This window comes from Arthrobacter tumbae (assembly GCF_016907495.1).
Classification (GTDB): Bacteria; Actinomycetota; Actinomycetes; order Actinomycetales; family Micrococcaceae; genus Arthrobacter_D; species Arthrobacter_D tumbae.
This window is the reverse complement of the sequence record NZ_JAFBCC010000001.1, coordinates 1,141,669-1,197,987: the sequence shown is the minus strand read 5'-3', so window position 1 is coordinate 1,197,987 and position 56,319 is coordinate 1,141,669. Positions and strand designations below refer to the sequence as shown.

The 56,319-nt window shown below is 64.4% G+C and carries 50 protein-coding genes and 2 pseudogenes (2 of these 52 cut by a window edge); 24 read left to right on the top strand and 28 right to left on the bottom strand.

What is annotated here, in order from left to right; genetic code table 11:
• The 8 genes from JOD47_RS05710 to JOD47_RS05675 all read left to right on the top strand — a co-directional run.
• On the top strand, positions 1 to 320 hold the final stretch of the coding sequence (locus JOD47_RS05710) for a GAF domain-containing protein (RefSeq protein WP_204532781.1). Its footprint begins 502 nt before the window's first position; only the last 320 of its 822 coding nucleotides appear in the window; the start codon falls outside the window, past its left edge; its stop codon occupies positions 318 to 320.
• A 27-nt stretch (positions 321 to 347) separates the two neighbouring features.
• Entirely contained in the window at positions 348 to 1,703 is a 1,356-nt protein-coding gene (locus JOD47_RS05705) for a sensor histidine kinase (RefSeq protein ID WP_204532780.1), read from the top strand.
• 55 nt (positions 1,704 to 1,758) lie between these two features.
• Complete coding sequence (locus JOD47_RS05700; RefSeq protein ID WP_204532776.1) at positions 1,759 to 2,457, top strand: response regulator; 699 nt, start codon at positions 1,759 to 1,761, stop codon at positions 2,455 to 2,457.
• Between the two features lie 81 nt (positions 2,458 to 2,538).
• Positions 2,539 to 3,420, top strand: a complete 882-nt coding sequence (locus JOD47_RS05695) for an ABC transporter ATP-binding protein (protein ID WP_204532774.1) — start codon at positions 2,539 to 2,541, stop codon at positions 3,418 to 3,420.
• A complete protein-coding gene (locus JOD47_RS05690; RefSeq protein ID WP_307836207.1) occupies positions 3,417 to 4,655 on the top strand; it encodes an ABC transporter permease in 1,239 nt (412 codons plus the stop codon). Before JOD47_RS05695 ends, JOD47_RS05690 begins: the two co-directional genes overlap by 4 nt.
• A gap of 227 nt (positions 4,656 to 4,882) precedes the next feature.
• Positions 4,883 to 5,338, top strand: coding sequence for an antitoxin (locus JOD47_RS05685; protein WP_204532772.1), 456 nt, complete (start codon positions 4,883 to 4,885; stop codon positions 5,336 to 5,338).
• Between the two features lie 3 nt (positions 5,339 to 5,341).
• On the top strand, positions 5,342 to 5,836 hold the full coding sequence (locus JOD47_RS05680; RefSeq protein WP_204532770.1) for a DNA alkylation repair protein: 495 nt from the start codon (positions 5,342 to 5,344) through the stop codon (positions 5,834 to 5,836).
• A gap of 56 nt (positions 5,837 to 5,892) precedes the next feature.
• Positions 5,893 to 6,930 carry an isopenicillin N synthase family dioxygenase gene (locus JOD47_RS05675; RefSeq protein WP_204532768.1) on the top strand — a complete coding sequence of 346 codons (1,038 nt, stop codon included), beginning with the start codon at positions 5,893 to 5,895 and terminating at the stop codon, positions 6,928 to 6,930.
• A gap of 12 nt (positions 6,931 to 6,942) precedes the next feature.
• On the opposite strand, the gene JOD47_RS05670 is transcribed toward JOD47_RS05675, so the two are convergent.
• Complete coding sequence (locus JOD47_RS05670) at positions 6,943 to 7,854, bottom strand: ribonuclease Z (protein WP_204532766.1); 912 nt, start codon at positions 7,852 to 7,854, stop codon at positions 6,943 to 6,945.
• A gap of 131 nt (positions 7,855 to 7,985) precedes the next feature.
• Here JOD47_RS05670 and JOD47_RS05665 point away from each other — a divergent pair, with 131 nt between their 5' ends.
• Positions 7,986 to 8,474 (top strand): GNAT family N-acetyltransferase, encoded by a 489-nt coding sequence (locus tag JOD47_RS05665; RefSeq protein ID WP_239548025.1) that lies wholly within the window; start codon positions 7,986 to 7,988, stop codon positions 8,472 to 8,474.
• A gap of 30 nt (positions 8,475 to 8,504) precedes the next feature.
• Here the strand turns inward: JOD47_RS05665 and JOD47_RS05660 are convergent, their stop codons facing one another.
• Both JOD47_RS05660 and JOD47_RS05655 read right to left on the bottom strand, forming a co-directional pair.
• Entirely contained in the window at positions 8,505 to 8,906 is a 402-nt protein-coding gene (locus tag JOD47_RS05660; RefSeq protein WP_204532762.1) for a VOC family protein, read from the bottom strand.
• 20 nt (positions 8,907 to 8,926) lie between these two features.
• Positions 8,927 to 10,201, bottom strand: a complete 1,275-nt coding sequence (locus JOD47_RS05655) for a multidrug effflux MFS transporter (protein ID WP_307836206.1) — start codon at positions 10,199 to 10,201, stop codon at positions 8,927 to 8,929.
• Between the two features lie 90 nt (positions 10,202 to 10,291).
• Here JOD47_RS05655 and JOD47_RS05650 point away from each other — a divergent pair, with 90 nt between their 5' ends.
• Together JOD47_RS05650 and JOD47_RS05645 are read left to right on the top strand one after the other, a co-directional pair.
• Positions 10,292 to 10,978: an ABC transporter ATP-binding protein gene (locus JOD47_RS05650; RefSeq protein ID WP_204532760.1), complete on the top strand. Its 687-nt coding sequence runs from the start codon at positions 10,292 to 10,294 to the stop codon at positions 10,976 to 10,978.
• Positions 10,978 to 12,504 carry a DUF6297 family protein gene (locus JOD47_RS05645; protein ID WP_204532757.1) on the top strand — a complete coding sequence of 509 codons (1,527 nt, stop codon included), beginning with the start codon at positions 10,978 to 10,980 and terminating at the stop codon, positions 12,502 to 12,504. Before JOD47_RS05650 ends, JOD47_RS05645 begins: the two co-directional genes overlap by 1 nt.
• Here the strand turns inward: JOD47_RS05645 and JOD47_RS05640 are convergent.
• The 4 genes from JOD47_RS05640 to JOD47_RS05625 form a co-directional block, all read right to left on the bottom strand.
• Entirely contained in the window at positions 12,501 to 12,725 is a 225-nt protein-coding gene (locus JOD47_RS05640; RefSeq protein WP_204532755.1) for a hypothetical protein, read from the bottom strand. The two genes, JOD47_RS05645 and JOD47_RS05640, sit on opposite strands and share 4 nt — an antisense overlap.
• Before the next feature lie 70 nt (positions 12,726 to 12,795).
• Positions 12,796 to 14,832: an ABC transporter ATP-binding protein gene (locus JOD47_RS05635; RefSeq protein WP_372432790.1), complete on the bottom strand. Its 2,037-nt coding sequence runs from the start codon at positions 14,830 to 14,832 to the stop codon at positions 12,796 to 12,798.
• A complete protein-coding gene (locus JOD47_RS05630) occupies positions 14,829 to 16,562 on the bottom strand; it encodes an ABC transporter ATP-binding protein (RefSeq protein ID WP_204532754.1) in 1,734 nt (577 codons plus the stop codon). The genes JOD47_RS05635 and JOD47_RS05630 overlap by 4 nt, the downstream gene beginning before the upstream one ends.
• A gap of 147 nt (positions 16,563 to 16,709) precedes the next feature.
• Entirely contained in the window at positions 16,710 to 18,152 is a 1,443-nt protein-coding gene (locus tag JOD47_RS05625) for a lipase maturation factor family protein (RefSeq protein WP_204532752.1), read from the bottom strand.
• 207 nt (positions 18,153 to 18,359) lie between these two features.
• Here JOD47_RS05625 and JOD47_RS05620 point away from each other — a divergent pair, with 207 nt between their 5' ends.
• A complete protein-coding gene (locus tag JOD47_RS05620; protein ID WP_204532750.1) occupies positions 18,360 to 19,172 on the top strand; it encodes a hypothetical protein in 813 nt (270 codons plus the stop codon).
• Between the two features lie 112 nt (positions 19,173 to 19,284).
• A complete protein-coding gene (locus JOD47_RS05615; RefSeq protein WP_204532748.1) occupies positions 19,285 to 20,961 on the top strand; it encodes an SLC13 family permease in 1,677 nt (558 codons plus the stop codon).
• On the opposite strand, the gene JOD47_RS05610 is transcribed toward JOD47_RS05615, so the two are convergent.
• Together JOD47_RS05610 and JOD47_RS05605 are read right to left on the bottom strand one after the other, a co-directional pair.
• A complete protein-coding gene (locus JOD47_RS05610; RefSeq protein ID WP_204532740.1) occupies positions 20,958 to 22,628 on the bottom strand; it encodes an alkaline phosphatase D family protein in 1,671 nt (556 codons plus the stop codon). The two genes, JOD47_RS05615 and JOD47_RS05610, sit on opposite strands and share 4 nt — an antisense overlap.
• A gap of 284 nt (positions 22,629 to 22,912) precedes the next feature.
• A complete protein-coding gene (locus JOD47_RS05605; RefSeq protein ID WP_204532738.1) occupies positions 22,913 to 23,614 on the bottom strand; it encodes a GntR family transcriptional regulator in 702 nt (233 codons plus the stop codon).
• A gap of 52 nt (positions 23,615 to 23,666) precedes the next feature.
• On the opposite strand from JOD47_RS05605, the gene JOD47_RS05600 reads away from it, so the two are divergent.
• The gene (locus JOD47_RS05600) at positions 23,667 to 26,531 is read left to right on the top strand and encodes an FAD-binding and (Fe-S)-binding domain-containing protein (RefSeq protein ID WP_204532737.1); all 2,865 of its coding nucleotides are present in this window, start codon (positions 23,667 to 23,669) and stop codon (positions 26,529 to 26,531) included.
• Between the two features lie 213 nt (positions 26,532 to 26,744).
• Here the strand turns inward: JOD47_RS05600 and JOD47_RS05595 are convergent, their stop codons facing one another.
• The 5 genes from JOD47_RS05595 to JOD47_RS05575 form a co-directional block, all read right to left on the bottom strand.
• Entirely contained in the window at positions 26,745 to 27,281 is a 537-nt protein-coding gene (locus tag JOD47_RS05595; protein ID WP_239548024.1) for a gluconokinase, read from the bottom strand.
• 8 nt (positions 27,282 to 27,289) lie between these two features.
• Positions 27,290 to 28,519, bottom strand: a complete 1,230-nt coding sequence (gene manD, locus JOD47_RS05590; RefSeq protein ID WP_204532735.1) for a D-mannonate dehydratase ManD — start codon at positions 28,517 to 28,519, stop codon at positions 27,290 to 27,292.
• Positions 28,520 to 28,582: 63 nt separating this feature from the next.
• On the bottom strand, positions 28,583 to 30,007 hold the full coding sequence (locus tag JOD47_RS05585) for a mannitol dehydrogenase family protein (protein ID WP_204532733.1): 1,425 nt from the start codon (positions 30,005 to 30,007) through the stop codon (positions 28,583 to 28,585).
• Complete coding sequence (gene uxaC, locus JOD47_RS05580; protein ID WP_204532732.1) at positions 30,004 to 31,419, bottom strand: glucuronate isomerase; 1,416 nt, start codon at positions 31,417 to 31,419, stop codon at positions 30,004 to 30,006. The genes JOD47_RS05585 and uxaC overlap by 4 nt, the downstream gene beginning before the upstream one ends.
• Positions 31,420 to 31,487: 68 nt before the next feature.
• A complete protein-coding gene (locus tag JOD47_RS05575; RefSeq protein WP_204532729.1) occupies positions 31,488 to 32,495 on the bottom strand; it encodes a LacI family DNA-binding transcriptional regulator in 1,008 nt (335 codons plus the stop codon).
• A gap of 141 nt (positions 32,496 to 32,636) precedes the next feature.
• Here JOD47_RS05575 and JOD47_RS05570 point away from each other — a divergent pair, with 141 nt between their 5' ends.
• The 4 genes from JOD47_RS05570 to JOD47_RS05555 all read left to right on the top strand — a co-directional run bounded on the left by JOD47_RS05570 (position 32,637) and on the right by JOD47_RS05555 (position 38,147).
• Positions 32,637 to 33,644 (top strand): TRAP transporter substrate-binding protein, encoded by a 1,008-nt coding sequence (locus JOD47_RS05570; RefSeq protein ID WP_204532727.1) that lies wholly within the window; start codon positions 32,637 to 32,639, stop codon positions 33,642 to 33,644.
• A gap of 12 nt (positions 33,645 to 33,656) precedes the next feature.
• Positions 33,657 to 34,160 carry a TRAP transporter small permease gene (locus JOD47_RS05565; RefSeq protein ID WP_204532725.1) on the top strand — a complete coding sequence of 168 codons (504 nt, stop codon included), beginning with the start codon at positions 33,657 to 33,659 and terminating at the stop codon, positions 34,158 to 34,160.
• A gap of 8 nt (positions 34,161 to 34,168) precedes the next feature.
• Entirely contained in the window at positions 34,169 to 35,479 is a 1,311-nt protein-coding gene (locus tag JOD47_RS05560; protein ID WP_204532723.1) for a TRAP transporter large permease, read from the top strand.
• A gap of 295 nt (positions 35,480 to 35,774) precedes the next feature.
• Positions 35,775 to 38,147 carry a glycoside hydrolase family 3 protein gene (locus JOD47_RS05555; RefSeq protein ID WP_204532721.1) on the top strand — a complete coding sequence of 791 codons (2,373 nt, stop codon included), beginning with the start codon at positions 35,775 to 35,777 and terminating at the stop codon, positions 38,145 to 38,147.
• A 58-nt stretch (positions 38,148 to 38,205) separates the two neighbouring features.
• Here JOD47_RS05555 and JOD47_RS05550 read toward each other — a convergent pair whose 3' ends face one another.
• The 7 genes and pseudogenes from JOD47_RS05550 to JOD47_RS05520 form a co-directional block, all read right to left on the bottom strand.
• Positions 38,206 to 39,441 carry an ROK family protein gene (locus tag JOD47_RS05550; RefSeq protein ID WP_204532719.1) on the bottom strand — a complete coding sequence of 412 codons (1,236 nt, stop codon included), beginning with the start codon at positions 39,439 to 39,441 and terminating at the stop codon, positions 38,206 to 38,208.
• Between the two features lie 28 nt (positions 39,442 to 39,469).
• On the bottom strand, positions 39,470 to 40,216 hold the full coding sequence (locus tag JOD47_RS05545; protein ID WP_204532717.1) for a mycothiol-dependent nitroreductase Rv2466c family protein: 747 nt from the start codon (positions 40,214 to 40,216) through the stop codon (positions 39,470 to 39,472).
• 22 nt (positions 40,217 to 40,238) lie between these two features.
• Positions 40,239 to 40,667 carry a VOC family protein gene (locus JOD47_RS05540; RefSeq protein ID WP_204532715.1) on the bottom strand — a complete coding sequence of 143 codons (429 nt, stop codon included), beginning with the start codon at positions 40,665 to 40,667 and terminating at the stop codon, positions 40,239 to 40,241.
• A gap of 87 nt (positions 40,668 to 40,754) precedes the next feature.
• Positions 40,755 to 41,654 carry a macrolide 2'-phosphotransferase gene (locus JOD47_RS05535; RefSeq protein WP_204532713.1) on the bottom strand — a complete coding sequence of 300 codons (900 nt, stop codon included), beginning with the start codon at positions 41,652 to 41,654 and terminating at the stop codon, positions 40,755 to 40,757.
• Positions 41,655 to 41,678: 24 nt separating this feature from the next.
• Positions 41,679 to 42,473, bottom strand: a pseudogene (locus JOD47_RS05530) (LLM class flavin-dependent oxidoreductase); the annotation flags it as partial.
• Positions 42,474 to 42,507: 34 nt separating this feature from the next.
• Positions 42,508 to 43,353, bottom strand: coding sequence for a restriction endonuclease (locus JOD47_RS05525; RefSeq protein WP_204532709.1), 846 nt, complete (start codon positions 43,351 to 43,353; stop codon positions 42,508 to 42,510).
• Between the two features lie 39 nt (positions 43,354 to 43,392).
• A complete protein-coding gene (locus JOD47_RS05520) occupies positions 43,393 to 44,493 on the bottom strand; it encodes a ParB/RepB/Spo0J family partition protein (RefSeq protein WP_204532707.1) in 1,101 nt (366 codons plus the stop codon).
• Positions 44,494 to 45,108: 615 nt separating this feature from the next.
• Between JOD47_RS05520 and JOD47_RS05515 the strand changes: the two genes are divergently transcribed.
• Positions 45,109 to 46,296, top strand: coding sequence for a DNA cytosine methyltransferase (locus JOD47_RS05515; protein WP_204532705.1), 1,188 nt, complete (start codon positions 45,109 to 45,111; stop codon positions 46,294 to 46,296).
• A gap of 36 nt (positions 46,297 to 46,332) precedes the next feature.
• Complete coding sequence (locus tag JOD47_RS05510; RefSeq protein ID WP_204532697.1) at positions 46,333 to 47,184, top strand: hypothetical protein; 852 nt, start codon at positions 46,333 to 46,335, stop codon at positions 47,182 to 47,184.
• 37 nt (positions 47,185 to 47,221) lie between these two features.
• Here JOD47_RS05510 and JOD47_RS05505 read toward each other — a convergent pair.
• A pseudogene (locus JOD47_RS05505) lies at positions 47,222 to 47,482 on the bottom strand (LLM class flavin-dependent oxidoreductase); the annotation flags it as partial.
• 90 nt (positions 47,483 to 47,572) lie between these two features.
• Between JOD47_RS05505 and vapB the strand changes: the two are divergent.
• Entirely contained in the window at positions 47,573 to 47,782 is a 210-nt protein-coding gene (gene vapB / locus JOD47_RS17860; protein ID WP_372432789.1) for a type II toxin-antitoxin system VapB family antitoxin, read from the top strand.
• A 26-nt stretch (positions 47,783 to 47,808) separates the two neighbouring features.
• Here the strand turns inward: vapB and JOD47_RS05500 are convergent, their stop codons facing one another.
• The 3 genes from JOD47_RS05500 to xylA all read right to left on the bottom strand — a co-directional run bounded on the left by JOD47_RS05500 (position 47,809) and on the right by xylA (position 50,787).
• Positions 47,809 to 47,973: a hypothetical protein gene (locus JOD47_RS05500; RefSeq protein WP_204532696.1), complete on the bottom strand. Its 165-nt coding sequence runs from the start codon at positions 47,971 to 47,973 to the stop codon at positions 47,809 to 47,811.
• 76 nt (positions 47,974 to 48,049) lie between these two features.
• A complete protein-coding gene (locus tag JOD47_RS05495) occupies positions 48,050 to 49,480 on the bottom strand; it encodes a xylulokinase (RefSeq protein ID WP_204532695.1) in 1,431 nt (476 codons plus the stop codon).
• A 113-nt stretch (positions 49,481 to 49,593) separates the two neighbouring features.
• Positions 49,594 to 50,787, bottom strand: a complete 1,194-nt coding sequence (gene xylA / locus JOD47_RS05490) for a xylose isomerase (protein WP_204532694.1) — start codon at positions 50,785 to 50,787, stop codon at positions 49,594 to 49,596.
• 144 nt (positions 50,788 to 50,931) lie between these two features.
• Here xylA and JOD47_RS05485 point away from each other — a divergent pair, with 144 nt between their 5' ends.
• Positions 50,932 to 52,101, top strand: coding sequence for an ROK family transcriptional regulator (locus JOD47_RS05485; protein WP_307836205.1), 1,170 nt, complete (start codon positions 50,932 to 50,934; stop codon positions 52,099 to 52,101).
• On the opposite strand, the gene JOD47_RS05480 is transcribed toward JOD47_RS05485, so the two are convergent.
• The 3 genes from JOD47_RS05480 to JOD47_RS05470 form a co-directional block, all read right to left on the bottom strand.
• Positions 52,098 to 53,333, bottom strand: coding sequence for an amidohydrolase family protein (locus JOD47_RS05480; protein ID WP_204532692.1), 1,236 nt, complete (start codon positions 53,331 to 53,333; stop codon positions 52,098 to 52,100). The two genes, JOD47_RS05485 and JOD47_RS05480, sit on opposite strands and share 4 nt — an antisense overlap.
• A gap of 71 nt (positions 53,334 to 53,404) precedes the next feature.
• Positions 53,405 to 54,289, bottom strand: coding sequence for an EamA family transporter (locus JOD47_RS05475; RefSeq protein ID WP_204532690.1), 885 nt, complete (start codon positions 54,287 to 54,289; stop codon positions 53,405 to 53,407).
• A gap of 32 nt (positions 54,290 to 54,321) precedes the next feature.
• Positions 54,322 to 54,693: an Hpt domain-containing protein gene (locus JOD47_RS05470; protein WP_204532688.1), complete on the bottom strand. Its 372-nt coding sequence runs from the start codon at positions 54,691 to 54,693 to the stop codon at positions 54,322 to 54,324.
• A gap of 117 nt (positions 54,694 to 54,810) precedes the next feature.
• Here JOD47_RS05470 and JOD47_RS05465 point away from each other — a divergent pair, with 117 nt between their 5' ends.
• Together JOD47_RS05465 and JOD47_RS05460 are read left to right on the top strand one after the other, a co-directional pair.
• On the top strand, positions 54,811 to 56,247 hold the full coding sequence (locus JOD47_RS05465; RefSeq protein ID WP_204532686.1) for a flavin monoamine oxidase family protein: 1,437 nt from the start codon (positions 54,811 to 54,813) through the stop codon (positions 56,245 to 56,247).
• Positions 56,244 to 56,319: the beginning of an agmatine deiminase family protein gene (locus JOD47_RS05460; RefSeq protein ID WP_239548021.1), read on the top strand. The gene runs 1,001 nt beyond the window's last position; 76 of the gene's 1,077 nt are visible here — the first part of the coding sequence; the start codon lies at positions 56,244 to 56,246; its stop codon lies beyond the right edge, outside the window. The genes JOD47_RS05465 and JOD47_RS05460 overlap by 4 nt, the downstream gene beginning before the upstream one ends.

The window sequence follows — 56,319 nt, the reverse complement described above, 5'->3', positions numbered from 1 at the left end:
TCATCAAGTCGGTGACGGGGCCGATAGGCCAGAATGTGCCGCGGGACGTTTCCTTCTGCAACGAGACCATCCGGGAGAAGCGCATGCTCGTGGTGAGGGATGCGCTGTTGCATGAGCAGTTCCGGACCAACCCGTTGGTGCTCGAACAGCCGCACATCCGCTTCTACGCGGGGTATCCACTCACCGGGCCCGAAGGGTGGCGCATCGGTTCGCTCTGCATCATTGATGACAAACCGCGGGAATTCTCCCTGGAGGATGAGATGGCGCTCCGTCTGCTGGCCGGCCAGGCACAGCGCGAGCTCGAGGCGAGTGTCTGCTGAACAATGCGAAGGATGCTGTAGGCGGACATGGTGAAGATACTCAAGCGGCTCACCTTCGGGCTGGATTCCGACGAGCGGCGGTGGGAGCGTCCCGGCCCCACCGGAGACCACCTGCGCCGGGATGTGATCGGCGTCGTCGTTTTCTTCCTGGTGAGCGCGCTGGCGCTGGAACTGAGCCGCGGCGTCGGCGCCATGGCCGAGGAGCGCAGCCCGATCTGGCTCCAGCACGCCGTCCTTGCCCTGATGATCTTCCCGCTCGTGTTCAGGCGGCGCTTCCCAGTGACGGTCATGCTGGTCATGTCGGCGCTCTTCATCATCCTCAGTCTCTGGATTCCGGCGCTCTCGCTGCAGATCTCCTATCAGGTGGCGTATTTCGCTTCGCTGTACTCGGCGGTTGCGTGGGCGAAGGACCGCAGGGTGCTGTGGCTCGGAACCACGGTTGTTGTGGTCGCCATGACGCTCTGGCTAATCCTCTCGCTGACGGTCGCGAATACCTATGACGGGCTGCTGGAGCGGGTCTCCGAGGGAGACGAGACGTGGCGGGGGATTTTCGACCCGCTCACCTCCGCGGCGCTCTACTACTTCATGGTGAACTTCGCCTACTTCGGCGGCGCCATCCTGGCGGGCATGTCCTCCTGGCGCAACGCCCTTCAGCGGACCCAGCTGGCCGAACAGGCAGCACAGATCGCCAGGCAGTCCGCGGAAATCGCGCGCCGCGCGGTCATTGAGGAGCGCCTCCGGATCGCCCGCGAGCTGCACGACGTCGTTGCCCACCACGTGTCGGTCATCGGAGTGCAGGCCGGTGCTGCACGCCGGGTGATGGACCGGAAACCGGAGGTCGCCGCGGAGTCATTGCGCACCATCGAGCAGGCCAGCCGCCAGGCCGTCACCGACATGCGCAACCTCCTCGGCGTCCTCCGGTCCGAAGCTGCAGCACAGAACAACAACAAAAACGACGACGACGGCGGCCGCCACCCCGAGCCCGGGCTCGCCGACATTGCGGCGCTGGCCGAAAACCAGCAGGACGGTGGCCTCGATGTCACCTTCTCGCGGGTGGAGGACGTGCCGGATGCGCTTCAGGAAGTATCTGCCCCGCTTGCGTTGTCGCTGTACCGGACAGCGCAGGAATCATTGACGAACGTCCGCCGGCACTCCACCGCTTCCGCAGCGGTGATGACCCTGCGTACCGGACGCGCGGGCGGGCAGCGCTGGGTGGAACTGGAAACCGTGGACAACGGCAGGCCCAGGCAGCGCGCGGAGGCCGGTTCCGGCTATGGGCTGCAGGGTATCCGCGAACGCGTCGCCCTGCATCGCGGAACGGTCGAGATCGGTCCCCGTTCCGACGGCGGCTGGCGGGTCCGTGCCCGCTTCCTGCTGCAGTGAGCGCCCGCCTCCTCCCGCTCAACTCCCTTCTGTCGAACTGCCACGAAAGAACGTGATGAACAAGATCCGAGTGCTGCTTGCCGATGACCAGGGGCTCGTCCGTGCCGGTTTCGCGACCATCCTGTCCATTGAGGATGACATCGAGGTGGTGGGCCAGGTGACCAACGGGCAGGAGGCGGTGGACTTCGCTGCTGCCAACGACGTCGACATCATCCTGATGGACGTGCAGATGCCGGTGCTTGACGGAATCCGCGCAACTGAGCAGATCACGGCAGCCGGTCGGGGGAAGGTCATCATCCTGACCACCTTTGAGCGCGATGACTACCTTTTCGACGCAATCCGCGGCGGTGCGAGCGGCTTCCTCCTCAAGAATGCCGATCCGGATGACCTTGTCGCCGCAGTGCAGGCGGTTGCCGGCGGTTACGCGCTGCTGGCCCCGGAGGTCACCCTCCGCGTGATCGAGCGCTTCGCGGACCAGCTCGGCAGCCAGGAACAGGCGCAGGTGGAGAAGCAACCCAGCGCCGACCGGCAGCGTCAGCAGAACCTGCTCGCCTCCCTGACCCAGCGCGAGAGGGAGGTTCTCGAGTGCATGGCCGCGGGACTGAGCAACGCCGAGCTGGCACGCAAGCTCTACCTGGCCGAGGCGACCGTGAAATCCCATGTCTCCTCGCTGCTGGCCAAGATTCAGGTCCGGGACCGGGTGCAGGCGGTTGTCTTCGCCTATGAGAGCGGGCTCATCCGTCCGGGGGAATGACGGCTCCGCCTTACGGCTCATCCGCTGCGCACCCGGCTTGCCTACTGTTGATGACCGAAGGATCAAACGGGAGGAAACCCAATGCTGCAGGTGCAGAACCTGACCCGGCGCTTCGGCGAGAACACCGCCGTCGACGACGTAAGTTTCACAGTCCCCTCGGGGAAGATGACCGGATTCGTGGGCGCCAACGGGGCCGGAAAAACCACCACCATGCGCATGATCATGGGTGTTCTCACCGCGCATGCGGGCAGCGTCCTGGTGAGCGGTCGCCCGGTCACAGCGGCTGACCGCGCCACTTTCGGGTACATGCCCGAAGAACGCGGCCTCTACCCGAAGCAGCCCATCCTCGACCAGCTCGTCTACCTGGGCCAGCTGCACCGGATGAGCCAGGCCGATGCACGGTCCCGCGCACAGGACCTGCTCGAGCGCTTCCAGCTCGGCGGCCGCGGAAAGGACAAGCTGGAGTCCCTGTCACTCGGCAACCAGCAAAGGGTGCAGATTGCGGCATCACTCCTGCACCGGCCCTCGGTCCTCGTTCTCGACGAACCGTTCTCCGGGCTCGACCCCATTGCGGTGGACTCAATGGTGGACCTGCTTCGCGAGCACACCGCCCAAGGCGTCCCGGTCCTCTTTTCCAGCCACCAGCTCGATCTGGTGGATCGCCTCTGCGACAACCTCGTGGTCCTGCAGAAGGGTCGGCTGGTCGCTTCCGGCACCGGCGATGAACTCCGCGCCACGGCTCCCCGCCGGCACAGGCTGACCGTCTCACCCGACGCCGGCTGGGTCCGGGAGGAAACCGGGGTGACCGTCATCGACGTCGCAGGCCGGGACGCCGTCGTCGAGCTGGAAAACGACGACGACGCGCAGCGGCTGCTTGCCGCCGCCATGGCACGCGGAAGCGTGTACGAATTCAGCAGAATCAGGCCAAGCCTGAGCGAAATCTACCGGGGGGTATCCCAGTGAGCACCGAAACAACGGAGCGGCACGTGCGGCCGGGGGAGCCGTCGTCGTCCCAGCCGGGACGCAACGCACAGCCGGCCTGGCTGATCGTCACCCTTCGTGAAGTCATGGTCAAGGCGAAGGACCGCGGGTTCGCGATTTCCACGATCGTGACGCTCGTGCTTATTGTCGCCGGCGTCGTCTTCAACGCCTACATGTCCAGCCGCGGTGAGGATTTCACCGTGGCGGTAACCTCGGAGGCCGGACAGTCGGTGACCGCGCTCGCGGACCAGGATGGCAGGGCCGACGACGGCAACACCACTTTCACGGCGATTGTCGTTGACTCGGAGGAAGCAGCACTCGAGGAGGTCCGGTCGGAGGAAGCCGACGCGGCGCTCATCCGGGGCGATGGCGGTGGCTGGACTCTGACAGGAAAGAATGAGGTTTCCAGGGGGTTGAGCACCGGGATCGGTGCCTCGCTGGAGACTTACGTGCTGGAAACCAACGCGGCTGCGGCCGGAACCTCGCCGGAGGAGCTGCTTGCCGGTTCCGAACTCGAGGAGTCGCTGCTGGAAGGCAACGCGGAGAACCAGGCCGTGGCAGACATCGCCGGTTTCGCCTTCAGCTTCCTGTTCTATATGGCGTCCATCATCTTCGGAATGGCCATCGCCAACTCGGTGGTGGAGGAGAAGCAGAACCGGGTGGTGGAGATCCTCGCCACGGCAATACCCGTTCGGCAATTGTTGTACGGCAAGGTACTGGGAAATACGATCCTGGCCATGGTGCAGCTTGCGCTGTACGGTGGGGCCGCCCTGTTGGCCCTCAACCTGACCGATACGGCGGACCTCGTGGGAAGCATCATCCCTGCCTCGGGATGGTTCATGGTGTTCTTCCTCTTCGGCTTCCTAATCCTCGCGTCGATCTGGGCAGTCCTGGGCTCACTGGCCAGCCGGCCGGAGGACCTGTCCAGCAACTCGACGCCGGTCATGGTCCTGATCTTCGCGGCACTGGGTGCCGGATTGTTCGCATCGGGCCAGCTGCTGGTGGTGGCGTCCTACGTGCCGGTGGTGTCATCCGTGGCCATGCCGATCCGCATGCTGAACACCGAGGTAGCGCTGTGGGAGCCGATCCTGTCACTGGTGATTGCCCTCGCGGCGGCAGTCGCGCTGCTTCACCTCGGCGAGAAAATCTACCGTAGAGCCGTCATGCAGGGCGGCGGCGCGCTGTCACTGCGCAAGGCCATGAAGCTGGAGCAGTAGGGTCTCCGCAGCAACGGCCCTTAGGTGCAGCGGCCCGCAAACACGGCCCTTAGGCGTAACGGCCCGCAAACACGGCCCTTAGGTGCACACACGCCGGTTCGAACCGGCGATCCTGCACCTGAGGGCCGTTTCTGCTTTCCGCTCGGGCCATAGGCGGGGGACAATTCCCTGTGGAACGACGTTGGTACTCACAGGACACCGCACTCACGTGAAAGAAGGAAACGGTTATGGCTGGATTCGGATCGCTCGGCAAGATCGCGATGGGACTCGCGCGTAATCCCAAAGTCAGGGAAGCCCTCAATAGCCCGCAGGCCAAGCAGATGGGCAGCAAGGTTGTGGACCGGGTAGCGGAGGCGGCTGACAAAGCCACCAAGGGCAAGCACCAAGACAAGATCCAGAACGCCCGCGGCCAGGCACACAAGCACCTCGGAGGCCCAGGGGACGGTGCGCAAGGTCAGGGTCAGGGTTTGGGTGACGGGCCCCAGGCATCGGGAGCCGGACCGCAGACGCCGGGAAGCGTCCCGCAGAGCCCCGGCCCCGAAGCCGGACCGCAGACGCCGGGAAGCGTCCCGCAGAGCCCCGGCCCCGAAGCCGGACCTCAGAATCCCGGAACCTCTCAGGGCCAGGGCCCGGCGAACCGATCGGAGACGCCCGGAAGTACCCCCGGGAACCCGCGCCTCTGAGCATTGAGCGAAGCTGCGGAGTTCATTGATGCCGCACTCCAGCGGGAAGCGTCATGGGAGCGGGCAGATGCGCTGAACTCGCTCGACGACGGACTCCGCTATTACGGCGCCTCGGTAGGCGCCATCCGGGGCACCATTCGTGACGCGCGCCGCAAATTCCGGCATCTGACGCACGACGAGGTGGTCTTCCTCAGTTCCGAGCTCTGGGGAGATTCACCGGTTTTCGAGCGTCGTCTCGCCGCGGTGGTCCTTCTGCAGTCGAGCGTTGCACTGCTCCGGAACACTGATCTGACGAGGATTGAAGGTTTCCTGCGGAGTTCGCGGACAGAATTGCTGGCGGATCCGCTCGCGGCCGATGTCGTCGGGCCACTGATTGCACGCCTTACCGGGCACGACAGACTGAAGGCGATTACCGTCGTCGACCGTTGGGCGCAGGACCAGGAGCCCATGCTGCGCCGGGCCGCGGAAGTGGTCCGGCAGCCCCTTCCGCCTGAATGAAACATTGCGTCATAAAGAGAAGTATCAGGTAGGGGTTCTCGCGTTAGGCTCCATCAATGACGCATACCCAGCGATCGATCCCCGTGCTCGACCTCAGCACAGCCCGCCGCCCCGACGGCTCTTTCGACCAGGACTTTATCGAGCAGCTGCGCGAAGCCGCCCATGCCGTGGGGTTTTTCCAGATCATCAACTACGGCGCTGCTCCGTCCCAGGTGGATGACCTGTTCAGCGGAATGAAGCAGTTCTTTGATCTACCTGTGGAGGAGCGGCTCGCACTCGATAACCGCAACTCGCCGCACTTCCGCGGTTATGCCCGGCTCGGCACCGAGGTGACGCGTGGCCGTGCTGACGCCCGCGAGCAGATCGACTTTTCCCCGGAGCGCGAGCCGGTTCCCGACTATCCGGAGGACCAGCCGTACTGGCTTCTTCAGGGTCCCAATCAGTGGCCGGGAGGGAACCTGCCGGAGCTCGAGAGCCGGGCGATGGATTGGGCTGCCCTGATGTCCGGGGTCGGTGCGGAGCTGTTGTCGGCGATCGCCGTTGCGCTGGGCCAGCCGGAGGACCACTTTGCGGACCTCTTCGAGGCCACGCCGGCCTGGATGGCCAAGCTCGTGCACTACGTCGGAGGGCTCGAGGGTGCCGGCAGTCAGGGCGTCGGACTCCATGCCGACTACGGCTTTGTGACGCTGCTCCTGCAGGACGAGGTGGGTGGGCTTGAGGTGCTTCCGCCCGGTACGGACACCCCGATTCCTGTCGAGCCCATTCCGGGGGCGCTGGTGGTGAACCTCGGCGAGATGCTGGAGGTGGCCACCGGAGGCTACCTTGCAGCAACCATCCATCAGGTGCAGGCGCCGCCGCCCGGCGTGGACCGCTACTCGGTCCCGTTCTTCTGGTCGCCGCGTCTTGACGCCGTGGTCCAGCCGGTTTCGCTGCCGCCCGAGTTGCAGGCTGCCGCCCGCGGGATCTCCGATGACCCGGACAACCCCATGCTGTCCTCCTACGGGATGAACGTCCTCAAGGGGCGGGTGCGGGCCCACCCCGATGTTGCCGAACTGCACCATCCCGGGTTGGGGAAGGTTCTGTCGCAGCGCTGAGTCGGCCGACGGCTAGGGCAGCGAGCGGCGCTTGGGAAGCGGGATGCGGTCCAGGTCGTTGGCTGCGATGATCCGGGTGCCGCTGCCGGCACCCATTCGGACGACGACGGCGGCAGCCGCCTGCTCTTCCAGCACGCTTACATCGGGGTAGCGGGACGAGAAGTGCGTGAGCACGAGCATGCGTGCGCGTCCGTTCGCAGCCAGCGTGCCTGCCTGCCCTGCGGTGAGGTGCAGGTACTCGGCGGCGAGGCCGGCGTCGTCGTCGCTGAAAGTGGACTCGGCAACCAAGAGGTCCACGTTCTCGGCGAGTGCCTCCGCGCCCTCACATTCAGCGGTGTCCATGACAAAAGCGAAGGTTTGCCCCGGCTTCGGGACGCTGACCTCCTCAAGCGCCGTGTCGCCGATCCGTCCTTCGCGCTGTAGGCGGCCGACGTCGGGACCTGTGATTCCTGCCGCGGCGAGGCGCTTCGGCAGGAGGCTCCGCGACGGAGGTTCGCTGAGGCGGTAGCCGTAAGCCTCAATCCGGTGCCGCAGCGGCTGCACTTCGAGCCCATCGGCGATGGCGCCGGAGGAACCGTGCGGGCGCAGCCGCAGGTCCAGGCCCGGTGTCGCGAGGGAGACGAGCGCCCGGACTGACTCTTCGCCCGACGCGGGGTAGTGGAGGTGCACCGGGTGGGTCACGCCGTCGAGCACCATGCGGGACAGCACTCCCGGCAGACCGAAGCAGTGATCGCCGTGCAGGTGGGTCAGGCAGATGCGGGTGACGCTGGAAGCGCTGACGCCGGCGTAGGTCATCTGCCGCTGGGTGCCTTCACCCGGGTCGAAGAGCAGCCCCTCGCCGTCCCAGCGGAGGAGGTACCCGTTGTGGTTGCGGGTCCGGGTGGGAACCTGGGAGGCGGTACCGAGGATCACGAGTTCGCGCATGGGTCGAGTCTGCCAGTTTCTGGCTAGCGACAGTCCATAGTGAAGGTGCAGTGTGCATGAAGCACTGACCAGGTCTCCATGGTGTACTGAGCAGCATGATTCGCGCGGCGCTTCCGGAGGACGTCGCTAGTATGCCTGATATCGAGCGAGCTGCGGGAGCGGCTTTCCGGGAGCTGGACATGGCACCGATCGCCGACGATGAGGCGCCGCCCATGGACGTTCTGCACGGCTACCAGCGAGCCGGTCACGCCTGGGTCGCAACGGACAATGACGGCCAGCCAATCGCCTACCTGCTGCTTGACGTGGTGGATGGCGCCGGCCACATCGAGCAGGTATCGGTGCACCCGGATCATGCGCGGCGAGGGTTGGGACGTGCACTGTTGAGCGTGGCGGAGGAATGGGCCGCACTGCACGGTTTGTCAGCGTTGACTCTGACTACTTTCACCGACGTTCCATGGAATGCGCCGTACTACTCGCGCCTCGGCTTTCGCGTGATCACAAGGGATGATTGGACGCCTGGTCTTCAACGAATTCGCAATCACGAGGCCGCGCTCGGTCTCGACGCGTGGCCTCGAACGGTAATGCGGCGGCCGGTCGGCGCGCAGGCGGAACGTAAGTAGCCGCTTCCGATGTGGGCCGCTGCGCCGTACTCACGCAACGGGCTCGTAGCCGATGAGCCAGTGAAGCCCGTGACGGTCGATGACCTGCCCATCGGAGGCGCCCCACGGCTTGGGTGCGAGTGGATCGACCACAGTGCCGCCGTCAGCCAGCTTGTCGAACCAGTCATGGAGGACAGCCGGTTCGGCGGTCCCCAGCAAGGAGAGCATCATGCCCTCGAACCGGACGCTCTTGTCCCCGGCTCCTGCATCCGAACCCGCCAAGGCAACCACGCCGTTGAGTTCGCCGTGGGCAATGGCATCAGGGGTGCCCTCGCTCCTGCTGAAATCCTCATGCGTGTGCAGGGAGAGCTCCCCGCCGAAGACGCCGGCGTAGAAGTTCAGGGCCTCACGCGCTGTGCCGGGGAAGCTGACATAGATCTGGGGTGCTGTCATTGGCTCAGCTTACAAACTGTTCACACGCCGCGTGGGCCGGAGATCTGATCCTCCGGCACATCGAACGCGCGCCAGCCGCCCTTGCGGAACACCGGAGTGCCAAGAGCCAGTACGACGACGGTGAGCGCCACGGTGCCGAGCATGACAATCGCCATGGACCTGGCGTCACCTCCGAGGATTCCCACGAGCGGACTGACAATTCCGGCAACCCCGGACTGCAGGGCGCCGATGACCGCGGCGGCTGTTCCGGCCATGTGCCCGTAGGAGTTGAGCGCGAGGACTGATGCGTTAGCCGGAATCATGCCTTGGGTGCCGAGGACCAGCCACAGGGCTGCGCACAGGCCTATGACGCCGCCGAAGCCGGTCGCTGCTACGGCGACCAGGATCAGGGCGAACACGAGTTGCGCAACAGAAGCTGTGCGCAACAGCTTGGCAGGCCCAACCTTCCGGACCAGAGAGGCGTTCAGCTGAGCGGACAGCACCAGGGCCACACCATTCAGCGCAAACACCAGCGCAAACTGGCCCTGGCTGAGGCCGTACTGGTCCTGGAACACGAAGGGGGAACCCACCACGTAGCTCATGATCACGCCGAGACCCAGTCCGGGAATCACCGCGAGGGACATGAAGCGCACGTTCCGCAGCAGCTGCCAGTAGCCGCCGGCCACTCGGGAAGGCCGGGCGGGCCGGCGCCGTTCAACCGGAAGGGTTTCGGGCATGAACCGCCAGACAATCACCACGAGGGCGGCGCCGATCAGCGCCAGCGCATAGAACACAGCCCGCCACTCCCAGATGCCGGCTATGCCTTGACCGATCGTGGGAGCAAAAAGCGGCGCGACGCCGATCACCAGCATGAGGCGGGAGAGGAGCCTGGCGGCGTCGGACCCGACGAACCGGTCACGGATGACCGCGATGGCGACGACGGCGGCGGCCGCGTTGAAGAAGCCCTGCAGCACCCGAAGCACAATGAGCGTGCCGATGTCGGGGGCGATCGAGCAGAGTAGCGAGATGATGACGTGCAGCGTGATACCGACAAGTAGCGGGAGCCGCCGGCCGAACCGGTCGGACAGCGGACCGATCACCAACTGCCCTACGCCACCGCCCAACAGCATGCCGGACAACGTGAACTGCACGGCCGCCTGGCTCGCCTGCAGGTCCTCCGCAACTGCTGGGAGCGAGGGCAGATACATATCGGTGGTGACGGCGGGCAGCGCGGCGAGGGCGCCCAGCATCAGGATGTACTTGATCCCGGGAACATAGCGGGGAGTTTGAGCCTGGGGCGCAGGCGATTCAGTCACTCAATCAACTGTAAACCGATTCCGGGCCATGTGCCGGGGGAGCTGAAACGTTACGGGACCGCTGCGCTGCCGTCCCGATAGGGTTGGAGGGTGAGTTCACGGGGGACAGTTTTGGAGGCCGAGCGCCTCGTTGTCGGCTACGCGGGCGCACCCGTCTGCGGTGAAATTTCGGTGGCCGTGCGTGCCGGGGAGATCCTCGGCGTTGTCGGTTTCAATGGAGCGGGCAAGTCGACGGCCGCACGCACGCTCGCCGGTCGGCAGCTCCCCATCTCGGGTGACGTGAAAGTCCACGGGCTGTTGGCAAATCCCGACGCCGTTGCCTTCCGCAGGGAGGTGTCCACCGTTTTCGACGAGGACATGTTCTTCCCATCCCTCACGGTCCGCGAACATCTGCTGCTGGTCGCCCGCGGGCATTCCCTGCCTGATCCTGAGGCGCAGGTGCAGGAGGAGTTGAGCTTCTTCGGGCTCCATGAGCGGGCCGACGTGGTGCCTGAATCGCTATCATCGGGCCAGCGCCGCCGCACACTGCTGGCTGCCGGCTTGATGCGGCCGGCCTCGCTGCTCATCCTTGACGAACCCGAACAGCGGCTCGACCCAGTGATGCGTGAAGCGTTGGGCGGGCGTATCCGTTCGCTGGCAGCGGGCGGGGCGACGGTAGTGCTCGTCACGCATGATCCGCAGCTCTTGCTGGACACGGCAAGCTCGTGCCTGGTCATCGACGACGATGTAACCCTTGCAGCGCCGGGAGCCGCAGCCGCCATCATCGCGGGCGCTTGATGAGTACGGTGATAGAGGTGGGCTCAGCCGCCCGGGCCGGGGAAATCGTCCGGTTCACCCGGCGGTCGGCCCGCCGCTACAACCGGTCCCGGACCTCCCTGCCTGACCTTTTCGTCGACGTCTACGTCAGTGTCCTGGCTCTCGGGTGCGCGGTTGCCCTCGCGGTGTCCTTCGTGCTCGCGCTACGGGGTGAATTCGCGCAGCGCTCCGCCACGGACAGCGGCCTCATCGCCGACCCGGTACTCGTCCTCCCCAGCCAGGCACTGGAGGTTCTGCTGACCTTCGCAGCGCTCGCCGCCGTCGTCGTACTTGGCCGGAGGCTGGGACCGCTCGCGGTGGGTGGGCCGGAGAGCACATGGTGGCTCTCCCTGCCGGTGGACCGGCGGCCGATGGTGTGGGGTCCGTTCCTGCGGCGTGCCGTGCTTGCCGGTGCGGGTGCGACCGTAGCCTATACGCCGGTCAGCATTCTGGGCGCGCTGGAACGGGCGCCGCTGACTCATGCCTATGCCGCCGCCACTTTCGGAGTGCTCGTTGTGGCTGCGATGGGCACTGCAGCGTTGCTGCAGGGGAGTGGGCGGTCGGTTGGGTTGAAGTTTGCAGCGGCCGGCATTGCCGTTGCCGGTGCGTTCGCCACTGTATTGGTGCCGTCAGCCTGGTCCTTCGGCGCAGCACTGGTTCTTGCCATGGCCCTGTTGCGGTTGGTTTCACCGCGCGCAGGTCTTGTTTCCGGCGGCGAGCTCACCCGTGCCGGAGCGGTGTCCGGTCACGTTGGCTCGTCGCTGTACTTCATGGACTCGAATGAGTTGCTGCGTGCGGTCCGCGCTGATTCCCGTACCGCGCACCGCCGCGGTGCACGCTATTTCAGGTGGCCCATGCGCAGCCCGTTCGCAGCACTGCTGCGCGCCGACGTCGTTGGTTTCCTGCGCCTGCACCCCACGCCGACGACGGCGGTGCTCTGGCTGGTTGCGTGCGTTGCGGTGATGCTTGTGGACGGCGGCTTGCCGGTCTTTGTGCAGTTGGGCGCCGTCGTTCTTGCCGGTTGCGCTGTGGCATCAGGGTTCGGGGCGGTAGCGCGGAGAGCGGCACTGGTGCCGGAGCTCGATGGGCTGGTGCCGGTAAACCCAACGCTGGTTCGGGCGAGCCGGGCCGCCATGCCTGCCGCCACGATGATGCTGTGGATGGCGCTGCTCGGTGGGGTATTGGCGTTCCTCGGGGCGGCTGGCCCGATGCTGATCCTGGTGTCGGCGCTTGCCGGTATCGGAATGGGTGCGGGTACCGTTCGTGGTGCCAGCCGCCCGGCGACGGACTGGTCAGCGCCACCGGTTGAGACGCCGTTCGGCCCGGTCCCGCGCGCACAACTAGCGGCACTGCTGCGCGGTGTGGATGTGACGGTTCTGAGCCTGATGCCCGTGGTCCTCACGCTGTACCTCGGCGTGGTTGCGTTGCCGGTGCTCGTTGTTCAGGCGGTGATCAGTGGCGTTGTGTTCCTCGTGGTTGCGATGACCAACCCGCACGGGAACGGTTAGCGCTCCAAGAACCGGCGCCGGCTCAGGTCCCTCTTTCGTGACTGCACCCCGAGGAAGAACATCAGGGCGCCTTCGAGCAGGAGGAAGGCACCGACTGCTGCGAGGAACCAGTCCAGCCCGCTTGCCGTGCCGTTGATGATGCTGCTAAACGGCACAAGCAAAAGGAAGGCGCCGGCGAGCAGCGACGTGCCGCCCGTCAGGAAAAGTTTGGTGTACGTCATGACGTTCCCCCTTGCATGGTCATCGTCCATTCAAACAGCAGCGGACCGACATGGGGAACTCCGCGGGCACCTAAACGGGATCCGCCGCCGCTGCGAATTGCGACATGTAGAGCCGGTAGTACGCTCCCTGTGCCTCAAGAAGTTCCAAATGACTGCCCTGCTCCACTATCCGGCCGGCCTCCATCACCAGGATGATGTCTGCATCGCGGATGGTGGACAGACGGTGGGCTATGACAAAGCTCGTACGGTCTGTCCGCAACGCCGCCATGGCGTGCTGCACCAGCAGCTCGGTCCGGGTATCAACCGAGCTGGTGGCCTCGTCAAGGATCAGCAGTGATGGGCTGGCGAGGAACGCCCGCGCGATGGTGATCAGCTGCTTCTCACCCGCGCTGACGTTGTTGCCCTCCTCGTCAATGACGGTGTCATAACCGTCCGGCAATGCCCGCACAAAGCGGTCAACGAAGGTGGCTTTCGCCGCCTGCATCACCTGTTCCTCCGTGGCATCCAGGTTGCCGTAACGGATGTTCTCGTAGATCGACCCGCCGAAGAGCCAGGCATCCTGCAGAACCATGCCCACCCGGGAGCGCAGCTCCGCGCGGCTGATCTGGGTGATATCCACGCCATCTAGGGTGATGCGCCCGGAATTGAGTTCATAGAACCGCATCACGAGATTCACCAGCGTGGTCTTGCCTGCACCAGTCGGGCCCACAATCGCCACTGTCTCACCAGGTCTGGCCGCAAAGGACAGGTCTTCGATCAGTGGCCGGTCCGGCGAGTAGCTGAAGCTGACATGCTGGAACTCGACGTGGCCGTCCGTCTTTGCGGGCAGGGAGGCGACGGCCGTGTCAGGATCCTGCTCATCGGCGTCGAGCAGTTCGAACACCCGTTCCGCCGAGGCAACACCTGACTGCAGCATGTTCGCCATGCCCGCCATTTGACTCAAGGGCTGGTTAAATTCACGTGAGTACTGGATGAACGCCGTCGCCTCACCGAGGGTCATTGAGCCGGAGGCCACGCGCAGCCCACCGACCACCGCGATCCCCACGTAGGAAAGGTAGGAGATGAACTGCATGACCGGCATGATCATTCCGGACACAAACTGAGCACCGAAGGAGGCCTTGTAGAGCTCCTCGTTCTTCTGGTCGAACTGCTCCAGCGATTCCTTCTCCCGGCCGAAAACCCGAACCAGGTCATGGCCGCTGAATGACTCCTCGATGTGCCCGTTCAACTGGCCGGTGTTCTTCCACTGCTCCGCGAACAGTTTCTGGCTGCGGACCCCGATCAGGCCCGCCCCCAGCGCCGACAGCGGCAGCGCTACGAGGGCGATCAGGGCAAGTTGCCACGAGACCACGAACATCATCACCATGATGCCGATCAGGCTCAGGGCCGACATGATGAGCTGCGCGAAAGCCTGCTGCAGCGCCTGCTGGACATTGTCGACGTCGTTGGTTACGCGGGAAAGCAGGTCGCCTCGCTGCCGGGTGTCGAAGTAGTTCAGCGGGAGCCGGTTCAGCTTGGCCTCCACGTCCCGGCGCAGGTTGTAAACCACCCGCATGACGACCTTGTTCAGCAGGTATCCCTGCAGCCACATGAAGACCGAAGACACCAGGTACATGCCCAGCACCAGCAGGATGAGCCGGCCGAGCAGGGTGAAGTCGATGCCCGCACCGGGGGTCAGTTCCATGCCGGAGAGCATGTCGGCGAACTGATCCTGCCCCTCAGCCCGCAAGCCGTCGATCACCTGTTGCTGGTTGGCGCCTTCGGGCAGGTTGCTGCTGATGACACCGCTGAAGATGACATCCATCGCGCTGCCGAGCACCCGCGGTGCGATGACATTGAGTACGACGGCGACAACCACCATCGCGAGCACCACCACGATGGCGGTTCTTTCCGGTGCCAGCAGACTGAAGAGCCGCTTGGCGGACGGCCAGAAATGCTTGGCCTTCTTTGCCGGGGTGCCGCCGAACATGTCACCGTCAGCTTCGGAGGGGCGGAACTCCTCGTCGAGCACCTGCGCCTCGGCGTCTGCCGCGGCGCCGGGTGTGGGTGCGACGACCGGGTCGATGGACCGGTCTTCGTCGGGTCGGAAGTCCTTGTCGGTGCTCATGCCACCTCCTCCGCCGTCGTCTGTGATTCAACGATCTCCTGGTAGGTCGGCGAGGTCTCCAGCAGTTCCTCATGGGTGCCGCGGGCGACGATCTCCCCGTTCTCCATCACGAGAATCTGGTCGGCGTCGGTAATGGTGGTGACACGCTGCGCGACGATGATCACGGTGGCGTCCCGGGTTCTCGATTTCAGCGCGGCCCGCAACCGCGAATCGGTGGTGACGTCGAGTGCGGAGAACGAGTCGTCGAACAGATAGACCTTCGGTTCGGCTACCAGTGCCCGCGCAATGCAAAGCCGCTGGCGCTGCCCGCCCGAGACGTTGGTGCCGCCCTGCGAGACCGGAGCCTCCAGTCCGTGGTCTTTCGCGCGGACGAAATCCGCTGCCTGGGCGACTGTGAGCGCGTCCCAGAGGTCGTCGTCGTGCGCGTTCGGGTTTCCGAACCGCAGGTTGTGCGCAACGGTGCCCGAGAAGAGGTAGGGGCGCTGCGGCACCAGCGCCACCCGGTCGGTGATGTCCGGGCGGGCCATGTCGGTGACGGGGACGCCGTCGAGCAGAACCTGGCCGTTGCCGACGTCGAAAAGGCGGGGAAGCATGGAAATCAGCGTGCTCTTGCCGGCACCGGTGCTCCCCACAATGGCAGTGGTCTGCCCGGGCCGGGCGGTGAAGCTGATGTTCTTCAGGACGGGCTCCTCAGCGCCGGGGTAGGCGAAGGTGACGCTGCGGAATTCGACCACGCCGGCCTTGGACGCGGGTTGCAGCGGCCGCTCCGTTTCGTGGATCGAAGGTTCGATGTCCAGCACTTCGCCGATGCGTTCGGCACAGACGGACGCGCGGGGGATCATCATGGCCATGAAGGTGCCCATCATGACTGCCACGAGGATTTGAAGCAGGTATTGCAGAAACGCGGTGAGCGCACCCACTTCCATTTCTCCCGCGGCCACCCGGAGGCCGCCGAACCACAGCACCGCCGCGGTGGCGAGGTGGAGGATCATGCCGATGGCCGGAAACATGAGGACAAAAAGTGAGCCCACAGCCAGCGAGACGTCCGTGAGCTCCCGGTTTGCGCGGCCGAACCGCTGGGCCTCATACGGCTCACGCACGAAAGCGCGCACCACACGGATGCCGGTGATCTGCTCACGCAGCACACCGTTGATGTTGTCGATTTTGACCTGCATGGTGCGGAACAGCGGCATCAGACGCCAGACCAGGAAACCGACGACGACGAACAGCGCCGGCACGGACACCCAGACCAGCCACGAGAGCGCCGGTTCTTCGCGCAGCGCCATGAAGATGCCGCCGATGCACATGATCGGCGCCGCAACCATGAAGTTCAGCCCCATCAGGACGAGCATCTGCACCTGCTGCACGTCATTGGTTCCGCGTGTGATGAGGCTGGGCGCCCCAAAGTGGCTGACTTCCTGCGCCGAGTATCCGGACACCCGGTGGAACACGCTCTTGCGGAGGTCGCGGCCCAGCGCCATGGCCGCTTTTGACCCGAAGAAGACCGCCGCGATTGCTGCGGCCACCTGGATGAGGCTGACCCAGAGCATCACCATGCCGATGTTCCAGATGTACTCGGTGTCGCCCTCGGCGACGCCCTCATCGATGATCTGCGCATTCAGGCTGGGCAGGAAGAGGGCGGCGATGGTCGAGGCCAGTTGCAGCACAACGACAGCCGTAACCAGTGGCGCGTAGGGCCGCAGGTATGAGCGGACCAGGGTGATCAGCATGAAGCCGGTTCCTCGAATAGTGGGCTGATTTGGCGGGCGGCCCGTTGTGTTGAGGTGGGATCAGCGCGTCGAACCAAAAGAACCGCACTTCAGAGTAGTCCTGAGCCTGCGTCCGGGCATCAGCCGAAAGGAGGATCCTGCGCCTGCTCAGCGACGCTGGCCCGCCTTGAGGGACACGGGATCCACGAGTGTTCCGGTTTCCTCGCGCATCCACCAGAGTCCTGTGGCGCGTTTCTCCTCCCGCGTGGTGAAGCGGTAGCGGAAGATGCGTGCCCGCACATAGCGGGGAGGTTTGCCGCCGAACGGGTCGTGCCTCAGGAGTTTGAGAATCTTCGGGTCCGCTTCCAGGAGCTTCACCAGCAGTGGCGTGAACCAGCCGCCGTCGGACCCCAGCGCCAGGAACCACATGAGCCAGTCGAGGCGGAGGTGGTATGGCGCGTACTGGCGGGGCATGCGGCCGGGATCGCCCGGTTTGCCCCGGAACTCGTACTCCTCCCAGCGGGAGGAGGCTGCGCCGTCGTCGTCGGCAGTTCCTTCGACGATCACCTCGTACCGGACCTTGGTCACGCTGCCAAACGCGCCGTACGCGTTGACCAGGTGGAAGCGGTTGAAACTGGCGTTCATCAGCTGCCGCTTGGCGAAGAGGTTCCGCAGCGGCTGCCAGCTCAGGTAAGCAATGAAGGCAGTCATGAGAACGACGACGGCGGCGAACCAGACCGGCGTCGTGCTGTGAGTGGGCGCGATCGTGATGCCAAGTGCTTCATAGAACGAGTCGGGGACCGCGCCGAAGGTGAGGACGATGGTGATCCAGTTGAGCCAGGCGAAGTTGCCGGAAATCACCAGCCAGCCCTGGGTGACGATGATGATGACGGCCGCCCATCCGGCGACGGGCTGCGGCGCGAAGAGGAAGAACGGCACCACCAGTTGGGCGAAGTGGTTTCCGGCGACTTCCATCCGGTGCAGCGGCTTGGGGAGCAGGTGGAAGAAGCGGCTGACTGGATTCGGCATCGGCTGGGTCTCGTGGTGGTAGTAGAGGGCGGTGAGGTCGCGCCAGGACCGGTCGCCGCGCATTTTGATCATGCCGGCGCCGAACTCGAGCCGGAACACCAGCCACCGGATGGCCAGCAGCACCAGGAACGGCGGCGCCGCCTCGTTGGAACCGAGGAACGCGACAAGGAACCCGGCTTCGAGGAGCAGGCTTTCCCAACCGAAACCGTAGAACACCTGGCCGATGTTGACGATCGACAGGTATAGCGCCCACAGGATCAGGAACGCGAGCAGAGGAAGCCAGGGGGGTCCGGTCTGGGGTAGCCCGATGACCAACAGGGCCGCAACTCCGGCGCCGATCCAGCAGACGGCGAGCAACATCCGGTCCGAGTAACGCCATCGGAAGAGCGTGGGGCCGGCGCGTTTCCCTGCGCGCTGGATGTAGCGCGGAGCAGGCAGCAGCCCGTTTTCGCCGAGCAGCGCAGGGAACTGGTTGATGGCGGAGATAAACGCGAGCAGGTAGATGGCAGCGACACCGCGCTGGAGGATCTGCCGCCCTACTTCGTATCCCTCGGCGTCGAGCACGCCGCTCAACAACTCCATGCGTCAACGAAACTCCTGCACGGAGGGAGCGTCAAGGGCGCCGGGGCTCCGTGAGATGCTGCGCGGGTACTTGCGGCGCTGCGCCCTCCGCTCAGCGGTAGCGCTTGTGCCTTGCGATAGCATTCAACCGCTATCCGATGGCGGAATTGCTATCGGGAACAAGCCCGACCGTCGATGGAACGGCCGTAGCCGACTTTGGGGGACTCTATGAAGGCATCACTGGCAACTTCCTGCGTACTCGGAGCAGTGCTGCTGTTGACCGGCTGCAGCGGCGGCTCCGCTGATTTGCCGGAACTTGGACGAGCCAGCGCGGGCGCCCCTTCGGCTTCGCTCCCCGAGAGCGCGACGACGGCACCCACCAGTGCAGCGACAGCCGCAGCACCCACCTCCTCAGCGACTGCCCCGGCACCCGCAGACGTTGAGTCGCCAAGCAGGGCAGAACTCGAAGCGAGAGTGACGGCGTTGACCGATGCCCTCGGGGACTCTTTTCAGCTCGTCTCTGCAGAGCAGGCTGCAGCGGGCCTTGAAATCGTTCAGTCGGCGATGGAGGGCGCAGACGTTCAACCGGCGGAGTGCAAGGACCATGCGGCAGGCAATGCGGCGGCATCGGGGGACCTGGCAGCTGGAGCGGTCAGCGGGGTGGGAGCTGCTGATGATTCGGGCGGCTACTTGGCTGTTGTCCTGATGGACGGGTTAACAGAGGGTGCGGTTCAGCAGGGGTTCAACCTCAGCCGCGAGGCGCTCGAGAAGTGCTCTGAGGTGACCGCGACCATTCAGGGCAATACCATCACCTCCAGCACCGAGGAGTTGCCGCTGGAGCGGATCGGCGAGGAGTCCTTTGGGCTGAGGGTGACTCAGAAGCTGGGCGGGCAACCGGTTTTCCACAGCCTCTCAATCACAGCGCGGGGTAATGGAGTGATTGCGAACGTGCAGGCGATGAGCCAGGCCGAGCTCGACGGCGTCACCCAGGACCAGCTCGCTGACCTTGCTGCTAAGTTGCTTGAGCCGAGCGCGGGGTGAGGGCATGAGGCAGGCGACGCTCATCGAAGTCCTGCCGAGATTGACACCGTTCTCACTCTGCGTGGCATCCCCTAGACTGTGATTCACCTCACCCAAGGCGCTTGGAGCAGACATGGCCATCGGATCGCAACCTTCTGAAAAGGATGCTGGCCGCGGGCCATCCGTCCCCGGAGCACACCTGAAGGATTACCACCCGCGGAAGTCCCAGGGGCAGGACGTCGACTTTCAATCTCCCGGTGAGCGTGCTCCTGCTGAGGACCCGAAGACTCACCGCATCAAATGGACCGGTTTGGCTGTGGGCCTTGCCTTGGCGCTGCTTGTTTATCTGGTGATGCCGGGTGACCTGGCGCATCCTGCGAAGCTGACGGCCGCAACGGCAGTGCTGATGGGCGTGTGGTGGATGACGGAGGCCATTCCGATTCCTGCCACTGCGCTGTTGCCGCTGATCATTTTCCCCGTACTCGGTGAGGATGTGGCAGTCGACGACGTCGGCGCCTCCTATGGCAGCAACATCATCTTTCTTTTCATGGGAGGATTCCTTCTTGCCTTGGCCATGCAACGCTGGAACCTGCACCGCCGAATCGCGTTGCGAACCGTGCGGATCATGGGCACGAAGCCGGCCCAGATGGTGGCCGGCTTCATGGTGGCCACCGCCTTCCTCAGCATGTGGGTCTCCAACACAGCAACCGCGGTCATGATGTTGCCGATCGGCGTATCCGTCCTGCTGCTGCTCCCCAACTTGCTATCGGACTCTGCGGCAGGGGCTGGCAAGGCGGACGAAACATCGTCGGATGCGGGTCTGGAGGGATCAGATCCGCAGAGCACGGAAGTCAAGAATGCGATCATCAAGTCGAACTTCGGCACGGCTCTCATGCTCGGGATTGCGTACGCGGCTTCCATTGGTTCACTGGGAACGATCATCGGGACGCCCCCCAACACCCTTCTGGTCGGCTATCTGCAGGAAGCACACGGCATCGAGATCGGCTTCGGCGAGTGGATGCTGGTCGGGGTTCCGCTTGCCGTCGTGATGCTCATCATCGCCTGGTTCCTCCTGACGAAAGTCCTGTTCAAGCCCGAGATCGATGAAATCCCTGGCGGCAGGGAGTTGATCAACAAGGAACTCCACAAGCTCGGTCCAATGTCCATGGGTGAGAAACTCGTCCTCGCCATCTTCATCCTCGCCGCACTCAGTTGGGTCTTCGTGCCCGTAATCTTCACATCCCCGCCTATTGACGACGCAGGCATCGCCATGGTGGTGGGCCTTCTGCTGTTCCTGCTGCCCGCAAGCGCGCAACGCGGTGTACGTCTGCTCGACTGGGAATCCGCGGTCAAGCTGCCGTGGGGCGTTCTCCTGCTGTTCGGTGGAGGGCTTGCACTCAGCGCTCAGTTCTCATCCTCCGGCCTGACCGACTGGATCGGTGAGAGCGCCAGTGCTCTGGGTGCAGTTCCCGTGCTTCTGATGGTGGTGATCTTTGCTACCGGCATCATTTTCCTCACGGAGCTAACCAGCAACACTGCCACCGCAGCCACCTTCCTGCCGGTGGCCGGCGGTGTAGCCCTCGGTCTTGGTCTGGACCCGATGCTGCTTGCCATCCCGGTAGCGCTGGCCGCAACGTGTGCGTTCATGCTGCCGGTGGCCACACCGCCCAACGCCATTGCCTTCGGCTCCGGATACGTGACCATCGGGCAGATGATGCGTGGCGGGCTGTGGCTCAACCTCATCGGTATTGTGCTCATCACGATCGTGACGATGACGCTGGCCGTCTGGGTCTTCACGATTGCGTACTAGCGTTTTTCCCGAGCGGTTGCCGCACGCGGCGCGATGGTGATCGAGGTGACCTCCTTCAGCGTCGGGACGCCATGGTTTCCATCACTGACGACGCCGGTGTCCCACCGCAGCTTCAACCCCTCCTCTGTCACTTCCAGGCTTGCGAGGTTGTTGTCAAACCACGGTTTCTTCAGCGTGGACCAGTGGAACGGCGGGTGCGGAACAAAGCGTGCCAGCACGCCTCCGAGCGGACCGGCCACCCGCGTGGACATCAACGCCGCAACCCAGCGCAGCGCCGGCCGCAGCGGATTCCGGATCGGAGAGCAGACCGCCTGCAGGACGCGGGACTGCATGGGTTCGTCCACCTCCTCGATGTAGGAAAAATGGACGTCACCGGACAGGAACGTCACTGTTTCCGGAGCCACGCCGCGCTGGCCTGTTGCTACCTCCGTTGCCATGGTTGCGACGGCGCGAAAACTATCCGGAAACGCCGCCCAGTGCTCCAGATCGATCGCCTGGCGAATCCACTCACCGACGGCGGCCAGGCGCTCACCCCAGCGGCCGTCGGCGAGCACGGCGTTCCAGTCCTCGATGTGATGAAGTCCCCGCGGTAGCAGGAACGGAAGCGACGTGGCAACGAGCAGATGCCGCCGGTCGCCCTGCATCAGCTCGTCCAGCCACCGCAGTTCCTTGCGGTCCAGCATGGATCGTTGACCGGGCTGCAGGACCCGGGCAGCCCGTGAATCCAGGACGATCAGCCGGGTATCGCCGAAATCCCTGCAGAAGCTCCAGCGGTAGCGTTCAGGATCTTGATCCGCCTCCTCCACAACCGCCTCGACAATAGGGCTGAGCTCAAGTTCGCCGGGCCCTTGATGGGACCGGATGGCCTGCCAGATTTCGTCAGCGGCGCGCTCGTCCGGCGAGAGGTTGCCGAGGTGCTGGTACACCCAGTAGGACGCCAGGCCGGAGACGATTCGATCCCGCCACCAGGGAATCTTCGCAACCTTTTTCTTCCACAGCAGCGACGAGTTCCAGTCGTCCCGGATGTCGTGATCATCAAAGATCATGGCGCTCGGCAATGTCGACAGCAGCCATCGAATCGCCGTGCCCGACCACGCCAGCCGGTAGATCTGCGAGTACTCCTCGTAATTGCGCAGCTCCGCATCCAGCTTGGTGTCGATTCCGCGGTCGTCCCGGATCAACTGCAGCATCTCGTTACTCGGTATGTCCGCGTAAACCTGATCGCCTAGGAACGCGATGAGGTCCGGCCGCACTGCCTCATCCCGGGCAGCGAGGCTGAGGGCAAACGCCAGGAGCGAGTCCACGCCGTGCGTCTTGTGCGCCGCGAGGTCGTTTGCTTCGCTTGTCCTGCAGGATCCGTAAGCCAGCCGGAAGGGGCGCTCCGGGTCAAGGGTCCGGATGGTGGGCGCGGGGAACGGTGACTTTTCCTCCGGCCAGACCCGCTGTCCGTCGATCTCCACCGTGTACGGCGAGGTGGATCCAGGCTCAAGCCCCTCCACCTCAACCAGCGCGTAGTGGTGCCCGTGCACAGAAAAGGTGACCGCTTCCCATGTACGGCCGGCGGCGTTGACCCGTACCCGAGCAGTTTCGCGCGTTTCCACCCACACGCTTGCCGTCGTTTCGTCGACATACCGGAGCAGGGGGCCGAGTACCAGCGAGCTGTCCATACCCCAGTTCTACCCGCGCACTGCCTGCCGGCGCCATCGCTCGGCTGCCGGTTCAAGCAGAGGAACGACGACGACGTCGGCGCCAAGGCCGGTGCCGCTAGCGATCATCGGCGGTGCCTGGCTACTCCTCACCCCGCCGGCCGAACGGATGAGGCCGGGTACGCGGGGAGCAAGAGGTGTTCAGAAAAGTGCATTCAGCAGGCAATGCATGCAATGAGAGCAGTGCAATCACTTTTCTGGAAGATATAGGTCGCCGGAACCTTGAAGATACTGTGGAGCCGCCCTTAGCCGACGTAGTCCTCCCAGAGGCGGTCGACGTCGTCGTTCTCGGTGGCCGCACCGCGCAGCAAAAGCTTCCCCGTCGATTCGAGGTGGCGGTGCATTGCGAGCGCTGCGGCATCCGCGTCGCCGCTTTCGACCGCTGTGAGGATTGGCAGGTGCTCGGCGTAGACGTCATCGAGGGAGCGGGACGTGCGGATGGTGGACATGCCGATGAGCCGCGTCGCGTCCCGCAGGTTCTCGATGATGCGGATGGTGTGGCTGTTGCTCGCGAGGTTGAGCAGGAGCGAGTGGAGGCGCTGGTCGTGGAGGAGGAAGGCCCCTTCGTCGCCGTCGCGGACTGCCTGCTGCATGGCTTCGCGCTCCTTTTCGAGGGCGGCGCGGTCTCTCGCTCCGGCGCGACGGGCGGCCTGGGCAGCCGCAGGGACCTCAAGGGCCACCCGCACCGCCATGATCTCTGCCAGTTCCCGCGCGCCGGGCAGCACGACGCGGAAGCCGCGGTTCTTCTCGATGGCCACCATCCCGGTCTCTGCCAACCGGAGCAGCGCCTCACGGACAGGGCTGCGGGACACGCTCAACCTGTCAGCCAGTTGATACACCGAGTACAGCTCGCCGGGCACGAACGTGCCGTTCCGGATGCCATCCCGCACCGCTTCGATGGTGCGCTCGGTGAGCGACGGTGGTCGCGGCGGCTGTGCAGGAGGCATGAGTCAAGCGTAGCCGCGGGAAGAGCCCGCATGAAGTAGTAACATGTTACCCATGGCGACGACGCTCACAGCTCCCCGGTCCCTGGTCTCCGAACTGCAGTCCCGCGGCGTTGCGGATGCGCGCGCAGACGCAACCTCGCGCGCCGTCTACTCGAGCGACGCTTCGCTCTACCGGATTCAGCCTGCCGCCGTCGTTTTTCCGCGCCACCTCGACGAGGTGCTCACTACCCTCGAGGTCTGCCGGGAGCGCGGAATACCGTTTACCTCGCGCGGTGCTGGAACTTCCCTGGCGGGGAACGCAATCGGCCGCGGCGTAGTCATCGACTTCAGCCGCCATCTGAACCGCGTCCTGGAGTTCGACGGCGAGAGCCGGACCGCCGTCGTCGAGCCCGGCGCTGTCCATGCCACGTTGCAGAAGGTGGCACTTGCCAGTGGGCTGCGGTTCGGGCCCGATCCGTCAACGCACACGCGCTGCACCGTGGGCGGGATGATCGGCAACAACGCGTGCGGATCGCGTGCCCTCGCCTACGGCCGGACGGCCGACAACGTGACGCACCTCGACGTGATGAGCGGCTCCGGAACGCGGCTGCGGCTGGGAGCGGGGGAGGCGCCGGCGTCGCCTGAAACGGACGCGCTGCGCTCGCTGGTGAGCGCCAATCTCGGGACAATCCGTACTGAGCTGGGCCGTTTCGGTCGGCAGGTGTCCGGTTATTCGCTGGAGCACCTGCTGCCGGAGCGCGGGTTCGACCTGCGGCGGATGCTGGTGGGCAGCGAGGGGACGCTCGCCGTAGTCCTCGAAGCCGGCATCCGGCTCGTCACCGACGCGCCGCACAAAACCATGGTGGTGCTCGGATTCGAGAACATCGGCGAAGCCGGTGACGCGGTGACCTCGGTGCTGCCGTTCAAACCCACAGCGTGTGAGGGGCTCGATTCACGCATCGTCGAGGTGGTGCGTACGCGGAAGGGTCCGCAGGCCGTGCCGGAACTGCCCGGCGGAGCGGCGTGGCTGTTCGTCGAGATCTCGGGCGATGACGCCGCCGAGGTTGCTGAACGTGCGGCCGCGGTGAGCCGGGTCGACGCTGCCCGGTACGCCCGGATCATCACCAGTCCTGCACAGGCCGCCGCACTGTGGCGGATCCGCGAGGACGGCGGCGGGCTGGCCGGACGCTCGCCCGCCGGAGCTCCCGCCCATGCCGGGTGGGAGGACGCAGCCGTTCCGCCCGAGCGCCTCGGCGACTACCTGCGGGAGTTCGATGAACTCCTGCTCACCCATAACCTCACCGGCTTCCCGTTCGGTCACTTCGGCGACGGCTGCGTCCACGTGCGCCTGGACTTTCCGTTCCAGCACGACGACGGCGCCGCAGTCTTCCGCGCATTTCTTACCGATGCGGCCCGCTTGGTGGCGTCCTACGGCGGGTCCCTCTCCGGCGAGCACGGCGACGGACGCGCCCGCAGCGAACTCCTTCCCTTCATGTACACGCCGGCTGCCCTGTCACTCTTCGGGAAGGTCAAGGGCATCCTCGACCCGGACAACATCCTCAACCCGGGCGTACTCGTTGATCCCGAGCCGCTCGACGCGAACGTCCGCGTCGCCGAAGCCGGTCCCCTCCGCACCGGCCTGGCCCTCGGTTACGAGCACGACGACGGCGACTTCAGCCAGGCGGTCCACCGCTGCACCGGAGTGGGACAGTGCCGCGCCGCGCACCGGGATAACCAAACGGTGATGTGCCCGTCCTACATCGCGACCCTCGAGGAGAAGGACTCCACCCGCGGCCGCGCCCGGGCGCTGCAGGAGATGATCAACGGCAGCGTTGTTGGCGGTGCCGCCGCCGGCCACCAGCACGGCAAGCCGAACTGGCGGGCGCCGGAAGTGCATGAGGCGCTCGATTTGTGCCTCTCATGCAAGGGCTGCGCCTCGGATTGTCCTACCGGCGTCGACATGGCGTCGTACAAGGCGGAAGTGCTGCACCAGAGTTACAAGGGTCGGATCCGACCGGCGTCGCACTATTCTTTGGGTTGGCTGCCGCGGTGGGCTTCGCTGGCCTCGGTTGCACCGCGCGTTGTGAATGCGCTGACAAGCCTGCCTGGCCTGGGAAAGCTGGGGCTGCGGCTTGCGGGGGTGGACCAGCGGCGGAGGATCCCTGCCTTCGCGCCGCAGACGTTCCACAAGTGGTTCGAGTCGCGGGCTGCAGCTTCATCGGGCGATCAGCCGCAGGTCCTTCTGTGGGCCGACTCCTTCACGAACAACTTTTCGCCGGAGGTCGGTGAGGCCGCAGTCCGGGTGCTCGAGGGCGCAGGGTATGAGGTGCTGATTCCCGAGAAGCCCGTGTGTTGCGGCCTGACGTGGATCTCGACCGGTCAGCTCGACAGCGCACGGAAGATCCTGCGCTCGTCGGTGGAGACGTTGAAGGAGTATGCCGAGCAGGGGATACCGATCGTGGGCCTTGAACCGTCGTGTACTGGGGTGCTGCGGTCGGACTCGATCGAGCTGCTGGGCCGCGCTGTTGCAGGACCGGTTGCGGGTGCGACGCACACACTCGCGGAACTGCTCGCCAAGACGCCGGGCTATGAAGCGCCGTCGCTCGAAGGAACAACCGTCGTTGCGCAACCGCACTGCCACCATCACGCCGTCATGGGCTGGAGTCCGGACGCGGCGCTGCTGGAAGGCGCCGGCGCCGAGCTGCAAAAACTTGGCGGCTGCTGTGGCCTTGCCGGGAACTTCGGCGTGGAACGCGGCCACTACGAGGTATCCGTTGCGGTAGCGGAGCAGCAGCTCCTCCCGGCGGTCCGCGCGGCGGCGGCCGACGCCGTCGTCCTCGCTGACGGTTACTCCTGCCGCACACAACTCGAGGACCTCAGCGAACGCAAGGGCATCCACCTGGCGCAGCTGCTGGATTCGAGGCTCCCCGCGAAGTAGCTCCCCGGGTGAGATGGTTTCCGGCAACGTAGCCCGGCGAAGTGGCTGTCCGGTGAGCAAACCGGAGTTTTCAGAGCAAGATTCTGCTCTACAGAAACCGGTTTGCTCCCGAGCCGGTCCAGTTTGCTCCCGAACCTGTCCGGTTTGCTCCCGAGCCGGTCCGGTTTGCCCGGCGACGAGGCTCGGCCGGTGCACGACGGCTGCAGAGCGGCGTCAGGACGAGCGCACCCCCACGGGATGCCCCGCCAGCCACTGCCCGGCTTGCGCCGCAAGTTCAATCGGCGTTTCGGCGATATCAAGCACGACGCCGGCCTCATCCACCTCCAGCGGCTCAAGCGTCTGCAGCTGGGAGGTCAGGAGCGACGTCGGCATGAAGTGCCCCGGCCGCGCCGCCATCCGCGCGGCGAGCAGTTCCGCGGTGCCGTGCAGGTGCACGAACCGCGCATCCGCAGCGCCGCCCCGGATCAGGTCCCGGTAGGAGCGCTTCAGCGCACTGCACGCGATGACGAGCGGCTTGTCCCCGGCTGCAGCGAATCGTCGCCCGATCTCCTCGAGCCACGGCTGGCGGTCCGCATCATCCAGCGGAATGCCCGCGGCCATCTTCTCGACGTTGGACGCCGGGTGCAGTGAGTCCCCGTCAAGGAAATCCGCGCCCAGCGAGGCCGCAAGGAGCGCTCCGACCGTGCTCTTGCCACAGCCGGACACACCCATGACGACGACGTGATGCACGTTCACCAGCGGTGTTCCCATCCCTGCGCTCACCAGTCGTGCACTGTGCCGTCGGAGAGACGGTTGTAGGGCAGGTACGCCTGCTGGTATGGGAACGACGCCGCAGCCTCCTCGTTCAGCTCGACGCCGAGACCGGGCTTGTCTCCCGGGTGCAGGAAGCCGTCGGTGAAGGTCATGGACTGCTCGAAGACAGTGTTGGTCTTCTCGCTGTGCTCCATGTACTCCTGAATACCGAAGTTGTGGATGGCCAGGCCAACGTGGGTTTGGGCGGCCAGGCCCACGGGGGAGACGTCGGTGGGCCCGTGGAAGCCCGACTTGATCTGGTACTGCGCCGCGTAATCCATGACCTTCTTCAGCGGCGAGATCCCGCCGAAGTGGGTCGATGCCGCACGCACGTAGTCGATGAGCTGCTCACGGATGAGGGTCTGGAAGTCAAAGACGGTGTTGAAGATTTCGCCGACCGCCAGGGGAGTGGTGGTGTGCTGCCGGATCAGCCGGAACGAGTCCTGGTTCTCCGCAGGAGTGACGTCCTCGAGCCAGAACAGGTCGTACGGCTCAAGCGACTTGCCGAGCTTCGCGGCCTGGATCGGCGTCATGCGGTGATGGCCGTCATGCAGCAGCGGAAGCTCCGGGCCGAACTCGTTGCGGACAGCCTCGAACACCGTGGGGATATGACGCAGGTACGCCCGGGTGTCCCAGTCCTCTTCGGTGGGCTGCGCGCCGCGGCCCGCGGGCTCGAAGTCGTAGCGCTCGCCGGTGGCCTGCGCCTGGGCCGCCACGCCGTAGAGCGATGTGATGCCGGGAACCGACGTCTGTACGCGGATGGACTTGTAACCCTCGTCGAGGTGCTTGCGGATGGAGTCGAACAATTCCGGCAGGTCGCGGCCGGATGCGTGGCCGTACGTGCGCAGTGCAGTCCGCGACGCCCCGCCGAGCAGCTGGTACACCGGCATGCCGGCTGCCTTGCCCTTGATATCCCACAAAGCCATGTCGACGGCGGCGATCGCGGCCATGGTGACCGGGCCGCGGCGCCAGTACGAGCTGCGGTAGAGGAACTGCCAGGTGTCCTCGATACGGTGCGGATCCTTGTTGATCAACAGCTGCGTGACGTGCTCTTTGAGGTAGGTGGCAACAGCCAGCTCACGGCCGTTGAGGGTGGCGTCGCCCAGCCCGGTGATCCCCTCATCCGTGGTGATCTTGAGCGTGACAAAGTTTCTGCTCGGGCTGGTGACGATGACTTCAGCGGCAACAATTTTCATGGGTGTTCCTTTCGAACGAATAGCAGGAGGAATCGCGCGCCGGAGCGCGCGCAGTGGGAGCTGTTACCAGCTGCCCCGGAGGCTATGAACCAGTCCGACGACGGCGGCATCAGCTCCGAGGTCGGCGTTCAGTACCGTGACCAGGGCTTTGGTGAGATCCATGCCCGAGAGTTGCAGAAGTCCGACGAGGCGGTCGGCCTCAGCGTCGGCCGGCCTGGCGCCGTCGTCGTGCTGGTGAGCCAGGAAATCGACCCACGCGGCGATCGCGCGAGCAGCGCCCTCACCGGTGCGGCCCGCGGCACGCTCAGCGCGCAGCACCGGAACTGCCCGCATCCGGAGCTTGGTGGAGCCGTCGGCACCGATCTGTTCGAGCAGGTGCTCGATCCGCGCGTTGCGGAAGCGGCTCAGTAGAGCTGCCCGGTAGGCGGGAATGTCGAGGCCCGGCTGGTTGAGGTGGGCCGAGGCTTCGTTCCAGAAAGCTTCGAGTTCTGCTGTGCAGGAAAAGTCACCCACAGCATCCGCCACAGTGCGCAGTCCGCGTAGCTGACCGGCGTAGGCCAGCAACGAGTGGGCGCCGTTGAGCAGCCAGAGCTTGCGCTGTTCAAAGGGAGCAATGTCCTCGACGAAGACTGCTCCGGCTTTTTCCCAGGCGGGGCGTCCCGCCGGGAAGTTCCCGCTGAGGACCCAGTTGGAGAAGGGCTCGGTGATAACCGGGGCGGCGTCGTCGAACCCGGTGGCCTTCTGGACGGCAGCGAGGTCGGCGTCGGTGGTGCGCGGGGTGATGCGGTCCACCGAGGTATCGACGAAAGAAACGTTGTCTGCAACCCACCGGGCCAGTTCGTCAGATACCAGGTCGGCGAGACCGTGGATGGCCTCGGAGGCCGCGGAACCGTTGGAGGTCAGGTTGTCGCAGGAGACCACGGCGATCGGACCGGCGTCCGCGCGGCGGCGCGCAGCGAGGCCGAGCAGGACGCGCGCGCCCATCGTAGCCAGGGTCGGGAATGAGCTGTTGACGTCGAGGCTTCCCGACTGTGCCCAGAGCTCTTTCAGGGCTGCTGCGTCCGCAGCGACGACGGGGGATGAGGCGTTCAGCCGGCCGTCAGCGCCGAGATGGTAGGCCGGTTCGGTGACGGTGACAGTCACTACCGCCGTGTCCGGCGCTGACAGGAGCGCGACGAGCTGGGCGAGATCCGCGCCGTCGTACGCTGCACTGATGCTGCCCATGATGCTGAACTCATCGCCGTCGTCACTGCGCTCCACGAGGGTGTAGAGGCCGTCCTGGGCAGCGAGTGTCGTTGCTGCCTCGGGACTGCGGCCGGTGAAGGCGGCGATGCCCCACTGGTGTTCCGGGTCAACCTGCCCGGTGTACCAGGCCTGGTGCGAGCGGTGGAACGCACCGAGGCCGATGTGCACCATCCGCACGGGAGCCGCGGGGGAAACGCCCGCGATGGTGCGGTTCAGCGTCTTGACCTCATGCTGGACGGTCATAGCTTGAAGACCCGACGCGGTGAGCCGTCCACGACGTCGACGATGAGCTCCTCGGCGCGGGCGGCCGTGATGCGGTGCTCGGCCACCATCCTCGCCAGGAAGGATGCTTCGATGCGGCGCGAGGCATCGTGGCGCGCGGGGATCGAGCAGAAAGCCCGGGTGTCGTCGATGAAGCCTGAGGACCGGGAGAACCCGGCTGTCTCAGTGATGGCTGACCGGAAGCGGAGCATGGCGTCGGGTGCGTCAAGGAACCACCACGGTGCACCGATGTAGACGGAGGGGTAGAACCCGGCCAGCGGCGCCAGCTCACGGGAGAAGACGGTCTCGTCGAGCGTGAAGAGGACCAGATGGAAGTCCGGTGCCGTGCCGAAGTCCTGCAACAGCGGGCGGATCGCCTCGGTGTAGCTGACCGGGAACGGGATGTCGTGGCCGGTATCGCCACCGAACTTCTCGAAGCTGGGCAGGTGGTGGTTGCGGTAGGACCCCGGGTGAATGGTCATGACCAGACCGTCCTGGACGGACATGCGCGCCATCTCGTACAGCATGTGCGCTTCGAAGACGTCGCGGTCCTCTGCCGTCCATTCACCGCACCGGGCACGGGTGAAGAGCTTCTCGGCGTCGGACTTATCCAGCTTGAGGGTCAGCGGTGTGCGTACGCCGTGGTCGGCGGACACTGCTCCATGGTCAACGAAGTAGCGGCGTCGGTTCTCCAGTGCGCGGATGTACCCGGCGTAGCCTGCGGCGCCGTCGCCGGCGGTTCCGATCAGGCGGTCGACGTTCTCCACCCAGCTGGGGTGTGCAATGTTGATGTAGGCGTCCGGGCGGAAGGTTGGTACGACCCTGCCCGGGAAGCTCGGATCGGCTGCGATGGCAGCGTGGTGCTGCAGATCATCCAGCGGATCATCGGTGGTGGCGAGCACCTCGATATTGAAGTCGGAGAAGAGCTGGCGCGGACGGAAGGCGGGTTCGCTCAGACGGGACTGAAGGGCATCGAACGTGCTGTCCGCCGTCGCCTCCGAAATCTCCTCGTCCAGTTTGAAGACGTGCTGGAACTCCGAGCGGAGCCAGTAGCCGGACGCGGTGCCGTCGAACAGCGGCCACGCCTTGCAGAACTCACGCCAGACGGATCGCGGATCGGCACTGGTGACCGGCCCCTGATTGAGCCGGTCAAGGGGAACTCCGCTGGCGTGAATCAGACGGACAACATAGTGGTCAGGAGTGACCAGCAGCGTTGCCGGGTCCGGAAAGGGGGTGTCCTGAGCCAACACGGCGGCGTCGACGTGGCCGTGCGGGGAAATGATGGGCAGTGACTCGACGAGGGTCAGCAGGTCCCGGGCGATCGCTCGCACTCCGGGTTCGGCCGGCAGGAGCCTGTCCGGCTCGGCTGCGAGGGAAGATAGTGAAGGAGGCATGCCGCTAATCGTTGCCAAGCCGAACGCGCGGGGTCAACGAGTTGCCATTTGTTGGCAACAAAGCGGGCTCAGCCGGCCGCCGGTGCAGTCGAGTCTCGGACGATCAACCGGGTGGGCAGAACCACCGGCTGGTTGGACCTGGACCGCGCTCCCGCCGCGAAGGCCAGCAGGTTGTTCACTGCAGTGGCCCCAAGCGAGTACAGCGGAGCCTCGATCGTGGTCAGCGCAGGCGTGACGAGCGCCGCCCCGTAGCTGTTGTCGTGGCCGACGACGCTGACGTCTCCGGGCACGCTGAGGCCCCGCTGCTGAAGGGCGCGGATGAAACCGATGGCCATCTGGTCGTTGTACGCGATGACACCGGGAGTCCGGTGGCGCAGCCACTCCGCGGCGACCTCTTCGCCTCCCCGGATGGTCGGCAGATGGGACCCGGTCCGGCGGACCGACAGCTCAAGTTCCAGGGCTGCTTCGCGCAGTGAGCGCCAGCGCATCCCGTCTGCCCAGGACGCCTCAGGCCCGGCCAGGTAGGTGATGGATCGGTGCCCCATCTCACCGAGGTGCTCGGCCGCCCGGCGGATGCCGCGGGGATTGTCGGTCACCACGCTGGCTACGTCCTTGACGGCCCGGTTCATGACGATCAGTGGCTTCTGCTTGGCCATCATGCGAATCGCGGAATCCGACATCCGTGAACTCGAGAGGACTATCCCGTCCACCGACGGCAGCGCGCGTTCAAGCGCCTGGCGTTCCTTGTGCTCGGATTCCTGAGTGTGGGCCAGCAGCATGGTGTAGCCCGCTTCCGCCGCCGCTGCTTCCGCCCCTCGCACCATCTCCGCATACACCGGGTTTCGGATGTCTGCGATGACCAGGGCGATCATCGACGTGCGTTGTCCGCCGGGGTGCTGGATTCCGGCAACGTGGGTCGACCGGTAGCCCACCTCGATCGCCGCGGCGAAGATTCTCTGCGCCGTGTGGTGGCTCACCCGACCCGGGCGGGCGAAGGCACGAGAGACGGTCGACGCCGATACCCCGGCAACGCGGGCGACATCGTAGATCGAGGGCAGACCTCGCGAATCGGGCATGATGACCTCCGCCACCACCATAGACCCGGCCAAGGCAACTATTGGCAACTGTTTGAACGTTGAAGCACTTTCTTGGCTCTATTGAAAGAGCACCAAAGCGCCACCAACGATGTTCGCGATTGCGGCAGGAAAAGGTAGACCATGAACTCCAAGAGGAATTTCGCAGTACTCGGATCAGCCGCGGCAATGATGCTTGCGCTGTCAGCCTGCGGCGGCGGCGCAGGCGCCGGCGGGGATTCGCAGACGCTGCGTCTCGCCCTGAACCAGACCGAGACCCACCCGTCCTACATCTCCCTCGACAACCTGGGGAAGAATGTCGATGAGGCCACAGAGGGTCGCGTGAGCGTCGATGTCTACGCCAACGAAACCCTCGGGGCGCAGCAGGAAGCAATCCAACTCGTGAGCGACGGCACCGTCGACATGGCAGTTGTCTCCGGAACTCAACTGGAGAACCTGAACCCTGACTTCCAGGTGTTCAACCTGCCCGGCGTCTTCGACAGTGTTGAGCACCAGATGGGTGTGATCGGCGACGACGCCATTGTCGGTGAACTCTACGCGTCCCTTGAGGACCAGAACCTCACCGTCCTCGGCGGCCTCACGCAGGGAACCCGGAGCATCTACAACAACCAGGGGCCCGTCAACACACCCGAGGATCTGGCCGGAATGAAGATCCGCGTCCAGGAATCCGACGTGCAAATGAAGATGATCGAACTCATGAGCGGTGCTCCCACCCCGATGGCCTTCGGCGAGGTCTACACCGCGCTTCAGTCCGGCGTGATCGACGGTGCTGAGAACAACGAGATCTCCTACCTCACCCAGAAGCACAATGAGGTCGCAAAGTACTTCTCCAACACCAACCACCTGGTGGGCCTTGACTACGTGGTCGTCAACACCGACGCCTACGAGGCCATGACCGAGGAAGACCGCGCAGCGTTCGAGGAGCAGTGGGCAGCAGCAGTCGAGGAGCACACCGCTCTGTGGCTCGAGGAAACCGACAAGGCACACGCTGACCTGGAAGCAAGCGGCACCGAGTTCAACGACGTCGACGCCGAGGCCTTCAACTCCGCACTTGAACCGCTGATCGAGGAGTACGTGGACACCGAGGTCGAGCAGACCATCTACGACGCCGCGCGCGCAGCCGCAGAGTAGTCAGCGCCAATCATGCAATCGATCAAGAAAGCATCCGACAAGTTCCTTGCGGCTGCCTGTGTGATCCTGTTCGCGGTGCTGGTGGTGACCGTGGTCTGGCAGGTGTTCTCCCGCCAGATCCTCAACAGCCCCAGCGCGTGGACCTCCGAACTGGCCCAGTACCTCTTTGTGTGGCTGGGCCTGTTCGGGGCCGCCCTGGTCTTCGCGGAGCGTGGCCACATCGCGGTCGATTTCCTGGTTCGCAAGTTTCCCGCCCGGATCGAGAAGATCACAGCAGTCTTTGTACAGGTGGCCATCATCGCCTTCGCTGGACTGATTCTCGTTTGGGGCGGGTACCGGGTTTCCGAGCAGTCCTGGAGCCAGGCGCTCTCCGGCCTGCCGGTGACAATAGGGCCGCTCTACCTGGTCATGCCCGTCACGGGTGTCCTCATCATCTTCTACGCGGTGTACCACATGGTGGCAATCATCCGCGGTGACGAAGAGGCCATCGAAGACACCGAACCCGACGTCATCTAGGAGCAACCGTGGAAACAGCTTTACTCGCGGGGCTCATTCTCCTCGTCGGAATCGTGGTGCTGATCGCGCTGGCGGTTCCCATCGCCGTCGCCATCGGTTTGTCGGCAGTGACTGCCATCATCGCTGTACTCGGCGTGGACCGCGCGGTGCTGACAACGTCCCAGCAGATATTCGCCGGGATCAACTCGTTCACCCTGCTGGCCATCCCGTTCTTCATTCTGGCCGGCGTGTTGATGAACAACGGCGGCATAGCGGCCCGGCTGATCGATGCTGCGAAGGTTCTGGTGGGACGTGCCCCAGGTTCACTTGCCCAGACCAACGTCGTGGCCAACGCGCTCTTCGGCTCGGTGAGTGGCGCAGCGGTTGCCGCTGCTGCCGCCGTCGGAACCGTCATGGGGCCGCGGCAGCGGGAAGAAGGGTACGACCGCAGCTTCTCCGCCGCAGTCAACGTGGCGTCGGCGCCGTCCGGCATGCTGATTCCGCCGAGCAACACCTTCATTGTGTACTCGCTGGTCAGCAGCACGTCCATTGCTGCCCTGTTCGTAGCCGGGTACGGCCCCGGTCTCATCTGGATCATCGCCTGCATGCTTGTGGTGTATGTGTACTCCAAGCGGCACAAGGGCATGAAGACCAGCGATCGGGTCACCCTTTCCGTGGCAGTGCAGACGCTCATCAAGGCGCTTCCGGCCATGCTGATGATCGTCATCGTGATCGGCGGCATCCTGGCGGGAATCTTCACGCCGACGGAGTCCGCGGCCATCGCTGTGGTCTACTCGCTGGTGCTTGGATTCATCTACCGGGCCATCAAGGTCAGAGACCTGCCGGGTATCCTGCTGAATGCAACCAAGACCACCGCGATTGTGATGCTGCTGGTCGGCGTCTCGACGGCGATGTCCTGGCTCATGTCCTTCGCCCGCATCCCGGACCTCATCTCCGACAGCCTGCTGGGACTGACGGATAGCCCCACGGTGATCCTGATCCTGATGATGATCATCCTGCTCATCGTCGGAACATTCATGGACCCGACACCGGCCATCCTGATCTTCACGCCGATCTTCCTGCCCATCGTCATGGAATTCGGAATCCACCCCGTGCACTTCGGCACCATGATCGTCTACAACCTGTGTGTCGGCACGATCACCCCGCCGGTCGGCAACGTTCTGTTCGTTGGCGCACGGGTGGCAGGGCTCCGGATCGAACCGGTGATCTCGAAGCTCATGCCGTTCCTGCTTGCGCTCATCGTCGGCCTGTTCCTCGTGGTCTTCGTTCCCGAGCTGAGCCTGTGGCTGCCAACCCAGCTGGATCTGATCGCACCCTGACGGTCAGGTAGGTCAGCACGGCGTAAAAGCGCCGGAGACTTGCACGATCGTGGGGACATCCCCACGAACGTGCAGCTCTCCGGCGCTTTTGCGTGCCCGGGCCGTTTCCGCCGGACCGATGTCGCCACACCCGGACAACCTCCGCTTCCTGCAACTTCCGGCAACAGGAGCAACTTGTGGCAACTCCTGCCGCATCCGGGAGGCAACCGGTGAGAGTTGAAGCGGCGCCCCGCTCCTGTCCCTGTCTGTGTCCGGGGCGCCGATCATCATTCCCACACTCGATGGAGAGCACGAGATGACCCGTTTGTACAAACGACTATCCGCACGCCAGCGCCTTGCCGCGGCGGTTGCCTTACCACTGGCGCTTACGCTGGGGGTGACCGCCGGAGCCCTGCCGCTTCAGGCGAAGTCCCCGGAAAGGACCCCAGCAGCTGTGAACAAGAACGAAGGCAACCACGGCAAGCCTCCGGTGCTCGATGCGCGCGTCAAGGACACCATCAAGGTCAAGGGCCGCACCTTCAAGGACCTCAACGCCAACGGCACCCTTGACCCGTATGAGGACTGGCGCCTGTCCGCCGGGGAGCGCACAGCCAACCTCGTCTCGCTGATGACGCTTGAGGAGAAGGCCGGCCTCATGCTGATCGACACCCTCAATGCAGCGTGCGACGTCGACACCCAGACCCGCGGCACGCTGGACCCGGCGGCAACCGACTACATCAACAACCAGCAGATGCACCGGTTCATCTTCCGCAACACCGTGACCAGTGAGGACAAGGCTGTTTGCGGCGGTCCCGGCGGTGGCTTCGCGGCGAGCACGTCGCTGACGCCGCAGGAAGCCGCGACCTACATGAACACCATCCAGGAGCTGGGCGAGGCAACCCGCCTGGGCATCCCGATGCTGTACAAGTCCAACGCCCGCAACCACATCGACCCGAATGCGCGTGCAGGTATCAACGAGTCCGCCGGCGCGTTCACCTCGTTCCCGAAGGAAGCGGGCATTGCTGCGGCAGCCCTCGGCGAGGAAGCGAAGCGCACCGGCCAGGATCCCACCACCGGTGACATGTCCGTCGTCGACGATTTCGCCACCGTCATGGGTGAGGAATGGAAGTCCATCGGGCTGCGCGGCATGTACGGCTACATGGCGGACCTCTCCACGGAGCCCCGCTGGTACCGCGCACATGAAACCTTCACCGAGGACGCTGACCTCAACTCGAACATCATGACCCAGCTGGTGCAGACCCTGCAGGGACCGGTCGACGACGACGGCAACTCCCTCAGCCCCGACACTTCCGTGGCGCTGACGATGAAGCACTTCCCGGGCGGCGGTCCGCAGGAGCTTGGCCTCGACGCGCACTACTCGTTCGGCAAGACCCAGGTGTATCCGGGCGGCGGCTTCGGCTACCACCTGCAGCCGTTCGAGGCCGCTATCAACGCGGGCGTCTCGTCGATCATGCCGTACTACGGTGCACCGGTGAACGTCACCCATGACGGCGTCACCTACGACCAGACGGGTATGGCGTTCTCCAACCAGATCGTCAATGACCTGCTGCGCGGCAAGCTGGGCTTCAAGGGTTACGTCAACTCCGACACCGGGATCATCAATGACCGCGCGTGGGGCCTCGAGGACAAGTCAGTCCCCGAGCGCGTTGCCGCGGCAATCAACGGCGGTACCGACACGCTCTCGGGCTTCCACGACGTCAAGACCATCACGGACCTCGTTGACAGCGGACTTGTCTCCGAGGAGCGCGTCACCCTGGCCGCCACCCGGCTGCTTGAGCCGATGTTCAGTATGGGCCTGTTCGAGAATCCGTACGTCGACGCGGAGGCGGCGGGCGCCGTCGTCGGCAATGCTGCAAATCGCGAAGTGGGGCTGGATCTTCAGCGTAAGTCGGCGGTACTGCTTCAGAACAAGGAAACTGAAGATGGCAAGACGCTTCCGCTGAAGGACGGCTCCGACGTCTACATCCTGGGCGACTTCACGCAGGAGACGGTCGAGAGCTATGGCTACAACGTCACCAACGGCAATGTTGCCGACCCGGCTGATCGTCCCAGTGCCGCGGATAGCGATTACGCGCTGATCTCCGTGACGGTGAACAATGCGAACACGTCCTCGTACGTCAGCAACAGCCCGACGTCGGGACTTAACCCCGAGCACATCAACCCGGTGACGCTTGAAGGCGTCGAGGGCCTTGACGGGGAGAGCCCCTACGGTGCTGCGGATGCCTGCGTCACCCAGGGCGCTGCGCAATGCACCGACAACGGTCTGCGCTTCGGCGGGTCACTGCCCTGGGAGTCGAGCATTCTGGACTTCACCTCCATGGCCGAGTCCGAGTCCTGGAAGATCACCCCTTCCCTGGACACGATCAAGCAGGTCATGAGCGAGGTCGAGGACCCTTCGAAGGTCGTGCTGCACGTGTACTTCCGCCAGCCCTTCGTTCTGGATGAGGCCAGCGGGCTTCGCGATGCCGGTGCGATCGTTGCCGGCTTCGGCATGAGCGACACCGCGCTTCTCGACGTGCTCTCGGGCAAGGTAGCGCCGCAGGGCCGCATGCCGTTTGCGCTCGCCGGAACCGCTGAAGCGATTCGCGAGCAGTACAGCGACCTGCCCGGCTACAAGGAGACCACGGACGGCGAGTTGTTCCCGTTTGGGTTCGGCCTGACGTACTAGCAGTTCCTTCAGAGCGCGGAAGCACTGGGGCCTTTGCCGGCCCCGGTGCTTCCGCCGTTTAAGGTCGGCGCAGTTCGATATCCAATGCGTGCCGGCCGACCCTGGCCAGCGCGGCGTTCACGGCACCGGTCAGCACAATGTCGCCAGCGAGCGACGACGCCACCACCCGCGGAGGAAAGTGAGCTGTCGCTGCTACCTTCGTCTCGATCTGCTCCGCCAGGCGGGCGAGAGACGGCGCCACCGCACCGCCGATGACCACAGTGTCCGGGTTGAGTAGTGACGCGAGGGTTGAGATGACGCGGGACAGCCGCTCAGCCAGGCGCTCCACGATTTCGATTGCGACGGCGTCACCGTCCTCCGCCGCTGTAAATACAGCCTCCGCGGAGGGTCTGTTCTTCTTCGAGCGGCCCTTCGACAGGACCGTGGTCCGACCTGCGGCCAGAGCCTCGGCAGCCCAGGCGCGCGCCAGGGGAGCGATGGCCGCTGGGCTGCCTACTCCCTCTACGAGGTCGAGGTAGTGCATTTCTCCGCCGCCCCCGAGCGCCCCGTGTAGAAGATGTCCGTCCTCGATGATGCCGGCACCGAATCGTTCACCGGCAAGGAGTACGAGGAAGCTGCCATTCGGGTCCACAGTGCCGTTGTGCCGCTCGGCCAGCGCCGCGAGGTTGGCGTCATTCTCAATGAAGGACATCCACTGCGGGCGTCCGGCGAGCACGGCAGCCTGGTCCACCGCCATCCGCTCCCAGAACGGGTTGCCGGTAGGGATGGCGCCGATGCGGCTGACCGGGGCCGGAATGCCGAAACACACGGTCAGAACGCGGGAAGGATCGATACCGCCGTCGTCGAGCGCTGAACTGATGGCGAGCTGTAGCGCTGAGGTGCGGGGCGCGGGATCTGGGTCGTCGATGTCCGCGGTGAAGGCCGCTCCGCCGCGGCCAAGTACCTCGCCCCGGAGATTGGCGATGACGCTGCGGATGTGGCTGTAGCCGGCGTCGACGCCGAGGACATAGCCCGCGTTGTCGTCGAGGGCGAAATGCCGGGCGGGCCTTCCCTTGCCGATAGCGGCGCGCGCAGGTTCCTCGACAATCCATCCGTTTCGGAGCAGGTCATCGCAGACGCCGAGGACGGTGGCGCGGGTGAGCGACGTGGCGCTGATGAGCTCGTTCGCGGTAATGGTGCTGCCGGAGGGTACTCGCCAGATCGCGTCGAGGATCAGCCGCGCATTGGAGCGGCGAAGCATGGTGGTCGAGGACGCGCCGGCGGCTACCGACCCTCCCCTGGGGTTCACGTTCACTCATCCAGTAAACACTCTTGCCGGGGCGCTACTTCTTTTGGCGTCGGCTCCCGCCATGCCAGTCCTCCTCGACGCCGGCATCCGCGTCGGTGATTCCGAAACTGCGCAGTTGCGGGCGCTCGCGGAGGCTACGCTTCAACTCGGCAAATCCGGGGAAGCCGGCCAGGGCCACCACGTGGTCCCACAGATCAGCGGCTTCATCGCGAGAAGGCAGCCTGCTGATGACCGGCCCGAAGAAGGCCACGCCCTCCGGCGGCTCGAAGTGGATGATCGGAGTGCCGACGTCCTTGCCCGTATGGGAAAGCGCCTCGTCCGTCTCGGCCTGGATTATCGAGTCGAGTGAGGCGTTATCGAGAGCGTCCGCCAGCGGCGCCGGAAGCCCGGCCTCCGCAAGGATCGGCTCAAGGAATTCACGGGTCCCGTGGTGCCCGGTGGCGCCGGACTGCGACGGGTCGTCCCGTGCTGTATCGAAGATGTGGGCGCCGAGGCGGGCATAAAGGGTAGCGACGGCGTCGGGCCCGTGATCCTTCCGGACCTGCGCGGCCACGCGGAGCAGGCGCAGGCCTGCGGTGTGCCCTGCCTCGTAGCCCTCGGGGAAGTGTGAGTCGTAATCGACCGACGCGTTGAGCAGGCGCAGGGAAATGAAGCGCCACTCGACGGAGTAATCCCGTTCCTCCATGACGAGACGAACCCACTTGCTGGTCATCCAGGCGAAGGGGCAGACGGGGTCGAAGTAGAAGTGGATATCGGCGTTGCTCTTGGTCTCGTCGCTCATTGCGCCACTATAGGGCCGGCGGCTAACCGAGTACCACTGTGCCGTCGTCGTTGATGCGCCAGCCGGGGTTGTGCGCGATCTCCCAGATGACGCCGTTCGGATCCTGGACGTGCGCGTGGAAGATTCCACCGAACTGGCCCTGCTGCGGTTGCTTGAGTACCGAGCCGCCCGCCGCGGTCATCGCGTCGACGGTGCTGCGGACGGCGTCGGGGCTGTCGACGTTGTGCGAGAGTGTGACACCCGTGGGGGCCGGCGCAGCATTGGCGCCGAGATCCTGGGCGAATTTGTCGGCGTGGAAAAGGCCCAGAAGCAATCCCGGCGCGACCTGGTAGAAGAGGACCTCGCCCGGTACATCAAGATTCGCCTCCCACCCGAGGCCGTCCCGATAGAAGGCGCGGGCTGCGTCGAGGTCGCGTGTGGCGAGGGTGATGAAGTGAAGCTGCTGGTCCATGGGATCGATTGTTCCACCACCCCACCTTGCGTTCATCCAGCAGGACACGCCCCTGATGCGCGCGCAAAGGGGGTGTGTCCTGCCAATTCACTGAGGCGCGGAACTGAGCTGAGCCTGCGCCGACGCGCGGTGTTCCACATCCCCGGATTGCAGCGCGAACAGCGCGTAGTTCAGCGGACCGGAGGCAATGAGCGCGCTGCACCGCGCCTCCAGGTTGGGCTCGCTGGTCCCGGTGAGATCGCGGTACTCATTGACTGTTGCGGTGAAACACTCGGCCGGTGCGATCAGGAACTGGCAGACGAAGTCGAGCGCCGGATCGCTGACTTTTGCCGTGGTCCAGTCCAGCGCAGCGACGATGCGGGCCTCCTCATCGAGGAGAAGGTGCGCCGGGTACAGCTCCCCGTGGGTGAAGACGCTGCGCTGCGGCCAGAGGTCGTCGTCGTCAATCCAGGCGCGCCATACACTCACCAGGTCGTCGTCGATCCGGAACTCGTCGAGCACCCGGTCGAGATCGCGGGCCCAGCGCTGCCTCGTCTGATCAACGGTTTCGGTGGGAACGCCGGCGGCTGCGGCTGCTTCAGGATCCAGACCATGAAGCGACGCGATCACCCCTGCGAGCGACCGGGCGTACTCCTCTGAAGCGACGTCGAAGTGCCACACAGGCTGGCTGTCCTCGTCGAGCGTCAGCCCAGGGCTGCCCGGAAGCAAGGGGTAGGCGATGAGGTCGGCGGATGCAATGCGCCAGTCAGGCACCGCAATATCGAGCCGCGGCCGAATGAAATCGAGGATGTGCTTCTCTTCGTCGATCTTCGCCGACACGTCCGGCCGGCGGGGAATTCTCAGCACCCAGTCCTGGCGCGGATGTGCATCGGTGGCGAACACAACGCGGTAGTCCAGACCGGCCTCGTTGAACGTCAGCGTTCCGGGATCGAGTGTCAGTCCGTGTGCACTGGCAAGCTCACAGATTTCGTCGGCTGTGGAGGGCATGATGTCGATTCTTCCATCCACTTCCTAGAACGACGACGGTGCGCTCATCTTGCGTTCCCACCCGATTGCCGGGGCCACGTGGTCTGCAATGTTGCGCAGCAACTTGGCGTTGTAGTCCACACCGAGCTGGTTGGGCACGGTGAGCATGAGGGTGTCTGCGGCACGGACGGCGTCGTCGGCGGCCAGTTCCGCGGCGATCTTGTCCGGCTCGCCGATGTAGCTCTTGCCGAATCGGGACATTGCGCCATCAAGCACGCCCACCTGGTCGCGGGTCTCGCGGAGCGCGCTCAGGGCGAAGTACTGGCGGTCCTCGTCGTCGACGATCGGGATGACGCTGCGGCTGACCGAAACGCGGGGAGCAAAGGAGTGGCCGGCTTTGTCCCAGGCGTCGCGGTACAGCTGGATCTGCTCGGCCTGAAGCTGGTCAAACGGCACACCGGTGTCTTCGGTCAGCAGGGTAGAGCTCATCAGGTTCATGCCCTGCTCTGCGGCCCAGACGGCAGTTTTCCGTGTTCCGGCGCCCCACCAGATGCGTTCGCTGAGCCCGGGGGAGTGCGGCTGGACCGGGAGGAGGTCGGAGCCCTGGCGCGGGTCTGCCTGTGCGATCCCCGCGCCGCTGATCGCGTAGCGGAACACCTCTGTGTGGCGGCGGGCCATGTCAGCTGGCTCTTCGCCGTCGGCTGGAACATAACCGAAGTTGGCTGCTCCATTGAGCGCGGGCTCGGGTGATCCCCGGCTGATGCCGAGCTGCATCCGGCCGCCGCTGATGAGGTCCGCTTCGGCCGCTTCTTCTGCCATGTAGAGCGGGTTCTCATACCGTCGCTTTGCACTGTTTGTAATTCGACCCTGCACCTTAGGCCGACTGGTTTTCCTTCACCCACGTATCGAATAGGGACTGTTCAAAGCCCGAGGGCCCCGTCGCCACGTTGTGATCGGCGAGAAGAACCGCAATGCTTTCCAAGTCGAACAGCACCACTCCCGTTTGAGTGATCAGGTCCACTGCTCCTCGAGTGAGCCTTCCGGTCGTCATGAAGAACAGGTACACCGGCTGATATGCCTTCGGTGTAAATCTTTCTAGTGCTTTGCCGCCGTCAGTGAAGATTCCTAGCTTCATCAACTCCCGGGCACCTATAAACTCTCGCACGTGGTCCACACCAACTTCGTCAGCGTATTTTTTGGCCTGACCCGCTATCCACACTGTCATGGCGCGGTCCGGGCCGCCCAAGTGGTAACGGCGGTCCAGCCTGCCCTCCATGCTGTATTCACCGAACAGATCGAAACCCTGATCGTTGGAATGAGGGGTTAAGACGGGAGCTCGGCAACCCACGAGCGCAAGCACTCCTCGGCAGATGGACTCGAATTCTGAGCTCGTACCTCGCACTATTGCATCGCGATAATCATCAACCTCAATTCTCCCTTCTTTTTCGAGGGCAAAGTCCGACGAGTCACGGGCGTCGGGGTAACAGTGTCCCTGAATTTGGGTCTCGTCGGAAGCATTGAAGTCGAAGCGGACAAATCGACCTTGCTCGCGCGCGGACGTAAGGACACGGCGCAGTCTCTTAAGAAGTCCCGGCTTCCAAGTTGCGGCCCGTTCAACTGCCTCCTGCGAGCTAGAAAACCATCCTTGGGTGCCCCCAAAGTTCACAATAACGTCTGCGACATCGACCGGCGGAGAGAGTAACTCGAACTCGCGCTCCACCCAGTCGGCTACGGCGGCCGGACCCGGTTCCACAGGTTGCTACGAAGTGAGTTTTGCGTGGGTACCGAGAACACGATCAACTACAGACCCGAGTGACTTCAGAGAGGCAATATCTTCTGGTGTCAGTCCCTCGAGGTCGAAGGCGCCGATGGAGCTCAACGCTCCAATTGCCTCAGACACCTCAGTTCGCCAAGACGACGACAGTTCGTCAGCCTTCGCGACACCAAGGGCATCGCCGAACGAGCGGTTTGAGTCGAGTAATACAGTTCTGGCCTCCGGATGAGCCAGTATCGCGCGCAGATCGCGAACCTGCGCATACGTGGTTATCTTGGCTTCTCGCTCCGTTGAGTCTTCTTCACCGTCTGGCACGGAGGGTGTAATGAGTGAGTAGAAGCGGCGGATCTCGTCGTCGTCTTCAAATTTGGCTTCGGCGTCGCTCCAACCGAGCCACTCACGTACTGTCGGGATAGACACTGCCTCGTGAAATAGGGGGTACATGGAGGGTCCCGCAAAATCTCCGAAGTCCTCGTCCTCCTCCATCTGCTGAAGTGCTTTCAAGGCGCGGTAACGTCGGTTGACTTCGTGCTTTGTCATGCCGAGTCGATCGGCAACGTCGTTAGTTTCCAGCCCATGTTTGTCGCGCAGGTCACCAACTAGCTTCGCTCGCTGATAGCCCCCCCACTGCTTGATGCCGCCGACGTGCCGTATACCCATTATCGACAGATATGTAACTTCACCTTCGTCGGATTCAGTAACGATCACCGGAACTGCATCCAGCACATCCAGCACGTCAGGGGGTATAGCAACCCCCGCCTCGTGATCATCCTTAATCCACTTCAAGCTTGCTGCGCGCCGGTTGCCTTCGAGGACCAAGAATAACCAACTACCGTCATTCCTTTGAGAGTACGGTCTGACTACTAGTCGTTCTACGGCCAAGAACCCGTTGCTCACTATTGAAGCCTTCAGCTCAGTTAAGCCTTCACTTCTTATCCGCTTCGTCGCCCTTTCCTGGACCGACGGCTCCGCGTAGCGCTGAGGATCGGCTCGCACATAATCGAATTCATCCTGGAAACGAAAGTTGTTCGGGTCAAGAAGCAGCTGATCAATTGAAACCAGCTCTTCCTTGTATGTGGTTGCCATCAGACTCCAAAGTTTGCGGATACAGAGGGTACGTTATCGGAGTCGTAGCGGAAGACCGAGTAAGGGTGGGCGCGCGTACCATCCGTGTTGAGAGGATTCATTTACGCGGATTGCTGCAAGAGGTTTCGTTCATGCGGCGCCTGCTTCCGCTCTCGTGCCCTCCGAATCCTTCGCCCCGCCCGACGCCCGGTTTTCAATCGGGACGTTCTACGCCCCAATTGTCGCCTCACAACGGGGTTCAGGAATGGACCCCGTCGTGACCCTCGAAACATCTCCTGAACCGGCATTTGACGTTCAGCTTGACACGGTTTACGTCGACGCCGACGGTAACCGCCCCGAGTTGAAGCTCTGCGTCAGGTGCGGCCCTCGCCGAGGGAATCAGTTCCGCTTGCGCCTCGGCGGACGCATTGGCGGCCTGCTGCCGTAGGTGCTCGCGGGCTCGTATCGCCCGCCGCAATGCAGAAGCGGCGGAACCGCTGGCTGACCGCCGCGCGCGGCTGTGAGCGGATTGTCGGAAGCCGGTTATAGCCTGACTCTGCGGAGGTCGGGCTCGAGTTTTTGCCTTCCTTCGGCTATCGTCTAGGAGCAACAACTTCACGCTTTAGGAGCCTTCCCGTGCCGAGTTCGACGTTCAAAATCGCAGCCCTCTTCGCGGGTATCGGCGGTATCGAACTCGGCATCAATCGCGCACTCGGCGCTGATGCAGAAACTGAGTTGTTCTGTGAGTGGTGGGAGCCGGCTCAACTGGTCTTGAAGTCGAGATTTCCCGGCGTCGAAGTCCACCCGGATATTCGTGAGCTAAAGTCGCTGCCGTCTGAGGTGAATCTTGTAACGGCAGGCTTTCCCTGCACAGACCTATCTCAGGCGGGACGGACGGCTGGGATCGGAGGTATCAACTCCGGCCTGGTGAAGCACCTCTTCGAAGCACTGCGGGTCAGTGGAACATCTCGACGCTTGCCAAGCCTTCTTATCGAGAACGTGCCAAACATGCTTGCTTTAGATCGCGGTTCGGCGATGAAGTACCTCATATCTGAAATTGAATCCCTTGGATACAGATGGGCATATCGCGTTGTGGATTCTCGATTCACGGGTGTCCCCCAACGTCGCCGCCGAGTGATAATGCTCGCGTCGACCGACTTCGACCCTCGCGACGTTCTCTTCGCTGACGACGCGGGGGTAAGGCCCGAGGACGCGTTCGCCGACGATGCATTCGGCTTCTACTGGACCGAGGGCCGAGGCGGTCTTGGTTGGGCTCAGGACGCGGTGCCGACTCTGAAGGGAGGTTCCACTATTGGTATTCCGTCTCCTCCGGCGGTATGGGTGCCGGGCGCGGCAACGGGTAGAAAGTTCGTTAAGCCCTCAATTGAGGACGCCGAGGCGATGCAAGGTTTCGAACGAGGTTGGACGCTTGTAGACGGCATAAGTACAAAGAAAAACGGTCCTCGGTGGAAGCTGATTGGCAATGCCGTTACAGTCGGGGTCTCCACCTGGGTTGCTCGAAATTTGGCTGACCCCGGTGAAGCAAGAGCTTCCTATAGCCGATGGGAATTTCATCAAGGTTCATGGCCGAAAGCCGCCTGGGGCGAGAACGGGAAGATTTACAGCGCTCCTCACTTGTCGGAGTTCCCCACTCACGAGCCATATCAGCATCTCGCGCAGGTCATGGATTCGTCGGCTGCCGAAGTCCTTTCTCACCGCGCAAGCGCAGGCTTCTATAAGCGGCTTCAGTTGGGAAACTTGGGCCGTCACCCGGGCTTTCGAACCGATATCTCAGAGCACGTCGACGTAGTTTCCGTGTTGTAGTTACCCTCGGCGCGCGAATACATATAGGTTCGGGGGGTGCATGGTCCTACGATTTTGGCGAGCTTTCTGGAAGTCCCTTCGGTTCCAGACAGGAACGGTAACCGCTGGCAATACAACTCTCAGTCAGATAGGCATTCGAAGGTCGGTTGCTGGGGAATTGCTCTTGACCTGCTCGAAAACTCCGCGCTTCTTCGCTCACATGCCGCAGCTGGAAAGGTCGTGCTGGGGGTAAACCACACGATGCGGGACTTCGGCACCAGCCGGAAGAAAAAACTCGACCTCGTCTTCGCGCGGCCGGAGGGTCCAATCCCGAGTAATGCACCGACGTTCCGCTCACTGGTCAGCAAATACCAGATCACGCTAACAGTCGCGCAACGGGCTTCCCTGATGAATGTTCCAGATATTGCAATTGCGGACGTAGGAGCCGTGCTGATTGCCCTAGAAGCGAAGGCCGCGATGACGGCACATCAGAAGGCACTTCCGAGGCTCTATGACGAACTCAATTCCTCTCACGCCGCCGTCCATGGGGCATCGAATCAAGCACTGGCTATTGGTTATGTCCAGATCAACGCGTCGCCAACATTCTTGTCATCCGTTACCAACAAATTTCCGCTGGCTCAGTACCCGGCAATACTTACGAAAAATAAGCAACCTCAGTCCGTTCAGATCGTCTTGGACAAGATTGCAGAGCTGCCGAGGCGAAGTGGCACGGCCGGGCATGGTTTTGACGCAATTGGGGTTGTTGTACTCGAATTTGTCAACGATGGCGGTCCGGTGAATGTCGTAAGCGGCCAAGCACCCGCGCCCGCGCTAGGAGACCCCTTCCACTATGGGGGCATGATCGTTCGAATGGGTCACGAGTACGACTCGCGATTCCATGGAATCTAGTGTGTTTACCGGCGACGCTTAGCTCAATTCGACGTTAGGGGTTCTCGTACCGCATATCGACCACACCGGTCCCGATCTCGATCCGCGAGGTGCGTGCTGCGATTGCGGAGAGCAGCGGAAATGGCGCCGCCTGCTGGCGTACGAAGTGGTGGCCCCGGAAGAACGCGCCCTCGATGCCGATCTCCTCGGCGGCTTCGGCGAGTTCAATGCCCTGCAGGAGCGAATCCCGGGCCGTGCGAGTGCGTGAGCCTTCGAGGGGTGACCAGTGGCCAAAGGACAGGAATCCGATGCGCTTCATACCCGCGACAACCACGCAGAACGGCGGTGCATTCCTTACGAAGTCTTGTCGGCGGCCGGACTTGTTGGAACACTGTTCGTGTAGGGAGACATGATGACCACCACAAGAATTCTTAGGACCAGCCGGTCCCAAATCATTCGCATACCCGAAGCACTGCAATGGCCTGACAACGTGAAGGAAGTTGAGGTCATTCAAGATGGCCCATCGCGGATAATCACGCCTGTAGATCGGTCATGGGACGTGTGGTTTGCCGAGCCGCCAGCGGACGGCAGTTACCCGGCTGAGCGCGATCAGTTGTAGAACGAATCCCTGACCGCCGGGATCACCTAGCCCATTCCGATCCAGGCGCCGCCTACAGTGCTGGTTCCACCCGCGCCGCTTTCGTCGTCCTTGCCGCAACGTTTGCAGCGCGTATATAGGGTGCCGTCGTCGGCGGGTTCAATATGCCAATCGTGTTTTATGTTCAGCTTGCACAGCAGCGCCTTGAGCATGATTTCCTCCGATTGCTCGAGTGCCGGCCGAGGTCGGCACCTTAATCATCGTCCTCTTGGTGCCGCCGTTGAAGAGCTACTCTCCCTTATTTCGGCGCCTGCTAATCGGAAGGTCAGGTGAGGAGCGCACAGCCACTTCCCGGTAGCGCGTCAGCACCTCCGGCGTCGGCTCAGCCTGCACGAGCTCGACGCTGCTGGTCCGCCAGCCCGGCAGGGCGCCATGCAACGCGCCGGCGGCCTGGCGGGCAGCGCCGTCGGCCACATATTCGCCCGGGCTCGGCACCGACACCGGTAGTCCAAAGACGGCACAGACAACGCGCCGCAGTGCTGCCGAACGCGCGCCGCCGCCCACGAGGATGATCCGCCGCGCAACAACTCCCGCGTCGGTCAGCGCCTTGAGCCCGTCCGCGAGCGAGCAGACCACGCCCTCCACGGCGGCCCGCACCACGTTCGCGGGCGTGTAGTTCTGCAGGGTCAGGCCGTGCAATGAACCTGTCGCGTCCGGCAGGTTGGGAGTGCGCTCGCCGGCGAGATAGGGCACCAAAGTGAGGCCGTCCGCGCCGGCAGGCGCCTGCAGCGCGAGCCGCGCAAACTCCTCGTGGTCGACGCCGAGCAGACGAGCGGTTGCGTCGAGCACGAGGGTGGCGTTGAGCGTGCATGCCAGCGGCAGATAGTTGCCGGTCGCATCGGCAAAGCCGGCCACCAGGCCGGAAGCGTCCAACGTCGGCCTGCCGGACACCGCGAAAACGGTGCCTGACGTACCGACCGAAACAACGACGTCGCCCTCCGCCGCTCCTACGCCCAGTCCAGCCCCAGCGTTGTCACCCGTGCCGGCCCCGATGATGCGGCCGCCGGGATCCTTCCGGAACTCGAGCGGACCCAGAACCTCAGGAAGAACCGGAACGTGCCCCAGAGTGGCTTCCAGCACCTCGGCCAGATATCCCTCGGAGGGCGACCAGTAACCCGTACCGGATGCGTCCGAACGGTCGGTAGCCAGTTCCTTCAGCCCATCGATCCCTGACCCGGGACCGTAGCCCGCAAGGCGCCAGCTTAGCCAGTCGTGCGGCAGGCAGACCGCCGCAGTCCGCGCGGCGTTCTCCGGCTCGTTTTCGGCGAGCCAGCGTAACTTGGTCGCGGTCAGGGATGCCACCGGGACGGTGCCGGTTGTCTCGGCCCACCACTGTGCGCCCTTCTCCTGGACAAGCGCCGCCGCTGCTTCGGCCGAGCGTGTGTCATTCCAGAGCAGCGCCGGACGCACCACCTCGCCAGTGCCGTCCAGGCACACCATGCCGTGCTGCTGGCCGGCGACCGAGACGGCCGCGACGTCGTCGAAGCCGCCCGCCACCGCAATGGCCTGTTGCAGTGCGGACCACCAGGCATCGGGATGCACTTCCGTTCCGGGCGGGTGCTGTGCTGAGCCGGAGCGCACCAGTTCGCCGGACTCCGCGTCCCGGATCACCACCTTGCACGACTGTGTGGAGCTGTCTACTCCGGCTACCAGGGCCATGGGTTCCTCGCTGCTTTCTCAACCTCGGGAAAGGGGAAGTTTTTGTCGCCTAGTTGCTGCTATAGCAGCTCGGAAACGTCCACTAGGCGACAAAAACTTCAGGTCGTGGGGTTTTAATAGGAGCGCGATCCGAGGAGGTGCTCCATGGCCAGCTGGTTCAGCCGGATGAAGGCGAAGGACCGCTCGGAGGCCTTCTCGGCGTCGAAATCCTCAAACGCAGTCCGGTCCGCGAGAAGGTCAGCGGTGGTTTCTCCCGCTGCCAGGGTGGGCTCACCGAGTTCGACGACGCCGGACGTCTTCAGCGCCTCCTGCACCTCCGGGTCGGCGCGGAAGGCGAGTGCGCGTTCCTTGAGCAGCAGGTACATGGCCATGTTGGCGCGCGCGGAGTCCCAGACGCCGTCGTAACCGTCGGTGCGTGACGGCTTGTAGTCGAAGTGGCGGGGACCCTCATAGCGTGGGCCGCCGTTGGGGAAGCCGTTCTCCAGGAGGTCGACCGTGAAGAAGGCGCTGGTGAGATCGCCGTGGCCGAACACAAGGTCCTGGTCATACTTGACGCCGCGCTGGCCGTTGAGGTCGATGTGGAACAGCTTGCCCGCCCAGAGCGCCTGCGCGATGCCGTGGGTGAAGTTCAGGCCCGCCATCTGCTCGTGGCCGGTCTCAGGATTGACGCCGACGATGTCGCCATGCTCGAGTTCGGCGATGAACGCCAGCGCGTGGCCCACCGTCGGCAGGAAGATGTCGCCGCGGGGTTCGTTCGGCTTCGGCTCCAGGGCAAGACGGAGGCCGTAGCCCTTCTCCTTGATGTAGCCGGCGACAGTGTCCACGCCTTCCTTCATCCGGCTGAGGGCCGCGGCCAGGTCCTTGGAACCGTCATACTCGGAGCCTTCCCGTCCGCCCCACATTACGAAGGTCTCGGCGCCGAGCTCGGCAGCGAGATCGATGTTGGTCAGGACCTTCCGCAGGGCGTATCGCCGGATAGAGCGGTCATTGCTGGTGAAGCCGCCGTCCTTGAACACCGGGTGGCTGAACAGGTTGGTGGTCACCATCGGTACCTTCAGCCCGGTTTCAGCCAACGCGTCGCGGAAGCTGCCGAGGATGCTTTCGCGCTGCTGGTCCTTGGAGCCGAACGGGACGAGGTCATTGTCATGGAAGGTGACGCCGTAGGCGCCGAGTTCGGCGAGACGATGGACCGCTTCGACGGGATCGAGTGCTGCCCGGGTGTCGGTGCCGAAGGGGTCGGTGCCCGTCCATCCGACGGTCCAGAGGCCGAAGGTGAAGCGATCTGCCGGTGTGGGCTGAGGTGACATGGAAGTACTCCGCACTGAGTTGAAATGGATAAGTTCGTGACTAAAACATATAGTCCCACTCGGTATACGTCAACGCCTTCCGGCGAGTAAATCCTCAGCAATGGTGCTATGTTTACGTCCAGCACAAATAGGGCAGGGAGCAGAGTGAGCGAGCGCAGCGGCACTGAGGATTTGCGGCGCCGCAACCTCTCCTCCGTCCTCACCGCTGCCCATCGGCACGGCCCGCTCACCCGCGCCGCCCTCGTTCAGCGCTGCAGCCTCACCCGGTCCACCATCGGCGCCCTCGTCGGTGAGTTGTCTGCTCTTGGCCTGGTGTACGAGACGGACGCCGCAGCCGCGAGAGTTGGCCGGCCCAGCCCCATGGTTCATGCGAGTGAACGGGTGGTCGCGCTCGCGGTGAATCCGGACGTCGATGCGGTGACGGTGGGCGTCGTCGGACTCGGCGGCACCGTCCATCGCCGAATTCGCTACAACACGTCATCCATTCCCTCGCTGGAGGACGCAGTCAACATCACGCGTGCCGTTGTGGAGGGGCTCTCGGTGGAACTGGCGGGAAGCGAGCATGTGCTTGGCCTGGGCCTCGCCATCCCAGGACTGGTCAACGCAGAAGTGGGCCAAGTGCTGCTCGCGCCGCATCTCGGCTGGAAGGATGTCGACGTCGTCGGGCCGTTCCGGGACGCGCTGGGAATGCCGGTCGTGGCGGCAAATGACGCGACGCTCGGCACGCTCGCCGAGAGCATCTTCGGCGCAGCGGCGGGGTACCGCGACGCGCTCTACCTGAACGGCAGCGCCTCCGGAATCGGCGGGGGAGCGATTGTTGGGGGGCACCCTCTGGGTGGGGCCTCCGGGTACGCCGGCGAGTTCGGGCACATGGTGATCCAGCCCGACGGAGAGCAATGCCACTGCGGCCGGCGAGGATGCCTCGAAACCGAGGTGAACCTGGAACGGCTGCTGAAGGTTACCGGTTTGGACCATGCCCAGGCGGAGCAACTCGAGGATGTTCTCCGTTCAAGCACGTCCTTCCCTGCGCGGCGGGAGATCCGGCGGCAGACAGACCTGCTGGCCATCGCACTGAGCAACCTCGTGAACGTTTTCAATCCGCGGATAATCGTGCTCGGCGGGTTCCTCGGTGTGCTGCTTGCCGCGGACAGGGAGCGCCTGAGTGCCGCCGTCGCTGCGGGACCGATCAGCGGCCTGGGCACGGAAGTGCACCTCGAGCGCGCTGCCCTCGGTGCCGAACTGCTGCTCGTGGGAGCCGCGGAGGCAGTGTTCGCCGGGCTCCTCACTGAGCCACGGAGCGTTGCGACCCGTTAGCCAAGCGGCGTCAGGCCCAGCTGGTCCGCCACCACCCGTCCCCGGTGAATGACCGTCCGGTCCGACGGCCTGTCCATGATGGCAGAGGTGACGGTTTCACCAGCGAGGAGCAACAGCTCCGCCGGGTCGCCGACCAACAGGCCCGGCCGGTCGCTGACGCTGGTCAACCGTGCCGAGCCCGGATCCAGGATTGACGCACCGCCGATGCTTGCGACGGCGAAGCAGTGCTCGATGAGTTCGTCCGCCCGATAGCCGTTGGTGAAGGCGAGCTGCCAGGTGCGGTCGAGCATGTCCCCGTTGCCATAGGGCGACCAGTAGTCGCGTTGACCATCCTCGCCGAGCCCCACGCGGACGCCGGCTTCGGTGAGGTGCCGCAGCGGCAGCGGATCCCGAACTGACGGCGCGACCGTCGCCATGGCAATGTCAGCCTCCGCGAACTCGTCGATCAGCCGGCGGGTGGTGCTGTCGGACACGCTGCCCAGCGAGTACCCGTGCGAGATGGTGACCCTGCCCTGCATCCCCGTGGCGCGGGTCCGTTCGAGGATGAGGTCCGCGCTGTACACGCCGAGCTCTCCGGGCTCATGCAGGTGGATGTCGATCGGCACCTGGTACTTTTCGGCCAGCCCGAAAACGATGTCGAGGTGGCGCACGGGATCCCTGTCCAGCTGGCACGGATCGATCCCGCCGATCACATCCGCACCCTGTTTCAGGGACTCCTCCATCAGCGGCACCACGCCCTCTTCAAGCAGCAGCCCGGCCTGCGGAAAAGCGATAATCTCCACGTCAGCGCGTGCATGGTGCGCTTCCCGGGCGGAGACAACCGCGTCGAAACGTTCGAGCCGGCAGTCGGCGTCAATCTGCGCGTAGCTGCGTACCCGGGTGGTGCCGTGCTCGATCATCGTGGCGAGCGTGAATGCGGTCCGGTCTGCGATGGGCGCCTCAGCCGTGCGCCAGTTCTCGCGGTCGTTCAGCATCATTCCCCAGACCCCTGGGCGGCCGGTGTGGGGCCGGAACGGCAGCCCGAGGCGCGTCGAATCAAGGTGCACGTGGACATCGGAGAAAGAGGGAAGCAGTAGCCGCCCCCTGCCGTCGACGACGTCGGCACTTGCGTCAGGCGCTACAGCTCCGCCTTCCGGAGCAGTTGCGGAAGGCTGGATGGCGGTGATGCGCCCGTCCTGCAGTTCCACGTCCGACAGCTGGCCGCCCCACGGGCGTACCTGGTGCAGAATCATCGGGAACCTCCTCGCTTCCTTGCCAAGGTTGCCGGCGGCAACGAGCCCAGTCTAGCGACGGTTGCCGACGCTCACGGCGCGGGAGTCGGCGGGATTTCCGGAGCAGGCGGGCGCCGTCGTCGTACGCCGACTGTCACTCCGATCGATGCAGCCGTGACCAGCACCAGCGCGATAATTTCCCGTGCGCCCAGCGCCTGGCTGAGCACCAGCAGCCCCGCGAGCGCGGCCATGGCCGGCCCTAGGGCAGACAGTACGCCGAACACCCGCGTGGACAGCCGCTGCAGCGCGAGCATCTCCAGTGCATAGGGGAACGCGCTGGAAAGCAGGGCAACACCGACGAACACGGGCAGCACCAGCGGTGACCCGAGAGCGCCCGCTGCGGCGCGCGATGCGCCGAACGGCAGGACGATCAGCGCTCCGATCGCCATGGACACGGCAAGACCCTCAACCCCGGGAACCAGCCGTCCCACGCGCGCGCTGGCGAGGATGTAGACGGCCCAGAAGGCACCCGCGCCGAGCGCGAAGAGGATGCCGGCGAGCGGCAGGGCGCTGCCGTCATCGAAACCCAACAGAACGACGCCGGCAAACGCCAGCAGCGCCCATGCCGCGTCAGCGAGGCGGCGGGTCTGAACCAGTGCCAGCAGCAGGGGGCCGGTGAACTCGAGCGTGACGGCCACACCGATCGGGATCACGCCGATGGCGAGATAGATGAGGCTGTTCATCCCTGCCAGCGCGACGCCCAGCACCGCTGCGGCCGCCCACTGCTCGCGCTTCCACCCGCGCACCTTCGGGCGCACCACGGCCAGCAGAATCAGCGCACCGAACAGCAACCGGAGGAACACTGCGCCGGTGGGGCCCACGGCGTCGAACTGGGTCCTGGCCAGCGCCGCGCCGAACTGGACGGACAGCACCGCCATAATCATCAGCACGGGAGCAGGTATGGAGGAGGTGCGCATACCTACATTCTGTCCGGCTCACGCCCCCGGCATCACCAGTCGGCGTTCATGTACTTCGTGGTGAGCTTCCTGACTGTCGCGTCGCCGCAATGCTTCAAGTGGGGAAGAGCTTCGGCAACCGCTTCCAGATGCCCGCGTTTCAGGCTCGACTCGAGGTTGGCCGTCAGTCTCGCGAGCCGGGCGGCGCCGATCATGGACGAGGCAATTCTCACACTGAGTAGTGCGTCGAGAGACGCGGCTTCGTCAGGTCGCTGCACGGCTTCCGCGAGGCGGAGGTACCTCTCGTCCCAGAAGGCGATGAAGTCACGCACGAAGGAATGCGCAGGACCGGGATCCTCGAACTCATCCTCCAGCCTGTGCAGAACCTTCCGGTCCACAAGCGGAGGGCGCTTGTTCTTCGACATACGGCTCAGGGTAGGAGGACAAGCATGGGAAAACATGGTGGGCAGGCGGCGCTTCCGAAAAAGCGTCGGGGCTTTTCAAACCCGGCCCCGTCCTCTACAGTAATTGGACATAAACGAATGCAATTCGTTTTAGCGCGGCGCCAGCCGTGTAGAGAGGACACCATGAGGATCATCGAAAGCGACGTCGTCGTCGTTGGCGCAGGACCGTCAGGACTGACTGCAGCGAGGGAGCTGCGGAAGGCCGGCCACTCCGTTACTGTTCTTGAGGCCCGGGACCGCGTGGGCGGCCGTACCCATACCGATGTGATCGACGGCGCTGTTCTGGAAATCGGCGGACAGTGGGTCTCCCCGGACCAGGAGGCGCTGATCGGCCTGCTCGATGAGCTCGTCCTGGAAACCTACTCGCGTTACCGCGAGGGCGAGTCCGTCTACATCGGCGCGGACGGCAAGGCAATCCGGTACACCGGCGAGATGTTCCCCGTCAGCCGCCGGACGAGCGCCGAAATGTCACGGCTCATCGACGAACTGGACCGCTTGGCAGCCCAGATGGATCCCAAGGCCCCGTGGGAGCACCCGCAGGCCCGTGAGCTGGACACCGTTTCCTTCCATTCCTGGCTCCGGCAGCAGTCCGGTGATGAGGAAGCCTGCAACAACATCGGCCTGTTCATCGCCGGCGGCATGCTCACCAAGCCGGCCCACGCCTTCTCCACGCTGCAGGCTGTGCTGATGGCCGCCTCCGCCGGCTCGTTCTCCCACCTCGTCGACGAGGATTTCATCCTCGACAAGCGCGTGGTCGGCGGAATGCAGTCAGTGTCGGAGCGCATGGCAGCGGAGCTTGGGGACGACGTCGTCCTGAACAGTCCCGTGCGCACGCTTCGCTGGTCGGAAGGGCAGGACGGCTCCACCAGCGTGACCGCCAAGTCGGAGAATGTGACCGTCAACGCGCGGTACGCGATCATGGCCGTGCCGCCGAACCTGTACTCGCGGGTCTCCTACGAACCCCCGTTGCCGCGCAGGCAGCACCAGATGCACCAGCACCAGTCGCTCGGTTTGGTGATCAAGGTGCACGCCGTCTATGAGACGCCGTTCTGGCGCGAGGACGGCCTGTCCGGTACCGGCTTCAGCGCCGGGTCGATCGTGCAGGAGGTCTACGACAACACCAACCATCAGGACCCACGCGGGACCCTCGTTGCGTTCATCTCCGATGAGAAGGCCGACGCCGTGTTCGAGCTCTCCGTCGAGGACAGGCGCCGGCAGATCCTCGAATCCATCGCCGGGTTCCTGGGACCGAAGGCGCTGCAGCCCGAGGTGTACTACGAGTCCGACTGGGGCTCCGAGGAATGGACCCGGGGCGCTTACGCCGCCAGCTATGACCTCGGCGGCCTGCACCGCTACGCCAAGCACCAGCTCACGCCGGTGGGCCCCATCTACTGGTCCAGCTCCGACCTCGCGGCCGAGGGCTACCAGCACGTTGACGGCGCCATCCGCATGGGCCAGCTGACGGCCCGGAACATCACGACGGCGCTCCAGAAGCAGCGCGCACTCATCGGATGAACGCTTCGTTGACCACCACCACCGTGATGCCCGCCGAATGGGAGCGGCACGACCGCACCTGGATGGCGTTCC

Excerpts from the sequence above, each read along its gene's own strand:
- JOD47_RS05705 (WP_204532780.1), top strand. The coding sequence starts at position 348 with ATGGTGAAGATACTCAAGCGGCTCACCTTCGGGCTGGATTCCGACGAG.
- JOD47_RS05700 (WP_204532776.1), top strand. The coding sequence starts at position 1,759 with ATGAACAAGATCCGAGTGCTGCTTGCCGATGACCAGGGGCTCGTCCGT.
- JOD47_RS05695 (WP_204532774.1), top strand. The coding sequence starts at position 2,539 with ATGCTGCAGGTGCAGAACCTGACCCGGCGCTTCGGCGAGAACACCGCC.
- JOD47_RS05685 (WP_204532772.1), top strand. The coding sequence starts at position 4,883 with ATGGCTGGATTCGGATCGCTCGGCAAGATCGCGATGGGACTCGCGCGT.
- JOD47_RS05675 (WP_204532768.1), top strand. The coding sequence starts at position 5,893 with ATGACGCATACCCAGCGATCGATCCCCGTGCTCGACCTCAGCACAGCC.
- JOD47_RS05670 (WP_204532766.1), bottom strand. The coding sequence starts at position 7,854 with ATGCGCGAACTCGTGATCCTCGGTACCGCCTCCCAGGTTCCCACCCGG.
- JOD47_RS05665 (WP_239548025.1), top strand. The coding sequence starts at position 7,986 with ATGCCTGATATCGAGCGAGCTGCGGGAGCGGCTTTCCGGGAGCTGGAC.
- JOD47_RS05660 (WP_204532762.1), bottom strand. The coding sequence starts at position 8,906 with ATGACAGCACCCCAGATCTATGTCAGCTTCCCCGGCACAGCGCGTGAG.
- JOD47_RS05645 (WP_204532757.1), top strand. The coding sequence starts at position 10,978 with ATGAGTACGGTGATAGAGGTGGGCTCAGCCGCCCGGGCCGGGGAAATC.
- JOD47_RS05640 (WP_204532755.1), bottom strand. The coding sequence starts at position 12,725 with ATGACGTACACCAAACTTTTCCTGACGGGCGGCACGTCGCTGCTCGCC.
- JOD47_RS05635 (WP_372432790.1), bottom strand. The coding sequence starts at position 14,832 with ATGAGCACCGACAAGGACTTCCGACCCGACGAAGACCGGTCCATCGAC.
- JOD47_RS05630 (WP_204532754.1), bottom strand. The coding sequence starts at position 16,562 with ATGCTGATCACCCTGGTCCGCTCATACCTGCGGCCCTACGCGCCACTG.
- JOD47_RS05625 (WP_204532752.1), bottom strand. The coding sequence starts at position 18,152 with ATGGAGTTGTTGAGCGGCGTGCTCGACGCCGAGGGATACGAAGTAGGG.
- JOD47_RS05620 (WP_204532750.1), top strand. The coding sequence starts at position 18,360 with ATGAAGGCATCACTGGCAACTTCCTGCGTACTCGGAGCAGTGCTGCTG.
- JOD47_RS05615 (WP_204532748.1), top strand. The coding sequence starts at position 19,285 with ATGGCCATCGGATCGCAACCTTCTGAAAAGGATGCTGGCCGCGGGCCA.
- JOD47_RS05610 (WP_204532740.1), bottom strand. The coding sequence starts at position 22,628 with ATGGACAGCTCGCTGGTACTCGGCCCCCTGCTCCGGTATGTCGACGAA.
- JOD47_RS05605 (WP_204532738.1), bottom strand. The coding sequence starts at position 23,614 with ATGCCTCCTGCACAGCCGCCGCGACCACCGTCGCTCACCGAGCGCACC.
- JOD47_RS05600 (WP_204532737.1), top strand. The coding sequence starts at position 23,667 with ATGGCGACGACGCTCACAGCTCCCCGGTCCCTGGTCTCCGAACTGCAG.
- JOD47_RS05595 (WP_239548024.1), bottom strand. The coding sequence starts at position 27,281 with ATGGGAACACCGCTGGTGAACGTGCATCACGTCGTCGTCATGGGTGTG.
- manD (WP_204532735.1), bottom strand. The coding sequence starts at position 28,519 with ATGAAAATTGTTGCCGCTGAAGTCATCGTCACCAGCCCGAGCAGAAAC.
- JOD47_RS05585 (WP_204532733.1), bottom strand. The coding sequence starts at position 30,007 with ATGACCGTCCAGCATGAGGTCAAGACGCTGAACCGCACCATCGCGGGC.
- uxaC (WP_204532732.1), bottom strand. The coding sequence starts at position 31,419 with ATGCCTCCTTCACTATCTTCCCTCGCAGCCGAGCCGGACAGGCTCCTG.
- JOD47_RS05575 (WP_204532729.1), bottom strand. The coding sequence starts at position 32,495 with ATGCCCGATTCGCGAGGTCTGCCCTCGATCTACGATGTCGCCCGCGTT.
- JOD47_RS05570 (WP_204532727.1), top strand. The coding sequence starts at position 32,637 with ATGAACTCCAAGAGGAATTTCGCAGTACTCGGATCAGCCGCGGCAATG.
- JOD47_RS05565 (WP_204532725.1), top strand. The coding sequence starts at position 33,657 with ATGCAATCGATCAAGAAAGCATCCGACAAGTTCCTTGCGGCTGCCTGT.
- JOD47_RS05555 (WP_204532721.1), top strand. The coding sequence starts at position 35,775 with ATGACCCGTTTGTACAAACGACTATCCGCACGCCAGCGCCTTGCCGCG.
- JOD47_RS05545 (WP_204532717.1), bottom strand. The coding sequence starts at position 40,216 with ATGAGCGACGAGACCAAGAGCAACGCCGATATCCACTTCTACTTCGAC.
- JOD47_RS05540 (WP_204532715.1), bottom strand. The coding sequence starts at position 40,667 with ATGGACCAGCAGCTTCACTTCATCACCCTCGCCACACGCGACCTCGAC.
- JOD47_RS05535 (WP_204532713.1), bottom strand. The coding sequence starts at position 41,654 with ATGCCCTCCACAGCCGACGAAATCTGTGAGCTTGCCAGTGCACACGGA.
- JOD47_RS05520 (WP_204532707.1), bottom strand. The coding sequence starts at position 44,493 with ATGGCAACCACATACAAGGAAGAGCTGGTTTCAATTGATCAGCTGCTT.
- vapB (WP_372432789.1), top strand. The coding sequence starts at position 47,573 with ATGATGACCACCACAAGAATTCTTAGGACCAGCCGGTCCCAAATCATT.
- JOD47_RS05500 (WP_204532696.1), bottom strand. The coding sequence starts at position 47,973 with ATGCTCAAGGCGCTGCTGTGCAAGCTGAACATAAAACACGATTGGCAT.
- JOD47_RS05495 (WP_204532695.1), bottom strand. The coding sequence starts at position 49,480 with ATGGCCCTGGTAGCCGGAGTAGACAGCTCCACACAGTCGTGCAAGGTG.
- xylA (WP_204532694.1), bottom strand. The coding sequence starts at position 50,787 with ATGTCACCTCAGCCCACACCGGCAGATCGCTTCACCTTCGGCCTCTGG.
- JOD47_RS05480 (WP_204532692.1), bottom strand. The coding sequence starts at position 53,333 with ATGATTCTGCACCAGGTACGCCCGTGGGGCGGCCAGCTGTCGGACGTG.
- JOD47_RS05475 (WP_204532690.1), bottom strand. The coding sequence starts at position 54,289 with ATGCGCACCTCCTCCATACCTGCTCCCGTGCTGATGATTATGGCGGTG.
- JOD47_RS05470 (WP_204532688.1), bottom strand. The coding sequence starts at position 54,693 with ATGTCGAAGAACAAGCGCCCTCCGCTTGTGGACCGGAAGGTTCTGCAC.
- JOD47_RS05465 (WP_204532686.1), top strand. The coding sequence starts at position 54,811 with ATGCAATTCGTTTTAGCGCGGCGCCAGCCGTGTAGAGAGGACACCATG.